Genomic DNA, 57,399 nt, shown 5'->3' on the forward strand with positions numbered 1-57,399 from the left:
ACGACGTTGAGCCGTATGCCCCTCGGAAAATTGCCGCCCGCGACGGCAGTTCAGCATCCATAGGGCTGAGCAATTACCTTCGCGCGTGTACACCACCGGCGTCAACCAAAACCAGATCTGCAGTACCACAGTGGTAACCTGCCCGATGTCGCGAGAAAACACGTTGAACATGCCGAGCATAATCCCGAGACCGAACGCAAACATTGCGATCAGCACCGTTCCGATCGGGAGCAGGAACCAGGCTAGCCCAGGTAGCTGGCCGAAAAATAAGAAAACCACCGCGATCGCGGCGAGCAGGAGGACGTGATTGACGAGTGCGCTTCCCAGGATAATAACGGGCAGGCACAATCGTGGGAACGCGATTTTCTTGAGCGGCGCCGAATATTCAATAAAGACCGTTAGGCAACGGTTCACGATCTCGCTGAATAAGCCCCAGGCCGACATGCCGGCCATCAGGTAGATAGGATAAGCCGCCTTGTTGTCCGTCCCTGGGATGCGTGCGCCGAGAATTTCGGCCAGCACGACGGCGAAGATTGTTGCCTGAGCAAGCGGATGGAGAACCGACCACAGGAGACCCAGACGGGACCGGGCATAGCGCGCCATGAACTCGCCCCGGATCGAACTTAGGATGAAGTAGCGATACCGCCACAGAGCAACAAAAATCTCGCGCATTGATCAATACGTATGCTCACGCCTAAGCGCATTTTGCTTTCTTCGTCTTTGGCACAAGAGTGTGAATCCCCGATGATCCTCCATTGTCTCCCTCGTTCGTCCCCTGCACGGATCACCAACATGCAGTGCTGCTGTTGGCGTGTTCAAGTTGGCTGGACTAAATCGGCCTGTGTTCAGGAAGCAGAATAGAAACTGACTGTACATACCATTGGCGCGTATCGCGCAACAGAGATTGTTACGGAATAGGATCCAAGCCGCGCCAGAGTGTATTATTCGACTTTTTAGCACCCCGTGATCGGCGATTCAAGAGCGCTTCGCAATGAGGTCTGTGCAGCGCAAATTGCTGACGCCGAAGACGTTCGCAATACAGTCGAAGCAGCGAGCCAGTCAGTGATTTTACGCTTGTAATCTTGTGCTCTGGTGAAATCCGTCGATCCTCAATCGTAGACTGACTCATCTTTGATGGGGACGACCCGAGAGCTACGGTCGGAATCGGAAAACGATCGCCTTTGTGGCCGGGTTCACCGAAAACGAAAAGATTGCTCTGTCTGTCCAGGACGGGCCATCGACCCCGAGGCCTCTGAGAGCTATTTCCTGTGCATTCTCGTTCCCGCGCTCAGGCCCGGCGACGTCGTCATCATAGACAATCTCTCGAGCCACAAGGGCCCGCCGTCCGCGCGATGATGGAGGCGGCGGGCGCCAGCCTTCTCTAACTGCCGCCCTACAGCCCCGACGTCAATCCGATCGAAAACGCCTTCTCCAAAGCTGAAGGTCCCATCTCCGCAAGGCCGCCGAGCGAACCGACGGCCTCTGGGCCGCGAGCGGCCGCCTCGTCCGCACCTTCACCCCGGCGGAGTGTGCCAACTACTTCGCCAGCGCGGGCTACGATGCAGCATGATCGGATTCCGCTCCAGCCCGTCCGGCACGGCAGGTTGTGCAACGAGTCGTTCAGCGCACGAGAGACGGACGCCTTTTATACCGCGCCGCCTGCGGCGATGGCGTCGGCAAAGAGCCTAATTCTGGGCAAACCTGCGGTTTTTCCAGACTTGTGCCCCGTCCTGGAACAAAGAAATTGCGCGGCCGGAAAGCTGTTGAAATCTGCAAGCCTTTTCCAGTTCCAACTCCCATCCCCGACTATCGAGGAACTCGAACAGTGTCTGCTCGATGTCGCGACCATGTGTTCCGATGACCATCCGTCGGACGAGCCGATCAACATCGTTCGCAGCGTGTTCGATGACCGCAGCCTCGGCACCCTGAATGTCGATGTGGACAATGTCCACTGTCCTGTCGACTTCGCGCAGCAAGCTCGTCAGCGAGATGCATCGCACCTCTTCGGTCGGCTGGGCCCGGTTAGAGTTTCTAGTTTTGCTGTAGCTGCCGAACCCGGCTTCTGCGTCCCACTCCGAGCTTGGATCGGAGATCTTGCTGAATTCTGCCGTGCCGTCATAGGGACCGACCGCTGCGTGGATAATCCGATGGTATTTAGGGTCGAAGCTGTTGTCCTCGAAATGCTGATAGGCGAAGTCGACATGACTTCGAGCGGCTTCGACCGCGACGAGCAGAATGTCCCGCACACCACGGCGACGCGCGGCAACTGCACTTCCGATCGCAAAGGGCGCCCAACCAGCGCCGAGTTCAATGCAGGTGAACGAGGTCTGCACCTCCGCGACCGACCGAAGCACGCCAACCCACTCAACGGGGTCGTTTATGCCGGCGCGGTCAAGCCCGGGCCGTCCCTCGACGGTACCTTTGAACGCCAGATAGGGTTGCGGCAGGTAATCCATCCGAGTTTTCACGCCGAGGAAGTCGATGAAGAAATCCGGGTCGGGATCACACTGGACCGGCGGAAATTCCTTCAGCGTGTCCGACCACATTTCAGCAAGGCTGCGCATGGGTTGTGCCCGTAAGAGTTTGCTGTGCCGCAAACAGCATCTTGAAAACAGCAAGTCAAGCATCCCCGCACGTAGTAATGCCGAGAGGGAGCCCGCGGAGCACTCGTACTCGCTAGGTGTTGGATCCCGGGATCAGGTGGCGCGAACCAATTTTGAACCGGGTTGAGTCTTTCGTCCAGGCCTTGCAGATTGTGTCGAAGGGCGTCCTCCACCGGATCGCCTTCAGGTACTTGGCGACGTGTAGGCCGTGACGAAGCGCGTCGAAGCCCTTCCGCATGTCGGTGTGGCCGGTCGCCAGCCACACCCGCGTGCCGGTCGGAACCGGGATCATCGGCGCGACCGCCGCGGCCCCGCACCAGCGCCGTGATCAAGGCCGAGGCCATCGCCGGATAGACCGCGCGGCTGATCCGCATTCGCGCCCCGCCCGCCAACTCGATCTCCACCACGCCGTCCGAAGCGGGTGGTGGGAGCGCGGGCATTTGGGCCGTCGCGGTCGGATCGGTCGCGACCGTCACCGCGGCAAACGCCGGGGCGCTCTCTGCCGCGCTCCGATCAGGTCCAGACTCGCAAAGCTGCTGTCGCCACCGGAACAGCTGGCTCGCATGGATCCCGGCCGCCTGCGCCACATCGGACGCCGCCGTGCCACGCTCCAGCGCCGCCGCGACGATCCGTCCTTCTCCGTCCGTGACCACCGGCGACGCCGCTGTACCGACGTGATCACCTCAACCTGCGTCTTCGTCATAGAACTACTCCTTGTGATAGTCCTATGACTTCCGCCCCCGATTATCCGGTCAAGGCGGCCTCAACCGGACCGGTACGACCTATGTCGCGACCGTCTCGATCCACTCGACTCAAATCAAGGCCACTGCTCGGCGGCGGCTGAAAAAGGGGGCCTCAGGGTGGGCGATCGGCCGCTTGAGCAGCGGGCCGACGACGAATTCATGCCCAGACCAATCACTGCGGTTGGCCGCCCCCCTCTGTTGTTCTCGCGGGGCAACATCGACGAGATCGCGTTCGCGCCGGACGCTGATCGTCAAGGTCGGCCGATCACCGCCTCATCGCAGGCAAGGCCTACGATGCCAACAGCCTGCGCTGCTGCTGGCTGAGCGCGGCGCTACGGCGGCGATCCCGTCGATCACTAGCCGCAAGCAGCCGATCCTCCGACGAATGCTCTAACGTAAAGCTCGCATCGGCTGGACCGACTTCTTGAGGCACAGATGCAGCGCGCTGCGCGGCACTGACTGAATGTCATAGCTCAGGAACGCGAGAAGGAACTGCGTACCCAGGATGACCGGCAATGCCGAGTCATCACCGTGCCCGCCGTAGCAGGCTCATCCACTCCCCAGTTAGCCACACCGTAACTAACGCCGAACAGAAACAGGATGATCCCTAAAAAAAGCTGCACTGACGCTATGCTGAAATTACGAATGAAATAGTTATAAAGAATGCGCTTCCCAAAGTTGCGTAGATGCGCCAAGGCGAACCGGAAAATTTCACGATGCGGCTTAAGATGACTTTTCTCGTCGGCATAATACGAGTACATAGGAACGTCAACCACACGTGCGCTGATGATGTTAAGTCGGAATAAGAGGTCTGACTCGAAAAAATAGCGCTTTGATATCTTCTCAATCGGGAGGAGGTCAATCAGGCTGGCATGGATTGCGATGAAGCCGTTGGCAGGGTCGAATAGGTTCCAATAACCAGTTGAGAACTTTGCTAAGAACGAAAGGCCTGCATTGCCGACCAGCCGGACAAGCGGCATGCTCGATAGCCCTTCCAGCTCGAAAAAACGGTTCCCCTTGGTATAATCCGCCTCCCCCGACAGAATGACGCCGGTGAATGCCGGAATAAACGATGGGTCCATTTGCCCGTCGCCGTCGATCTTCACTATGACGTCGGCGCCATCAACTGTAGCCTGCTTCATGCCGACCAAAGTCGCACCTCCGACGCCGAGATTTACCTGGTTGTAGATAATCTTCAGGCGGGGATCTTGAATTTGGTTCTGGACGAACCGGCCGCTGCCGTCGGGACACGCATCGTCGATGATGTAGATCGCCGTTACCTCCGGACCGATACGGTCCAGCACCGAGAGAATATGCGCGCATACCCGATAACACGGGATGACGACAGCAATCGTGGCGTTTCTATACGGAGATTGTGGATTGTTCATGATGCGCCGCTGCCTGATGCGCTCGAACGGCTATGTGTATGGAGCTGCATCTTCATGAACAGCATTCCTCAAGTCTTCTGAGGTGAATGTCGAACTCCATTTGGCATTTCCAGGTGGGTGAATCTGCAGCCTAGTGTGCGGCGTTATGCCGATGCGGGGCTCCACTGGGTCCCGTCCGCGGCATAGGTGCTGGAGAGAAGTTGAGTGCCGTTCATCAGGTTCTGAATTATTGCTCCGGAGGAGACATAACGCCACATGATGTCACATTTGCTGTCCCCGTTATAATCGCCGGTTCCGACGACCGACCAAGCGTTGCCGTCCGCCGCATAGGTGCTGGAAAGGATTTTCGCGCCGCTCATTAGGTTCTCTATTACAGCGCCGGTCGGCGCATAGCGCCATAAGATATCACAGCTTCCGTCTCCATTGAAGTCGCCCGTCCCTGCAACCGACCAAACGTTGCCATCAGCTGCGTAGGCACTAGAGATAAGCTGCGAGCCGTTCATTAAGTTTTCGACAACAGCACCCGTCTGCCGGTGACGCCACAAAATGTCGGAATTGCCGTCCCCGTTGAAATCACCCGTGCCGACAACCGCCCAGGTATCGCCATCCGCGGCGTAGGTGCTGGATAGCAGCTGCGAGCCGTTCATTAAGTTCTCGACAATAGCGCCGGTCGGAGAGTAACGCCACAAGACATCGTAATTTCCGTCACCGTTGAAGTCGCCCGTGCCGACGACAAGCCATACGTTGCCATCGGCGGCATAAGTGCTGGATAAAATTTGAGAGCCGTTCATTAGATTCTCGATAACGGCACCGGTTGGTGCGTGTTGCCACAGGATATCGCAGCTGCCGTCACCGTTGAAATCACCCGTGCCAACCACCGACCATAAATCCCCATCGGCGGCGTAGGCGCTAGAGAGAAGTTGCGAGCCGCTCATTAGGTTTTGAATCACGTGCCCGCTGCTGGTATTGCGCCAAAGAATGTCCGAGCAGTTGTTGCCGTCGAAATCGTTCTTCGGCCGCTCGCGCAACGCCATCGTCTTGTCGGTGAACTGCACCACCTCGACATTGGTCAGCGTCTCGGTCTGGCCCGAGGCCGCGATGGTCCAGCTTCCGTTGGCGTTGTGGGTCAGGCTCGCCGAGCCGGACGCGACGTTGAAGATCGTCTTGTCCCAGCCTGCTCCGCCATTGATGGTATCGGTGCCGCCGCCGCCCCGAAAGACGTTGTTGTAGCTGCTGCCCGTGATCGTGTCGTTGCCGGACCCGCCGATCGCCGTCTCGATCACGGTGTCGGTGGCGATGCAGATGTTGTCCACCATGCCGTTGCAGCTGGTGAACGTGCCGGGGGTCAGGTTGATCGTCGACGCCGAGGTGTAGCCCGACAGGTCGAGGGTGTTGCCGGTGCCGCCGTCCCAGAGGGTGATGACGGGGTGCGCATTGGTGGTGAAGTCAAAATACGGCTTGATCGATCCGGTGATGTTGCAGTTGAAGCCGAACACTTGGCCGCCGCTCACCAGCGGGCCGGAGGTGGGGCGGCCATAGAGGCGCTGGGCCGCGATGATGTCGAGCGCCATCGGGGTCGTCGGCTCGTAGTAGTAGCCGGACGAGTTCCAGCCCCAGTTCGCCCCGCTGACCGGGTAGGAGTTGTAGTACTTCGCGGAGGTGTCGGTCGGGTCGATATAGGACATGATCGACCAGAGCCGGGTGTCGTAGGCGCTGTACTGCTGGGTCGACGAGGTCACGTTGCCGTTGTAGGCGCCGCCATGGCCGAGCCCGATCAGATGGCCGATCTCATGGACAAGGGTCTGGTAGGTGTACCCACCGTAGGTGTCGAACGACGATCCGATCGGGCCGAAGCCTGCGACGCTGGTGTCGATCGAGATGTAGACGCCCGAGCCCGGGCTGCCGGCCGTGCCAGAGCCGACCGTGGTCGACGTCAGGCTGGGATTCGTCTCGTAGGCACTGCCGTCGCTGCCCCGCTTGAACGTGAAACTCGCGGCGCCGGCGCTTGCCGCCTGAGCGAACGTGATGTTGCATTCGGCCGACCAAAGGTCGAGGCCGGACACGAGCGCTGCTTTCTCGGTGGTCGTCCAGTTCGACGTGGCGTCGAACCAGTAGTAGACGGTACCGCCCGACGTGCCCGAGGTGCTCAGCGTCGTGCTGCCCCACTTGTTGGCATCCGAGGTCGAGCTGTAGGTGGCAGGCTTGTTGCCGTTCCAGGTCCAGAAGCTGGTCGCGGCGATCTTGGCGCCCGAGGTCACGCCCGAGATGAAGGCGATCTCGGCTTCCGCGCCGCTCGGGATGGGAGCCACCGACGCGCCGCCGACCGCGGCGAACGAGGTGCTCGCGGCGGAGCCGACGGGCGCCGAAGGATCGACGGGCGACCGCATGGGAATCATGCCGTGCGACGCCGCGTCCTCTTGCTGCCCGAGGAGGGCGGCCGGCGGCCGGGACTGGGTGCGCCAGGGGATGGGCGACGGTTCGCTGGGATCAAAGGAGTCTGAAAACGGTCGGGCCTGCATGACGTCCTCCGAATCTCCGGCGGCGGCTGCGCCCAGATCGGCTCGAATCATCTCGAAATCGCGCGCGTACGGCGAACCGGCTCGCTCTTGCGAGGCTGCTCGCGACTCGCGCAGACATTCAAAGCAACAATCATTTACAATTTCTACCCGCGAACGACCCGCGCGAATACGCATTGCGCCTCATCGGGGCGTTTCACCGCTTATCTGACTTGTATGACGCGGGATGGAGGAGCGGCCCCAAGGGCCACCGTCACGGCTCCCGCAATCCCTCGTCTAGGCCCTTCATGATGGGCCATAGTACGTAAGAGATAACCCGCCTCGTCCCCACCTTGATCTCGGCCGAGACGGTCATGCCGGGAAGCAGGCGGAAATGGGTCGGGACGTTGCGCAGGGTCGTGTCCGTCAGGGTGACGCGGGCCTTGTGGAACTGGGCGGCCTCGGTGCGCTGCGGGTCCTGGCCCTCGCTGCGGCCGGGCCGGAAGGCGTCGGCGCTGATGGTGGCGACGCGGCCGCGGGCGGTGCCGTGCTGCTGGAACGGGAAGGCGTCGAGCTTGACCCGCACCTCGTCGCCGACCTTGACGACGCCGATGTCGCGCGGGGCGATCCGCACCTCGGCCTCGAGCGGCGCATCGAGCGGCACCAGCGTGAAGAGAATCTCCGCCTCGCGCAGCACCGAGCCGATCGAGCGTTGGCCGATCTCCTGGACGACGCCGTCCTCGGGCGCGGCCAGCGTGACCATGTCGCGGCGACGCAGCGCCTTGTTGAGCTCCTCGACCGCCGCCTCGCGGTCGCGCCGCACCGAGACCAGCTCGTCGGCCACCTTCTCGCGCCACTCCTGCACATAGGCGTCGCGCTGGGCGTTGATGCTGCTCGCCTGGTGCTGCAGCTCGGCGATCTTGCCCTCGCCCTGGATTTTCTCGCGCTCGGTGGCGATGAGCTGGGCCTTGGCTTCCACCAGCCGGAGCTGGGTCTCGTATTCGCGCACCACCATGGCCTGGCGCATGTCGACGATCTGCTGCAGCAGGGCGAGGCGCGCCGTCGCCTTCTCGATGTCGGCCCGGGTGGCGGCGAGCGAGGCGCCGATCCGCGACAGCTCCTCGTGGAAGGTACGCAGCCGCGCCGCATAGGTCTGCTGGCGCTCGTTGAACAGCGACTGCTCGAGCCGCTCGGCTCGATCGGGCTCGCCCTGCGGCCGGTAGTCGGCGTTGCGGATTTCCGCCTCCAGGCGGGCCTGGCGGGCCTTGTGGGTCGCCACCTTGGTCTGCAGCTGCTCGAGGTCGGCCTGGGCGAAGGTCGAATCGAGCGTCGCCAGCACCTGGCCCTTGCGGACGATGTCGCCCGGCTTGACGTGGACGGCCCGAATGCCGACCCGCTCCATGGGCTGGATGACCAGCGCCGGCTCCACCGTCACCAGCTCGCCCCGGGTGATCACGATGCGGTCGATGTCGGCGAGCGACGCCCACACCAGGGCCGTCAGCAGGAAGGCCGTGATGGCGTAGAGGATCCACCAGTGCGCCCGGGCCGGCTCCTCCTCCTCCAGCGCGATGGCGGCCGGCTGGAACTCGCGCGCCACGGCGGGCTTCACCGCCGGCTTGTCGGTCCCGCGGGGGCCCGGCGGCGCGGAGTCCCGGTTCGTGGGCGAGCGCGGTGCGTGCATCTCAGCGCAGGAAGCTGGTTTGGCGGGCCCACAGCTGCTGGTAGGGAGCGCAGTCCTTCAACAGCTCGGGGTGCGACCCTAGGCCGGCGACGCCGCCCTTGTCGAGGACCACGATCTTGTCGGCCTCGACCAGCGATGCCAGCCGGTGCGAGATCATGATCAGGGTGCGGCCGCGCGCCATCCCACGTAGATTCCCGTAGACGATCGCCTCGCTTTCCGGATCGAGCGCACTGGTCGCCTCGTCGAACAGTAGGATGCGCGGCTGGCGCAAGAGCGCCCGGGCGATCGACAGGCGCTGCCGCTGCCCGCCCGAGAGATTGGAGGCGTTCTCCTCCAGCATCGTGTCGAAGCCCTTGGGCAGCCGCTCGACGAACTCCAGCGCGCCGCCCAGCCGGGCCGCCTCGACGATCTGCTCGATGCTGGCGTCCGGTCGGCCCATGCCGATGTTCTCCCGGATGGTGCCGCGGAACATGAAGCTGTCCTGCAGCACCACGCCCATGTGCTGGCGCAGATGGACGAGGTCGATCTCTCGGATGTCGGTGCCGTCGACCCGGATGACGCCGCCCTGGGGCACGTAGAGCCCCTGGATCAGCCGGGTCAGCGTCGTCTTGCCGGCCCCCGAGGTGCCGACCAGCCCGTAGAAGCCGCCCGCCGGGATCTTGAACGAAACGTCGCGCAGGACGCTGGGCAGGCCCGGGCCGTAATTGAAGCCCACGTCGGCGAGCTCGATCTCGCCCCGGATGGCCGGGCGGTAGCCGCGCTGGCCGTCGCGGCGCTCCGGCGCCTGGTTCATCACGCCGGCCAGCATCCGGATGGCCAGCGCCGTCTCCTGATACTCGTTGACCAGGCCGATGAGCTGGACGAGCGGGTTGCTCACCCGGTTGGCCAGCATCTGGAAGGCGACCAGGGCCCCGATCGTGATCTCGCCGGCGAAGACCAGATGGGCGCCCACCATGATCACGGCGACCATCAGGAATTTTTCCAGGAAGCCGGTGACGGCCTGGGCCGTGATCGAGATGCGCCCCACCTCGAACTGGGTCCGCACCGTGTCGGCGGTGCGCTCGTCCCAGTCGCTGCGCTGGCGCGGCTCCAGGGCCAGCGCCTTGATGGTGGCGATGCCGTGGATGCTCTCGGTCAAAAAGGCCTGGCGCTGGGATTCCGCCTCGTAGAGCTTGAGGAGACGACGCCGCAGGGCGGGCAGCATCACGGCGATGCTGCCGCCGATCAGCACCGAGAACAGCAGCACGAGCAGCGTCAGCGTTCCGCTGTAGAGCAGCAGGACCGGGAGAAACACGAACAGCGCGATGGCGTCGAGAAGCGTCAGGAACAGCCGGCCGGAGAGGAACTCACGGATCCGCTGCACCTGCTGCATGTGGCGAACCAAGACGCCGGCCGGGATGCGGTCGAAGAAGGCGACCGGCAGCATCATCAGGCGCCCGAATGTGCGCCGGGCCGTGCGCACGTCGATGCGGTTGCTGGCATAGAGCAGCAGGAAGCGGCGCAGGAACCCGAACGTCGCCTCGAAGCCGAGCCCCAGCGTCACCGCGATGCCGAGCACCCACAGCGTCGACGTCCCCTCGTGCGGCAGCACCTTGTCGATGACGAGCTGGAAGAAGATCGGGACGACCAGCCCGAGCAGATGAAGCATCACGGCGGCGAGGCCGACGCCGATGAAGAAGCGGCGCTGGCGCACCAGCTCCGGCACGAACCAGGTGAGCCCGAAGGGCTGGTCCGGATCGGTGATCCGGCGCACCGGCTGGACGAAGATCAATTCGCCGGTCCAGTTCGGGCCGAACTGCTGCGGCGTCAGCGTGATGATGCCCTGGGCCTTGGCCAACGGATCGAGGATGCCGATCTGGTCGCCCTCCGGCCCGCGCCGGACGCCGAGGACGATCAGGGTCGAGCCGTCCTTGATGCGGGCCAGCACCGGGAAGGCGGGCCCGAGCGCCACGAGCTGGTCGATGGTCAGCTCCGCCGACTTGCCCCGCATCCCGCTCGCCCGCACGAGCCGGACCAGCTCCCGGGCCGAGGGCTCGTGGTTCCCCAGCGAATGGTCGTGGATCAGCCGCTCGACCGACAGGTCGACGCCCGCCTGTCGTGCGATCCACACGAAGCAGTGCAGGGCGGTCTGGGGACGTGGTGTGGGCTGCTCGAGCATGTCGCGCGAATCGGTGAGGCTTCGCCAGTCATACTCGACCCACAGTGCCTCCGCTAACCAGGAGTGAGAGTGTGATTTATCTCAGATCTTTGCCGGTCCGGCTCTCGAAGGACTCTGCAGTCTAACGCCTGCGCCTCCGCCATTCTCGTCGATGAATTCCACACCTGCATCTTCGAGGGCTCTGCGGATCGCTAAGCTGTTCGCCTGAGTTAGCGTCATTTCATTATCAGCGATTTCCGCCCGGCGAATGGTCCGAAGGCTGACGGAAGAGGTCCGAGATAGATCTTCAGCGGTCCACTTGATCAGGGCTCGTGCGGCTCGGATCTGAGCGCTCGTTAAAACAGTCCGGGGAACATTTTCGTGTTGACCCAATTAGTGACATATGGCACTTTAAGTGCCATCTCCCCTTCTGAGAACGATAGAGCAATTTATGATGACACCAACACTCTGCTGCTCAACAGAAACGCGCCGCTCCTTCCTTGGCGGCTCGGACGCCCGGACCGTCATGGGACGGGACGATCGGGCGCTGCTGCGCCTGTGGCGAGAGAAGCGGGGCGACGTCGCGCCGCGTGATCTCTCGAACGAGCTCATTGTCCAGCTCGGACACGCGACCGAGCCGCTCAATCGGCGCTGGTACGAGAAGAAGTCCGGGTACCGGGTCGGCCACGTCCAGGAGCGCATGGTCCATGTCGCGCTGCCCTGGATGGCCGCGACCCTCGACGGGATCGTCGAGGAGACCGGCGCGGTGTTCGAAGCGAAGTTCATGCTGCCCTGGTCGTTCTCGGAATCGGTTGCGGTCAGGAAGCACATGGCCCAGCTCCAGCACAATATGCTTGTGGCCCGGGCCCGCTCGGCGGTGCTGTCGATCATCACCGGGGGCGGCAAGTGGGTGCTCCTCGAGGTTCAGGCCGATCCACTCTACCAGACGATCCTGCGGGCCGTGGAGAAGGCGTTCTGGCGGTGCGTTCAGACCGGAGAGCCGCCGCGCGTGTGGGACGACGAGCTGCCGGAGCCTCGGATTGGGGCAATGCGGGTGGTCGACATGGCGGCCTCCAACACCTGGGCGGAGTATGCGGCCCTGTTCCGGAGCACCCGGCCGGCGTCGCTCGACCACCAGCGGGCGCAGGCCGAGCTGCGGGCGCTCGTGCCATGGAACGCATGTGAGGCGTCCGGCCACGGGGTCCGAGCCATCCGCACCGAGGCCGGCGTGGTGACGGTCGGGCTGTCGGTGCGTGGAGCGGGAGAGCCCTCGGGCCCTGTCGGTGGTGAGCCCCCAACGCTCGTCGTTGGTCTGCCCTCGGGTCTGGTCGGTCTCGATGGGGCGTCTCCGGTCAGTTCGGTAGGCGAACCCCTCCTGCGGCCCGGCGCGTCTCAGGAGGGAGCGAGCCCGGCGTCCGAGGCTGTTCCGGCTCGTCGGGGTGATGATCGCGACGGCTGGGTGGACTTCCCTCCCGCCGAGGACTCTACCGGCTCCGGCTCCGGCTCCGGCTCCGGCTCCGGTCTCGGCGCCGGCCCCGGCGTGCGGGCTCCCGGGCGAGAGGGCGCGGCAGAGATCAGGGAGGGCGACACGACCGTCCCGACCGGTCGCATCGACAAGAGCCTTCTCTCGATCGCCACGCCCAAGCGCTACCGCGACAAGGCCCATCTCGGCTTCGTCGCGCGGCGACGCTGCCTCGTCTGTGGGCGCAAGCCCTGTGACCCGCACCATCTGCGCTTCGCCCAGCCGCGGGCGCTCGGGCGCAAGGTCTCGGACGAGTACACGGTTCCGCTCTGCCGCACCCACCACCGGGCGCTCCATCGCTCCGGCGACGAAAGGACCTGGTGGGCGGCCGTTGCGATCGAGCCCATCGCGATCGCCCAGTCTCTGTGGTCGTCGTCACGCCGCGCCCGGCATGCTCGCCACCAGGCCGGAGTGTCGACCGCTCCCGAGGCGACCGACGGGGGCCGTCACGTCCCGGAGGCGCTGCGCTCCGGCCGGGCATCGCACCTTGGTGGCGATCGCTCCGGCCCAGACCGCACTGGCTCCGATCGCTCCGGCCCGGACCGCTCGGGCCCGGACTCCGCCTCGGCGGCGTGACGCCCGGCGCAGGTCTCTCGCCCGACGCCCTGCGGATTCTCCTCTCCACCACCCCCCAAGACCCACCCAAAACCGGACCACCGGAGGCTTTGCCATGCGCGCCGACAAGAACGAGTCGATTCTCGGCTACAGGATGCCGCTCATCCGCGATCTGCTGCGCCGGATCTCCGGCCATGTCTGGACCGACGAACGGATCGCCCGGCATTTCCACACCACGCTTCACAAGGCGTCGCGCTTCGCCGATGCGCTCGTCGAACGCGGCTTCATTGAAGAGGCGCGGGATGTTCCGCGCGCGACGCGCGGGTTCGTGCTCACCGACCTTGGGCACCGGTTCTGCGCCGCGACCTTCCTGAAGCCCATCACCAGGACCCAAGCCGACGCTCTCCTGGCCGATCTCCTGGTGCGGATCGAGGCGATCAATGCGCGCGACGAGCTCGTCTTCCGGATTGCCGAGGTCCATGTGTTCGGCAGCTACTTTCGGGGAGCCCCGGAGGTCGGCGACGTCGATCTCGCGGCCCGCCTCACGCCCCGCCGGCCGGGCCTGAGCTGGCGCCAGGAGTCGCTCGATCGCGCCCGCGACAGCGGTCATGTCAGCCTGACCTACAAGCGCATGCTGACCTTCGGCGCGAACGAGATCTTCAAGCTGATGCGGGGACGGACGCGCTACCTCCACGTCACGCTCTGGGAGGCGTTCCAAGTGCTCGACCAGCCGAGCCGGCGCATCTATCCGCCCATGCGGGACGGCGAAGCCGAGAGCGGCACCATGAGCGGGCAGGGCGGCGGACCTGCTTCGACCGATCCGTTGGCCGGCGCCGGCGTGTCGCCACGGGACGGCCATCCTGCTCCGAAGCCGGTGGTTCCGTTCGATCCCGTTCCGCTCAGGCCCGCCGCGTGATCGCGCCGACCCGCAGGGCGACGTCGCTCGCGGGTCCTCCACCCCAATCGCAATGATCAGACGAGGTGCGCGCATGAGCGATCCCCCGAAAGCGAAGCCCGTTTGCGGCTACACGAGCCATGAAATCCGCGACATCCTGTGTCGGATCGGCGATGAGATCTGGCCCCCGCGTGACTTCGCCTCGCGGCTGATGCTTCCGCCTCGCGAAGGCGCTGAGCTCGCCCAGGCTCTTCTCGCGCAGGGTTACGTCGAACCGACGAAGGGGTGGCGCGCCGACATCGGACGTCCGTCCGGCCTCGAGTTGACGCCCCTCGGCCGCCGGCTGACCCGCCAGAGCAGGCTTCGGCCGATCTCACGTGAATGCGCCGCCGCCATCATCGGCGAGATTCCGGCCCGCATCGACGACGCCAACAGCCGGTCGGCGTTCATGCACCGGATCGTCGACGCCCATGTGGTCGGAAGCTGGTGCCGCGGCGACGACGAGGTCAGCGTCGTCGACGTTGCGGTCCGTCTCGTGCTGAAGGGCGATCTCGCCCAGCGAACCAAGGGCATCACGGATCCGGACGACACCGCGGCCCAACTGTTGGTTCGGTGGCTGCTCGCCAGCGTCTCCGACGTTCTGTCGCTTGTGAAGCGTCGGACGCCCCACCTGCGAGTCTATGACTACCGGCGATCGTCGTCTCTCGGCTCCTGGACCGAGCGGATCTATCCTCCAACTGAGGGTTGAGCTCTGTGGTTCTTCGCGCGCGAGGATCTCGCATCTGGTCGCGTCGGGGAGGGACGGGCACGATTGTTATCGCCAAGAGCCGGCGATGGTCTGCGCCCACTCGGCTGACATCTGACACGGCGATCAGGCTCCATTCCTCCTCCGTGCGGACCCTCGACGGGGCGCCCTGGCTCGTGGCGGCCGACGTGTGCCGGGTGGTGGGCATCGTTCACGCCTAGAAGGCGGTCGCCACGCTGCCCGTGCAGGTCGGGGACCGAGTGCTCGATCGACGACACCCGTTTGATGAATCCGCGGAAGGACGGTCGAATGTCGATCCGCGGAGCGTCGAGCAAGGGCCGTCCAGCATCGCAGCCATTCACTCGGCCGTGATGCGCGCCTCGCGCACCACGCGCTCCCACTTGCGCGTCTCCTCGGCCATGTAGGCCGCCATCTCCTCCGGAGTCGAGCTCACCGCCTCGAGCCCCGTGTTGGAGATGCGGGTCTTCACCTCGGGCTTGCCGAGCGCTGCGATGGTCGCGACGCTGAGCGCCTTGACGATCTCCGGCGACGTGCCGGCCGGTGCGAGCAGGCCTCCCCACGCCATCGCCTCTGCCCCGTGGAAGCCGGCTTCCGCCATGGTGGGCACGTCGGGAATGGCCGGATTTCGCTTGTTGCCGGTGACCACGAGCGCCCGCAGGTCGCCGTTCTGCACCGAGGCCGCGACCGTCGGCACCTGCACCATGATCACCTGGAGATGACCGCCGAGCAGATCCGAGAACGCCGCGGCGCTGCCCCGGTAGGGCACGTGCTGGAGGTCGATGCCGGCGATGAGCTTGAACAGCTCCATCGCCGTGTGGGTCGAGGCACCGTTGCCGCTCGAGCCGAAGTTCATTTTGCCCGGCTGAGACTTCGCCAGCGCCACGAACTCCTGGATGGTCTTCGCCGGGATCGACGGGCGCACCACCAGCACGAGGTCCGAGGTGTAGACCATCGACACGGGCGTCAGATCCTTCACCGGATCGAAGCCCATGTTCTTGTAGAGGAACGGATTGGTCGTCAGAAGTCCGGCCGCGCCGAGCAGCAGAGTCAGCCCGTTCGGCTCGGAGTGCGCCACGAAGGCACCGCCGATGTTGCCGGCAGCGCCGCCGCGGTTCTCGATCACGACCGTTTGCTTGAGCGGCTCGGCCATCGCCTCGCCGCAGATCCGCGCCGCGATGTCGGTCGCCCCTCCGGCCACATAGGGGACGATCATCTTCACGGGCCGGGGCGGCAACCAGTCGGCCCGGGCGAAGCGATCGCCCAGGAGCACGGCGGGCGCGGCGCAGCTCGCGACGTTCAGGAAGCGGCGGCGGGTCAGCATCTAACTCTCCCTCGTGTCTGTTCTTGTGTCGCAGGCTTCTCGGTGACGGCCGGCTCAGGATGGCGCGCGATCCCGCCGGCCCGCGAGGTCGCGCGACACGGCGGGCAGCACGCCGCCGCCCGCGAGGTCCGCCGCCTCCTCGTCGGTGTCGATCCGGCAAAGAACCGGCACCTCGACGACGCTCCCGTCCGCACGACGAAAGCGCGCCGTCGCTGTGGCGCCCGGGCGCAGCATCGCGAGGCCGAGGATGTCGACGGTCTCGAATCCGTGGAGCCCGAGCGCGGCGAGGCCCTGCCCATCTGCGAACTGCAGCGGCAGCACGCCGAGCGCGACCAGGTTGGCGCGATGGATGCGCTCGAAGCTCTCGGCCAGCACGGCCGAGACACCGAGAATCCGGGTGCCCTTGGCGGCCCAGTCGCGGGCCGAGCCGGCCCCGTAGTTGCGCCCCGCGACCACGACCATGGGCGTGCCGGCGTCGCGATACTGCTGCGCGGCCGCGTGGATGGTCGTGATCTCGCCACCGGCCGTCAGACGGGTGAATCCCCCTTCCCGCTCGGGCACCAGCCGGTTGCGCAGGCGCAGATTGGCGAAGGCGCCGCGCGCCATGACCTCGTGATTGACGCGCCGGGCGCTGTAGGACTGCAGCCCGGATGCCGTCTCGCCATGGGCGATCAGCCAGGCGGCCGCCTCGGACTCTGGCGGGATGCGCGACACCGGCGAGATGTGGTCGGTCGTCACGTCGTCGCCGAGCAGCGCCAGCATCCGGGCGCCGCGAATGTCGCCCGTGAGAGCAGGCACGGCCAGACGGCCGGCCGCGAAGGGCGGTGGCCGCATGAACTGGCTACCCGGCTCCCAGGCGAAGCGCTCGCCTTCCGGTGCCGCGATCGCGGTCCAGGCCGGCGGGCCGTCGAAGGCGGTCGCGGCCCGCGCCGCATAGCCCTGCGGCGTCACCACGGCGGCCGCGGCGGCGACCGTCGCGTCGTCGGGCCACAGATCCGCCAGCATCACGGGCCGCCCGTCGCTTCCGACACCGACGGGATCGCGTGAAAAGTCGCGGCGCATGTCGCCGGCCAGCGCGTAGGCGACGACGAGCGGCGGCGAGGCCAGATAGGCGGCGCGGATCAGCGGATGGATGCGGCCTTCGAAGTTGCGGTTGCCCGACAGCACCGCGGCGACGTCGAGCTTGTCGGTGCGGATCGCCGTCTCGATCTCGGGCGCGAGCGGGCCGGAATTGCCCATGCAGGTCATGCAGCCGTGGCCGACCAGCGCGAAGCCGAGCGCCGCCAGGTCGTCGAGCAGCCCGGCCTCGGCCAGATAGTCGGTGACGACGCGCGATCCGGGCGACAGCGATGCCTTCACCCACGGCTTGGCGGTCAGGCCGCGCGCCCGTGCGGCGCGCGCCAGCAGGCCGGCCCGCAGCATGGCGTCGGTATTGGCCGTGTTGGTGCAGCTCGTGATCGCGGCGATGGCGACGTCGCCGTCGCGGATCGGACCGGTGACGGGCCGGAATCGGTCGGTGACCGGCAGCGACGCGGGCACGGCGGCGAGGCCGAGCCGCTGGGCCGGCCGCGACGGCCCGGCGACGCTCGGCTCGACACTCGCGAGGTCGAACTCCAGCGTCTCGTCGAAGCGGCGGCCCTCCGCCGCGTGCCACAGGCCCTGCGCCCGCGCATAGGATTCGACAAGCCCTACATGTGCTGCGTCGCGGCCGGTGAGGCGGAGATAGGCGAGCGTCTCGTCGTCGACCGGGAAGAACCCCATGGTAGCGCCGTACTCGGGCGCCATGTTGGCGACGGTCGCGCGGTCGGGCAGGCGCAGCGCGGCGAGGCCGGGGCCGAAGAACTCGACCACCTTCTCGACGACACCGTGCCGACGCAGCAGCGCGGTCAGCGCCAGCGCCAGATCCGTGGCGGTCGCGCCCGCCGGCATGCGGTTGAGAAGGCGCACGCCGACCACGGCCGGCACCCGCATCGTGACGGCGCGGCCCAGCATGGCGGACAGCGCCTCGATGCCGCCGACGCCCCAGCCGAGCACGGCGAGCGCGTTGACCATGGTGCTGTGGCTGTCGGTGCCGAGCATCGTGTCGGGCCGGGCGATGCCGTCCCGCACCGTCACGACCTGCGCCAGCACCTCGAGATTCATCTGGTGGCAGATGCCGCGGCCGGGCGGCACCACGCGCAAGGCGGAGAAGGCGCGCTCGGCCCAGCGCAGGAACCGGTAGCGCTCGGCGTTGCGCTCGAACTCGATGGCGAGGTTGACGTCGTTGGCGTCCGGCGACCCGTGGCGATCGACCTCCACCGAGTGATCGACGACGAGATCGACCGGGATCAGCGGCTCGACGACGGCGCCGGCGGGCGCCTCTTCGCGCAGCGCCGCGAGGTCGGCCAGCACCGGGATGCCGGACGAATCCTGCATCAGGATGCGGCCCGGCCGCAGCCGCACCGCGACGTCGCGGCGGCGTGCCGCGATCGCCGCCACCGCCTCGATCTCGCCGTGGCGCAACGCGTCCTCGGTTAGGATCCTCAGGCTCACCGGCAGGTCACCGAGCCTTGCGATCCCGGCCTCTTCCGCCCGCGGCAGGGAGACGAAGGACGGGCCGCCGCCGGGCAGCACGTCCGTGAGATCTGGCGGTGGACCGGCCGGGGATCGAGTCACACCGGGCACCCCTTCGATCTCAGCAGCGCGTTGAACCGCTCGGGATCCGACTTGCCGGCGGCGTTGTCGGCCCGGATCTTGTCCTCGCGCGCGGCATGCGCTTTCGCGCGCGCAAGCAGGGCCTCGGCGTCGGTCGCCGGCACGACGATGACGCCGTCGGCGTCGCACAGCACGAGGTCGCCCGGGTTCACGACCATGCCGGCGCAGGCGATGGGCACGTTGACCTCGCCCGGGCCGTCCTTGCTGGGACCACGATGGGTGTGGCCGCGCGCATAGCAGGCGATGCCACCCTCCGCCCATTCGGCGATGTCGCGCACCGCGCCGTCGAGCACGAAGCCAGCGATGCCGCGCGCGATCGCCGAGGTGCGCATCAGACCGCCGATCAAGGCCTGGCTGACGTCGCCGCCGCCGTCGACAAGAATCACGTCGCCCCGCTGCGCCATCGCGATCGCCACGTGGATCATCAGATTGTCGCCCGGCCGCACCCGCACGGTCAGGGCCGGTCCGGCCACCGTCAGCTTCAGGTCGTCGTGATAGGCGCGCAGCCCGACGGCGCCGATGGCGCGACCGAGATTGTCGCTCGCATGCGCGGTCGGCACGCCTTTGAAGGCTGCGATCAGCGCGGGCGATAGCACCGCGGTGCGCGGAGCCACTTTGTAGCCGGGCGGCCAAGCCTTGGTCTCGGTCACGGGCGGTTGTCCTTTCACGAATTCGGCAGGAGTTCGGGCCGGGTTTTCGACAGCGTTTCGGGATTGACGCAGACGGCCGGATTCACTGGGCGTCCGTGGATCACGGCGAGCGCATGCTGGGCCGCGGTCCGCGCTGTCGCGTCGAGCGCCGCGTCGGTCGAGCCGCCCATATGCGCCGTCATCACGACGTCCGGGCGAGTGCAGAGCGGGTGGGTCGGCGGCAGCGGCTCGGACGCGAAGGTGTCGAGGCCGGCGCCGGAGAGCTGGCCGCTCTCCAGCGCCGCGACCAGGGCCGCTTCGTCGACCAGTCCGCCGCGGGCCGTGTTGATCAGCACGGCGCCACGCGGCAGCGCCGCGAGCTCGGCCGCGCCGATCAGGCCACGAGTCTGAGCCGTGAGCGGCACATGCAGCGACAGCACATGGCTGCGGAGCAGCAGCGCCGCGAGGCTGTCGACTCGCTCGACCGCGAGATCGGGATCGGCTGCGGCGACCGGATCGAAGGCGATCACCCGCATACCGAGCCCGAGCGCAGCGCGCGCCACCGCCTTGCCGATGCCGCCGAAGCCGACCAGCCCCAAGGTTTTGCCGGCCATCTGCAGGCCGTTGCCGCTGCGGTCCCAGGTGCCGGCCCGGATCGCGGCGTCCTGCACCGTGATGCGGCGGGCTGTCGCGAGCATCAGGCCGACGGCGAGCTCGGCCACCGACTGGCCGTTGCCGGCCGGCGCGATCAGCACTGGGATGCCGCGGGCGGTCGCCGCGGCGAGGTCGACATTGTCGAAGCCGACGCCGTGGCGCGACACGACCTTCAGACCGGGCCCGGCGGCCGCGAAGGCCTCGGCGCCGAACGGCAGGGTGCGCGAGATGACTCCGTCGATGCCCTCCTGCGCGAGGTGCTTCAGCATCTCGGGCACGCCGCCGCCCTTGCTGGTGAAGAGGACGCGGCAGCCTTCGGCGCGAAGGACATCGAGCCCGGCCGGAGCGAGGGTCGGAACCGTGACGAGGATGGTGGTGGGCATGCGGGACGCGATCCGATCCGATGAAGCTGACATGGTTTGCCCAAACCCAGTGGCAGGTCTAGTTTCTAATTTTCACCGTTCGTTAGCTTCCAGGAAACGATCGAGGCGGTGCGATGGACATCCGCGACCTGTTCTATTTCGAGACCATCGCGCGGCTCGGCCATCTCGGCCAGGCGGCAGCCGAGCTCGGCCGCACCAAGCCGGCGTTGAGCAAGTGCATCCGCCGACTGGAGGACCAGGTCCGGACGCCGCTGTTCGAGCGCACCGGCCGGCGGCTGCGACTGACCGAGGCGGGGCGCACGCTGCTCGACCACGCCTTGCGCATGCGCGTCTCGATGGCCGACGCGCTCCGTCACGTGTCCGAACAGGCGACCGGCCGCGGCGGTCACGTCCGGCTCGGGCTCGGGACCTCGATCGGCGAGACGCTGTTGCCCCCGATGGCACGCTGGTTCCGCGGCGAGGCGGCCGGGCTGTCGCTCGGGCTGCAGGTCGGGATGAACGACGCGTTGCGGCGCGACCTCGCCGACGACCGGCTCGACGGCATCATCACCACGGCGATGCCGGACGACGACGCTCGCTTCATGCGGGAGGACTGGGCCGAGGACGACGTCGTGGTCGTCGCCCGAGCCGGCCATCCGCTGGATCGCAAGGGCCGCGTCGACATCGGCGCGATGGCGCGCTTCGACTGGGTGCTGACCGGGCGCACCGTCGCAAGCCGGCAATGGCTCGACGGCGCCTTCGTGGCGCAAGGCTACGCGCCGCCGCGGGTGCGAGTCGAGGTCGGGGCGGCGCAGCTGCTGCCGACTTTCCTAACCGAGACCGACATGTTGAGCTTCGCGCCACGCCGCAGCCTGCGGGCCGGGCGCCTGGGAAACGGGTTGGTGGAGCTGCACAATCCGCAAACCACCATGCACCGGACTTTGAGTTTCCTCTATCGCAATGGCGGCTATGTCTCTCCGGCCCTACGGCGGCTGACATCGGTCTTGCGTGCCGCCATCGACGCGGATGCGGTGGGCATGGCACCACCGAGGTCGCGCTCCCGTCCGGCCAGCCCGGACTGACGACCGCGAACAGGCGCTCGTTGCGCAGGTGGCGCCCGTCGTGGAGCACTACAATCTCGGCGGCAAGACCAAGTGGCACGGCGCCGCGCTGCTGCGCTTCTCGGCACGAGTTCGAACCGGATCCCGCCTTCCAGTGCCTCGGCTGGCGCGTTCGGGCTCGCCGAGATCGAGCCCTACTACGACGAGGCGAAGCGCATGCTGCACGTCACCCGGTTCGCCAACGAGCCGGAGCTGCAGTCGGTGATCGACAGGATCGTCAATGACGATCCGGCCTGGCGTCCGGAGCCGCTGCCGCTCGGGCTCAAGCCCGAGATCGTCGACGATCCGCAGGAGGCCAAGCACTTCGACGGCTACGCCTCGGTTGCCGGCTACAAGGGCGGTTCCGAGCAGTGCTTCATTGCGCCGATCGAGACCGCACCGAACTTCCGCCTGATACTCGACAAGGAGGTGACGGGCTTCCTGCACGCGAGTGACCGGCCCGATGTCGTCGAAGGGGTCGTTTGCGACGACGGCAGCTACTTCTTCGGCGACGCCGTCGTTCTCGCTTGCGGTGCGATGTCGTCGCCGCGCCTCCTGCAGGACTATTTCGACGTCACCGGGCTCGAGCGGACGCTGCCCTGTGCCGGAACGATCGGCCGCAACTTCCGCATGCACCTCGACAGCGCGCTCATCGTCTTCTCGCCGTTTCGTGATCACGACGTTCTGCGCAAGACGGCGATCTTCTTCAACGAGAATCACCCGCATTCGACCGTGCAGTGCCTCGGCTGGCTCGACGGCCAGCTGCTCGCGACCCAGCTTCCGGCGGCGACGCCGCCGTTCGGCAGCGACATGATCGGAGCCCGGGCGCTCGGCTTCTTCGTCACCACCGAGGACGGGTCGAGCCGCGACAACCGCGTGGTGTCCAATCGCGGCCACCGTCCGGTCCTCGACTACGAGTTCGACTGCATCGTCCCGTCGCGCGACGAGCACGCGGCCTGCATCCACGATTTCGAGCGCGCGCTGCGGCGCGCCGGCTTCGTCGGCACCAGCCGCTGGACCGAGCTCGCCGGCACCTCGCACGCGGTCGGGACGCTGGTGACCGGCACCGATCCGACGTCGAGCGTGGTCGATCCCGACGGCCGCGTGCACGGCATGACCGTGCTCTATGTCGGCGACGGCAGCATCCTGCCGCGCACCAGCCGGGTCAATCCGTCGCTGACCATCTACGCCTGGAAGCTGCGGCTCGGCCGCCGGCTCGCAGCCGGCTCACTGGCCTGAGGTCGACCGCCGGGCACCCTCCGGGTCGGGAGGATTACGCCCCGAGCCAAATGCGCCTCTGCACGCCCTCCGAAAAAATCCGATCGACGCTCGTGACCGATCGACGCCGAGATCCCGGAGCGTATCGACGACCTCAACGGCCGGTCGACCTTCATGCACCGGATCGTGGAAGCGCATGTGATCGGAAGCTGGTGCCGCGGCGACGACGAGGTCAGCGTCGTCGACATCGCGGCTCGGCTCGCGCTGAAAGGCGATCTCGTCCAAAGAATCAAGGGCATCACGGATCCGGACGACACGGCCGCGCACCTCACGATTCGATGGTTGCTCTTCAGCGTCTCCGACGTTCTGTCCCTGCTGAAGGGCCGGACCGCGCACCTGCGGGTCTATGACTACCGACACCTGTCGTCTCTCGGCTCATTCACGGAGCGGATCTATCCTCCAGCGCAAACCTGAATTCTGTCGGCCCCCGGCTGCCGCCACGAGAAGCTCGGATTCTCCATCGATTTCGTGCTGTCTCAGGCCTTCATCCGCCGCGCACCCGAACTGGAGCGGATAGACCGGCTGATCGCGGCGAAGGAGCGGACGCGGCAGGCCGGGCTCAACGCATTCTATCGGGTGCGGGAGCATTACGAAATCATGAGTCGCCTCGATGAGGAGCGTGGGGTGGCGCCGCTCCAATTGTCCGCGCCCTCGGTGGGCGACGCGGGGGTGGGCGTCGGAGCGGATGCGGCCGCATGACCCATTCGGAGAAGCGAACCGCTGTTCCTCGGGCTCGGCCAAGAGGATGCCATCCCGGACGGCACGACCTCGTAGCTGTTCGCGAGAAGCTCGCGCAGGCCGGGCTAGTGGAGATGCTGTTCGAGCGGTTCGACCGCCATCTGAACGCGAAGGGTACATCGCCCGCAGCAGCCAGATGGTGGATGCCACCATCGTGCCGGTTCCCCGGCAGTGCAACAGTCGAGACGAGAACGTCGCCGTGAAGGGCGGCGAGATGTCGCCGGACCGGGAGGAGAATCCAGCCAAGAACCGGCAGAAGGACAAGGACGCGCGCTGGACCAAGAAGCACGACAAGAGTTTCATCGGCTAAAAGCACCACGTGAACGCGGACGCCGCCCACAAGCTGATCCGGGACTTCGAGGTGACCGACGCGGTTCGCCGCCGATAGGGGCGAAGCGTTCGGCTTGTCCACTCCGCCGTGCCGCCGTCCGGCCGCACCAGTCGCGCCCGCGGAACAGTGATCCCGGCGGTCCCGAACATTCCGGCCAGCTTGCGCCTCCGCGTGCCGTGCACGTGTCCGACAGCTTGGAACGTGTCGACGATCACGAGACGGCCCGACGTTTAATTCAGGCCTGAACGCTTCGGGTTTTCGACGACTGATCGATCCAGCTGCCGGTCGGCCATGTGGGCGGTCGGGACTGCCTGCGAACGAAGCGTTCCGGGTTTCTGGTGAAGGCGTCGTCGAGGGTGCTCTGGCGGGCGTGGATATCGTCGGCTTGACCGGAATCGACTTGGTCCGGCGTCATCAGGCCGATTCCGGCGTGGTGACGGTTCTGGTTGTACCGGTCGAAGACCCTGCGGCAGAACCTCTCGGCTTCCCGGATACGGCCGAACCGGACCGGGCCGTGGCCGATATGGGCTCTTCAGTCGCTCATTTGTCCGTCTGGTCGTTTTTCCGGCCTGATCTCCGACATCGCACCCTAATCCTCCGCACGAGCAGTCGCAGGTGAGCTTCCGAAGAGATCCCGAGGGGATCTCCGGGGCAAGGCGGTCTGCGTCTGCACCATCGCCGGACTCCGTCCGCGGTCGCATCCGACGGACCGCTTCCGGCAGGACAATGAAAAGAAGGGATGAAACCTGATGACGAAAATCAACGAAACTCCGTCTCAGCAACTCGTCGCGGCCGCTCCCAAGTTGGGCAATCCGGCTGCCGTCGGGCTCGCCGCTTTCGGGATGACCACGCTGTTGCTGCAGCTGCATGCCCTGGGACTCGTCGGCATGGGTCCGGTGCTTTGGCTGGGTGTGTTCTACGGCGGTGCCGCCCAGGTCATGGTCGGCCTTCACGAGCACAAGAACGGCAACAACTTCGGCTACACGGTGTTCACCAGCTTCGGCTGCTTCTGGCTGTCCTTCTGCGGCATCGTCGTCGCCGGCAAATACGGCCTGTTTCCCGCCAGCAAGACCGATGTCGGCTGGTTCCTGGTCGGCTGGACGCTGTACAGCGGAATCATGACGATAGCCTCGATGCGCACCAGCAAGGTGCTGTTCGGGGCCTTCGCCACCCTGATGGTCGGGCTGGTGGCGCTGGTCGCCGAGCACTTCGGCGGCGGCGCGGCGATGACAACCCTGTCGGCCGTCTCCCTGCTCGGGACCGTCGCCTGCGTCTGGTACGTGATGGCGCACATCGTCTTCGCCGACATGTTCGGGCGCGACGTGCTGCCCGTGGGCAAACCCCTCGTCTGAGACAGACGCCCCTCGGCCCGGTCTCGTGGCCGCGTTTCGGCGCATCGACGACTTCGTTTCGACAAGGATGACATCTCATGGACAAAGTCAGGCAACTCGACGACATCATCGCCGGCATCAAGGACGGCGCAACCATCATGTTCGGGGGATTTCTGGGCGTCGGCTCCCCCCTCAAATCGATCGAGAAGATCGTCGCCAGCGGGGTGAAGGATCTGACCGTCGTCTCGGTCGTCAATTCCTATCCCGGCGGCGGCTTCGATCTGGCGCCGCTGTTCAAGAACCGGCAAGTCCGCAAGTTCGTCACGGCGCACACCGGCACCTGCCCGGAAGCGGTCGAGGCAATGAAGGCCGGCGACCTCGACGTCGATTTCTTTCCGATGGGAACCTGGATCGAGAAGGTTCGCGCTGCCGGCGCCGGTCTGGGCGGGGTTTTGACGCCCATCGGTCTCGGGACCCTGGTGGAAGACGGCAAGCAGCGGCTCGAGATCGACGGCAAGTCCTATCTGGTGGAGATGCCGCTCCGCGCCGATTACGGCTTCATCGCCGGCTATCGCGCCGACACCATGGGCAACGTCGAATACCGCGGCGTCAGCCTCAACAGCAATCCGGTGATCGCGACTGCCGCGGATTTCACCGTGGCCGAGGTCAACGAGATCGTCGAGGTCGGCGGCATCGACCCGTCGCGGGTCGGCACCCCTTGCCTGTTCGTCGATGCCGTCGTGCAAGGCCATTCGTTCGCCGAGCATCAGGCGGTCTTCGAACGCCTCTGGGTGAGCACCGGGCGCCTCGCGGCGCCGGCGACGGCAGCGTAGCAGAAAGGACTCTCGGTCATGGAAACGAAGGACGCCATTGCTCGACGAGCAGCCCTCGAACTGGCGAACGGCGAGGTCGTCAATCTCGGCTTCGGCATGCCGACCGCTGTCGCCAATCACATTCCCGAAGGCGTGAACGTCATTCTGCAGTCCGAGAACGGCTGCCTGATGTTCGGGCCGACGCCGGCGCTCGGCGAACAGGACGGCGACGTGGCCAATGCCGGCGGGCAGCCGATCACCCTGCTGCCGGGGGCGTCGATCTTCGATCTCGCCACCTCGTTCGGCATCATTCGCGGCGGCCACGTCGACACCACCATTCTCGGCGCTCTGGAAGTGGATCAGGAAGGCTGCATCGCCAACTGGGCCATGCCCGTCGCTCCGGGAAAGTACTCGCCCGGCATGGGCGGAGCCATGGATCTGGTCGGAGGCGCCCGCAAGGTGGTCGCCGTCCTGCAGCACGCCGACAAGAAGGGACGCTCCAAGGTCCTGAAGAAATGCACGCTGCCGATCACCGGCAAAGGGGTGCTGAAGACCATCATCACCGACAAGGCGGTGTTCGAGGTGACGCCGACGGGTCTCGTCCTGAAGGAGATCGCCCCGGAGCTGACGGTGGACGAACTGAAGGCGATCACCGACGCCGACTTCGCCGTGTCGCAGGATCTCTGCGAGTACCGGTTGCACTCCTGAGGCGCGTCCCGCCCGACGACGGCGGCGAGACCGTCCGCACACACACGGAGGAAGCGCCGCGGCGCCTGGCACACGGTGCCCGGTGCTCCTCCGGTCCTGCGCGAACGCCGTTTCGTCGCGTCTCGGTGCCGTGACTTCGAAGGTCGGTTCCGCCCCTCGTCAGCCGGTGCGGAACTGGTCTTTGCCGTATTGCGATCGACTCGAACGAATGCACAATGGCTCGTCGGAATGCGCCAACCTCCCTCTCTTTCCGTCGACGAGGAACAAGGTGCGAGTGACCAGGTGAACTGGCCCGAGGAGGATGGATTCCATGTTTCAAGTGCTGCCGGATCGTCAGACGCGCTTCCATGCGAACGATTTGAACCTCGCCAAGAGCATGGCAGACGCCTCCTATCAGGTCGTCATCAACGCCGCGGACATCACCGGTCACGTCGAGGACATCACAAACCGGATCGTCGAGCAGACCGAGCTGCTCGGAGCAGTGGCCTCGTCGATCGAGGACATGACCGACATCAACACTTGCATCGCCACCTCGGCGCACGAGCTGCTCGTCGAGGCCAACATCGTCACCGACCGCATGAGCGAAGTCCAGGCGGCGGCCACGCGCTCCATCGGCGAAGCGATCGGCCTGATCGACGACACCGCGACGATCGTGAACCGGTTGCCGGCGATCAAGGGCGCCCTGGACGAAATCGCGCGGGCGGTGGACGGCTTCGGCGAGGTCGCCAGACTGCGTGACCGGGTGGTCCGGCGCGTCGCCTCGATCGCGGAATCGACCGCCCGCAACCGCGAGCACTGCGAGGACATCCTCGAGGAAGTCGCCCAGCTGAACGAGGCCGAGCAGGAGACGAAGGAGGATTCGAAGAACGTCTCCAACCAGTGCCTGCAGCTCTCCGATCTCGGATCCGAGCTCTACTACACCATTCTCGCGAGCGGGGTGGAGACCGCCGACACGCCGTTCATCGAGGTGGTCATGGAGACCGCGAAGACGATCACGGCGGCGCTGGAGGCGGCTCTCGACAACGAAGAGATCGACCTCGCGTCCCTGTTCGACGAAAACTACGTGCAAATGCCCGACATCGAACCGCCGAAATACACGACGCGGTGGCTGCCCCTGATCGAGAAGTTGATTCCGCCGATCTGCGAACCCCTCTCGACCATCACTCCGGACGTGGTGCTCTGCACGATCACCGACCGCAACGCCTACATGCCGGTCAACAACCTGAAATTCTCCCATTCGCCGACCAACGACCCGGCGTGGAACGCCACCCATTCGCGCCATCGCATCCGCCACCGCGACCGCATCTCGGCTCGCATCGCCAGGTCGACCAAGCCCTTCCTGGTGACGGTCTTCCGCCGCAGGCTGGGCGACTGCACCCAGATTCTGAAAGACGTCTCTTCACCTATCTTCATCGGAGGACGCCTCTGGGGCAACGTCCGGATGCTGATCCTGATCAAGGTGGAGAACGTCGACTACATCCTGAAGCAGATGGACATTCATCGCGCCGTCGAGAGGATGCGCGGCGACGATGCGGCCGGAACCGGCAAGCGCACGCCCGACCTCGAGACGGAGCGGCCGAAGCCGCATCGCGACTATCCCAAGAAATTCTGCTTCCATCACGCCGGGCGGCTGAAGATCATCGACAACCACGACATTCAGCTCTTCTTCGCCAAGGATCGGCTCGTCTTCATCCAGACCGAGGACGGAAAGCAACATTCCGTCCGCTCGACTCTCAGCGATCTGGAGGAGAAGCTCGACGGCAGCCAGTTCATGAGATGTCATCGGAACTACATCGTCAACATGAACAAGATCGAGTATCTCACGAACTGGTTCAATCGAGGATACCTTCTGACGTTGAAGGGCGAGACGAAAACGGAAATTCCCGTGAGCAGGGTGTTCGTGAAGCATCTGAAGAAATATATAGAGTTCGACTGACGAACGGAGACCGGAATGGAACGTTCACGCACGCCGATCAGATTCGCATCATGACGTGAATCTCGACATCGAATCCGGATTACGCCGATCGGCAAGGCTCGTCGTCGTGAGGCTGGAGCACGGGACCGTTCGGCGTTCGAAGCGCAATTCGTCGGAGACAGTCACATGATCGGCATCGAGAACACGACTTTCGACGAAATGAAAGTCGGACAATCGGCGAGGCTCACGCGAACGCTGACCGTCGAGGACATCTACCTGTTCGGGGTTCTGACCGGTGATGCCAACCCCACCCACTACGACGACCTTGGGAACGAGGCTCGGGGACAACGGGTGCGGGGCCATGCGATGTGGGGCGCCGCGTTGGTGTCGGCCCTTCTCGGCAACGAGCTGCCGGGATCGGGCACCGTCTACAAGAAGCAGACCATCGAATTCGTCGCACCGGTGATGCTGGGCGACACGTTGACCGTCACCATCACGGTCGTCGAGCTCGACGCCGCCGGCGGGACGGTGACCTTCGACTGCAAGGGCATCAACCAGAAGGGCGACGCCGCCTTCACCGGGATCGCCGTCGTCGAAGCGCCGACCGAGAAGCGGCGCGACGAACCCGTGGCCGGCCTCTACGTCCAGTTCTGACTGCATTCATTCGGCGCGCCGACCGCGACGACGGCGCGTGCCGCCCCCCGCTCGATGCCGCGCCGCATGCGGCCCCGCCTTTCCTCGCTCCCTCGCGCGTTCTGCCGAAAGCCGGTTCCGTCGTGGTGGCCGGTGTACGCCGGTCGGTGATATTCGCCGCTTCAGGACCGAATTTGGACCTCCGGTCGTTTTCGTCTCCCTAGTCTCTCGCCGCGGGCCGACAGTCCGCCGTCAGAGAGAACGGGTAACCGCGATTGAAGCCCCCCCATCGACCGTGGTGCCGGAGCTCGTCGAGAACCGCCGGACAGCCGGCGCGGCGACGATCCGATTCATCCCGAACTCTCGTACGGCCCGTTCCACACCGAGTTCAAAGAGAGGAAAAACATGCCAATCAATCGCGTCTTGGTCATCGGCGCCGGCCAGATGGGAAGCGGCATCGCCCAGGTCGTCGCCCAGGCGGGCATCCCGGTCGTTCTGCGCGACGTCGAGGACGGGCTCGTGAAGAAGGGCCTGGCCGGCATCGAAAAGGCTCTCGGCCGCAACGTCGACAAAGGCAAGATGACCGCGGACGAGAAGGCGGCGGTGCTGAGCCGCATCACCGGCGTGGTCGCGCTCGACGCCGAGGTGGCGGCGGTCGATCTTGTGATCGAGGCGGCGAGCGAGAACCCGGCGATCAAGAAGGAAATCTTCACGGCTCTCGACGCGGTCTGTCCCGAGCACACCATCCTGTCCAGCAACACCTCTTCGCTGCCGATCACCGCTCTGGCCGCCTTCACCGGACGGCCCGCGCAGTTCATCGGCATGCATTTCTTCAATCCGGCGCCGGTGATGAAGCTGGTCGAGGTGATCAACGGCCTGGCGACGTCGCCGCAGACCTTCGCGGCGGTGGACGAACTGGTCACCCGCCTCGGCAAGACGACGGTGAAGGTCAGCGACGCATCCGGCTTCTGCGGCAACCGCATCATGATCCCGATGATCAACGAGGCCGTCTACGCCCTGTCGGAAGGCGTGGCGAGCGTCGAGGACATCGACAACGTCGCCAAGCTCGGCTTCAACCACCCGATGGGTCCACTCGCGTTGTCCGACCTGATCGGCAACGACACCGTCCTCGCCATCATGAACACGCTCCACGAGGGCTTCGGCGATCCCAAGTATCGGCCCTGTCCTCTGCTGAAGAAGTACGTCGCCGCCGGGTGGCTCGGCCGCAAGTCCGGCAAGGGCTTTTACGACTACGCCGCCAAGTGATCCCCTCCTGAAGAGCGATCCCATGAACACCTACGAGAATCTCCTGGTAGAGCGCCGGGACGGCGTCGCCATCGTCACGATCGACCGGCCGAAGGCCCTCAATGCGCTGAACGCCGCCACTCTCGCCGAGCTGTCGAAGGCGATCGTCGCCATCGCGGAAGACACGTCGGTTCAGGTGGTGATCTTCACCGGCAGCGGCGAGAAGGCCTTCGTCGCCGGCGCCGACATCACCGAGATGCAATCGATGTCGGCGGCCGAAGCCCGCAACTGGGGAAAGTTCGGCCAGAGGGTCTTCGCCGCCATCGAGGCCTTGCCGCAGCCGGTGATCGCCGCCGTCAACGGCTTCGCTCTCGGCGGCGGTTGCGAGCTGGCGATGGCTTGCGACATCCGCATCGCCGCCGAGAACGCCCGCTTCGGGCAGCCGGAAAGCAGTCTCGGCATCACGCCGGGCTTCGGCGGTTCGCAGAGACTGCCGCGTCTCGTCGGGACGGGACGCGCCAAGGAGCTGCTCTTCACGGCCGATGTGGTCGACGCCGCCGAAGGATTCAGGATCGGCCTCGTCAACAAGGTGGTGCCGGTCGGCCGGGCCCTCGAGGAGGCGCTCGCCATGGCCGAAAAGATCGCCTCGCGCAGCCCGGTCGCCGTCGGCTACTGCAAGGCCGCCGCCAACGAGGGGATGAACGTCGACCTCGGATCCGCCATCGCCTACGAGGCCGAGCTGTTCGGGCTGTGCTTCGCCGCTCCCGACCAGAAGGAGGGCATGAGCGCCTTCGTCGAGAAGCGGAAGCCCGTCTACCGCACCCGCTGACACCGCCCGTCACCGCGCGTTTCCGCGGGGCGCGAGAACGCACGCAGCATCCGGTACCGACGGAAATCCGTGTCCGGGAGCGTCAATCGATCAGGAGTCCTTCAAATGACAGACGACATCGTCATCGTATCGGCCGCGCGCACGCCCATCGGCGCGTTCAACGGCGCCTTCGCCGGCATTCCCGCGCACGAGCTCGGCCGGGTCGCCGTCGAAGCCGCGCTCGAGCGCGGGGGCGTCGCGCCCGACCAGGTGTCCGAAGTGATCTTCGGCCAGGTTCTCACCGCAGGGCAGGGCCAGAATCCGCCGCGTCAGGCCGCCATCGCCGCCGGCATTCCGGTCGAGAGTCCGGCCACGTGCATCAATCAGGTGTGCGGCTCGGGTCTGCGCTCGGTCGTGCTCGGCTATCAGGCCATAGCGGCCGGCGATTCGGACGTCGTGATCGCCGGCGGGCAGGAATCGATGAGCCTCGCGCCGCACTGCGCCCACCTGCGCGCCGGAACGAAGATGGGCGGTCTCGAAATGCTCGACACGATGGTCCGAGACGGGCTGTGGGAGATCTTCAACGGCTATCACATGGGCAACACCGCCGAGAACGTCGCCAAGCAGTGGGACATCTCGCGCCGGATGCAGGACGAGTTCGCCTGCCGGTCGCAGATCAAGGCGGAAGCCGCACAGAAGGCCGGCAAGTTCGAGGACGAGATCGTTCCGGTCACGGTCAGGTCGCGCAAGGGCGACGTCGTCGTCGACACCGACGAGTACCCGAAGCACGGCACGACCCTCGAGACGCTCGCCAAGCTGCGCCCGGCTTTCGACAAGGACGGCACGGTGACGGCCGGCAACGCGTCCGGCATCAACGACGGCGCCGCCGCGCTGCTGCTGATGACGGCGAGCCGGGCGGCGAAGGAAAGCAAGACGCCGCTCGCCCGCATCGCCTCGTGGGGTCATGCCGGCGTCGATCCCAGGATCATGGGCACCGGTCCGATCCCGGCCTCGCGTCTGGCCCTGAAACGCGCCGGCTGGAGCGCGGGCGATCTCGATCTGGTCGAGGCCAACGAGGCGTTCGCGGCTCAGGCCTGCGCGGTCAACCGGGAGCTCGGCTTCGACGTCGACAAGGTGAACGTCAACGGCGGCGCCATCGCTCTCGGTCATCCGATCGGCGCCTCCGGTGCCCGCATCCTCGTCACGCTGCTCCACGAGATGCGCCGGCGCGACGCGAAGAAGGGTCTCGCCACGCTCTGCATCGGCGGCGGCATGGGCATCGCCGTGTGCCTCGAGCGCTGATGCACCGATCCGAGAGACGCGCGGGGCGCCGCGCGTCTCTCGTCCCCCGAGAACGTCGAGGAAAGAAAGAGGAACGAGTCATGACGAGTGCAATGAAGCCGATCGATCCGCTGCCGAAGGTCTGGAACCCCGACCGCCGAATCGGCGAGATGCTGGCCGGCAAGCGCGGATTGGTGGTCGGCGTCGCGAACGAACAGAGCATCGCGTTCGGCTGCGCCGCCAAGCTGCGCGCCTTCGGCGCCGAGCTTGCGCTGACCCATCTCAACGAGAAGGCCGAGAAGTACGTTCGTCCGCTCGCCGAGCAGATTGGTGCGAGCCTGCTGATGCCGCTCGATGTCGAGCGCCCGGGCGAGATGGAGGCGGTCTTCGAGCGCATTCGCGCGGAGTGGGGCCGGCTCGACTTCATCGTCCACTCGATCGCCTACGCGCCGCGCGACGATCTGCACGGCCGGGTGATCGACTGTTCGCTTCCCGGCTTCCAGCAGGCGATGCGGGTGTCGTGCTATTCCTTCATCGAGATGGCGCGCCTCGCCGAACCGCTGATGAGCGACGGCGGCGTCATGGTGACGATGAGCTATTACGGGGCCGACAAGGTCGTCAGCAACTACAACATGATGGGTCCGGTGAAGTCGGCCCTGCAGTCGACCACACGCTATCTCGCGGCCGAGCTGGGCGAGGCCGGCATCCGCGTGTATGCGGTCTCGCCCGGACCGCTGAAGACTCGTGCAGCGAGCGGCATCGCCGCCTTCGACGATCTCGTCGCCGACGCGGTCGCGAGAAGCCCGGCCGGACGCCTCGTCGACATCGCCGAGATCGGGCGCACCGTCGCCTTCCTGGTCGGTGGCGGCGCTTCCGGCATGACCGGCGACACGATCTTCGTCGACGCAGGCCTTCACAACGTCGCCTGATCCGGCCGCTCGCGAGGAGCGCTCCGCCGGTCGGCGATCGGTCGGCATCGACAAGCGCCTCGGGAGTATTGCGGCAAGGCCGACAAGCTCGCGCCGGTGATCATCGGAGACGTGGGCAACCAGAACGCCTCCGATGGTCCCCCCGGGATGATGGCGCCAGCGTTCGCGGACGAGACGCGAATGACGCTCTCGCGCCTGGCTCCGGACCGACAGAACATTCGGAAATGTGCCGTTGCCGTGGGCGGCATCTCGGCGGCATGCGTTGCCGCGTGCCAGTCGAGCCGGAGGCGCAGCTCGCTCTTGCCGCGCCTGATCACCACCTCGAGGTGCCGTACCGGCGCATACACGGCGAGAGTCTGCACCCGACGACCAGACGAAGGCATGGCCGCCTTCATCGACCTCCGTTCCCCGCATTCGGCGGGGTGTATGCCGTCGCCGCGCGACCTTGGAGGCCGTCGAGCGGGCGCACAGGCGATGCCAGGGCGGGCGTGTTCGACGACGCTGGCCCGTGTCGCTTGCGACCGACCGACGGGGGCGCACGAACCCGACCCTGTCCGCCCGGGCGTCGAGCCGGATAACCGCAGGCTATGGCGGTCGTCGCCGATTGTATTTCGTCTCGGGGGTCCCGACCGGCATCATCACGCGACGTGACGCCCCATCGGCCCGCCGTGTCCTCGCGGCGCGTCTGTCCCCATCGAGCAGAGCCATGCCAGACACGACACGATCAGCTTCCGGAAAACGCCCCGTCGTCGTCACCTGCGCCATCACGGGCGGCGGAGACACGGTCGGCAAGCACCCCGCCATCCCGGTGACGCCGGAGCAGATCGCGGTCTCGTCGCTCGAGGCGGCGCGGGCTGGCGCCGCGATCGTCCACATCCATGTCCGTGATCCCGCCACGGGCAAGCCGAGCGCGGAGCTCGCGCACTATGCCGAGGTGGTGGAGCGCATCCGGGCCGAGAACCAGGACGTCGTCATCAACCTGACGACCGGGGCCGGCGCCCGCTTCATCCCGTCCGAGGACGATCCCAAGGTCGGCGGTCCCGGCACAACGCTGGCGAGCCCGGAGGCGCGGGTGCGCCATATCGAGGCGGTGCGCCCGGACATCTGCACCCTCGACATCACGACGATGAACTTCGGCGAGTTCGTCTTCGTCAACACGCCGGCGCATCTGCGCGTTATGGCGAAACGCGTCCGCGCCGCCGGCGCGACGGCCGAGCTCGAATGCTTCGACACCGGCAACATCCGCCTGGCGCTCCGGCTGATCGAGGAGGGCGCGCTCGCCTCCCCCGCCATGGTCCAGATCTGCCTCGGCATTCCGTGGGGCGCACCCGCCACGGTCGAGGCCCTGCTGATGATGCGGGACATGCTGCCGAAGGGCACGTTCTGGACCGGCTTCGCCATCGGGCCGCAGGAGTTCCCGATGGTGGCGCAGGCCGTGCTGCTCGGCGGTCATGTGCGGGTCGGGCTCGAGGACAATCTCTACATCGAGAAGGGCGTGCTCGCTCCGAGCAACGCGGCGCTGGTCGAGAAGGCGGTGCGGATCGTCGAGGCGCTCGACGCGCGTCCGGCGACACCCGACGAAACGCGCGCGCTGCTCGGGATCCCGCGATCCGCGGCGGTCGGCTGAGCCGCCGCCGTCACGCCCGATCGAGCTCCGCCGGGCCGGGCTCCGCCGCATCCAAATCCGGCGGGGCGAAGGAGGTGCGCAGCATGGCGCAGAACGCCTTCACGACCGAGATCGGCGTCTTGGTCCGCCGGTAGGCGATCCCGGCCGAGAACTCCCAGAGCGTGCCGTGGATGGCGAGCCGGCTGAGGCCGAACGCCTCCATGTAGGGCAGCATGACGGTCGGCAAGTTGACGATGTAGTCGCCGGCCTGCAGTAGCGACAGGATGCTGGCAATCGAGCTCGTCTCGACCGCCACGCTCGGTGGCGCGAGTTCGTTGGCGGCGAAGAATGAGTTGACCCGGCTCGATCCCACGTAGTCGTTGGCGAGCGCGATCCAGGGATAGGCCAGGAGATCGGCGGCAGCGATGTCGTCGCGCTGCGACAGCGGATGCCGCTTGCTTGCCGCCAGCATGTGGTGGATCTCGGTCAGGTGCTCCTTCACGATCTCCGGATGGCTCGGATAGTCGAGCGTCGAGCAGATGAGATCGAGCTCTCCACCGAGCAGGGCGGGCACGAGCGTGTCGATCACCCCGGTCCGCATCGTCACCTTCACGTTGGGCTGCTGCTTCTGGAACTTGGCGATCACGGGCGGCAGCAGCCGCAGCATCCACACCGGGCCGGCACCGATCCGGATATGGCCGCCGCTGCCGCCCGTGATCGCCTGAATCTCGCCGATCGCGTGTTGATACTCCAGCGCCATGAGCCGGACGCGGCGCGCCAGGATCTCGCCATAGGGAGTCGGCACCACCCCGTTCGGGCGCCGCTCGAACAGCGGCACGCCGAGGCTCGATTCGAGCTGGTGGATGCTCTTCGTCAGGGCCGGCTGGCTGATGTGCACAGCGTCCGCGGCCGCACTGATTCGGCCGTGATCGAGCACGGCGAGGAAATGGCGAAGCAGACGTGAGTGCATCGAGCGCGATCCTGCCCGCCGGCCGGGCGGGGCATCCCCGTCGTCGGGAGCCGGCGCGGGGGAACACCCCTGTGGACTGGACCGCTTTGGCACGACCGCAGGTCTCCCGCAAGGCCGACACGTTGCAAGGTCCGGGTGCGCCGTCCGGACCGCCGGATGCTCCGCGGCCGGGAAGCCTTCGTCCCGCGTGAGCGATCGGCCGCGACGCCCGCCGGTCAGCCGCGCAGCAGGCCCGGCAGCCAGAGGGCGAGGTTGGGGAACGCCGTCAGCACGCCGAGCACGAGCATGTCGGCGGCGACGAAGGGAAGGATCGTCCGGTACAGCTTGGGCAGCGGAATGTCGGGTCGCATCGCGTTGATGATGAGGATGACCAGCCCGATCGGCGGAATGATGAGGCCCAGCTCGACGATGACGACGTTGATGACACCCCACCAGACCGGGTCGTAGCCGAGATGCAGGATAATCGGCAGCGCGAAGGGCAGCGTGACGATCATGGCCGCGAGCTCGTCGAAGACCGAGCCGAGGACGAGGTAGACGCCCAGCATCAGCACGATGACGCCGACCGGCGGCAGCTCGACCTCGCCGACGAGCTTGATGAGCTGCTCAGGGATCATCGGCAGGCTGATGAAATAGGTGAACACCGACGAGCCGATCAGGATGAAATAGATCATGCCGGCGGTTGCGGCCGTGTCGCGCATGCCGGTGACGAAGTTGTCGAACGTGATGGTGCGGCGCAGCGCCGCGAATGCGAACGACACCACGGCGGCGACCGAGGCGGCTTCGTTGACCGTGAAGATGCCGCTGTAGAGGCCGGTGAAGATGGTTCCGATCAGCAGGACGGCAGGCAGGGCCCGCAGCAGCGCCCCCCGCCGCTCGGCCGCCGGGACCTTGTCCGACACCGGTGCGAGTCCCGGCGACCAGCGGACCAGAAGCGTGATCGCCGCGACGTTCGCCGCGATGGTGATCAGGGCCGGCACCACGGCCGCGATGAACACGTCGAAGATGTAGGCCCGCGCCACCACGCAGTAGATGATCATGCTGAGCGATGGCGGGATCAGCGCCTTCATGGCGCCGCCGGCCGCGATGGTGGCGCCCGAGAAGCTCGAGGAATAGCCGCGCGCCAGCATCTCGGGCAGGGCGACGCGCGTGAAGGTGGCGACCGTCGCGGGCGACGAGCCGCAGATCGCACCGAACGCCGCGCTGCCCCCGATGGTCGCGTAGGCCAGCCCGCCGCGCCGATGGCCCAGCAGCGCCGCTGCGGCGCCGTACAAGTCCTTGGAGAAGCCCGAGACGTTGACGAACGCCCCCATGATGAGGAACAGCGGGACCGCGGTGAGGTCCATGCTGCTCAGCACCTGGGCCGGCTCGGTCGCCAGGAAGGTGAGCGCCGGTCCCCAGCTCGTCTGCAGCGCAAAGGCGACGATGCCGACCGCGATCATGGCGAAGGCGAGCGGGACGTGCACGGCGACGAGGACGAACAGCCCCACCAGGCCGGCAATGCCGATTTGGGTCGGTGTCACGCGGCTGTCTCCGTCTCGACGATCCGGCGCGTGCCGAGCGCCCGCCCGACCAGCACCACCGCCTGGACCACGACACCGATCCACAGGACGCCGTCCACGACGAACCAGAACGGCGCCTTCGGCACCTCGAGCATCCAGGTCACCTCACCGGCCTGCATCGCCTTGGTGCTGTGGAGCCAGAACTGCCAGGCCATGCCTACCATGACGATCTCGACCACCAGGGCCGCGACGGTGTCGACGACGCGGAGCGCCACCGGCGGCAGCGTCCTGCCGAGCGCCCGCAGCACAATGTTGCTCTCGCGAAAGAGGGCGATCGGCAGGCAGGCCGCGCCGGCGATCGCCGCGACCATGTCGCCGAGCTCGCGGACGAAATCCAACGGGGTGTTGGCGAAAGCCCGCAGGATTCCGTCCGCCATCGTGAACGCCGCCAGGATCAGGAGCAGGGTGAGACCGATCACGGCCAGGCCGTTCGCCAGGGCGCTGGCCACCCGTTCGATCCCGGCCATGGTCACTTCGCCCGGATTTGCATGAGCAGCTCTCTGGACTTGGCGAGGACCTTGGCGTTGTTCGGGTCCTTGTCGCTCCATGCGGCCGTGACCTTCTCGTAGGGCGCCTTGACGGCGGCGAGATCCGCTGCCGACGGGGACACGACAGTGCGCTTGGGATCGGCCTTGAAGCCGGCGATGATGCCGGCGTTGTGGGCCAGCAGCGCCTTGACGTAGAGGTCGTTGATCCAGGCGCCCGAATACTTGTCGAGAGCGGCTTTCGCCTCGGCCGGAAGTGCGTCGTACTTGGCGCGGTTCATCACCATGGCGAGCGGCCCACAGCCGAGGTCGAGCAGATAGCTGTGGCTGGTCACGCGGTCGACGCCGAAATCGATCACGGCCGCCGGCACCAGGGTCGCCGCATCCACCGTGCCGCGCCCGATCGCCTCGACGATCTCGTTCGGCGGCATCAGGATCGGCACCATGCCGAGCTCCTTGACGGTCTGGCCGACGATCGGGCCGACGATGCGCACCTTCATGCCCTTGAGATCGGCGTTGGACCGGATCGTCCGGCGCGCGAAGATGTTGTAGTTCGCGTTCATGAACGAGCCGATAACGTGATAGTCGCCGTAGCCGCGTAGGCTGTTCGACGTCACCAGCCCGGCATAGAGCTTGGTGCCCTCGGCCAGATCCTTCAGCAGGCCGGGCAGCTCGAACACCTGGTCGTCCGGGAAGCGGCCCGGCACCAGGCTCGGATTGATGAAGGCGATGTCGGCGACGCCGTCCAGCACGAGCTGGGGCTGCGCCGGCAGGCTCTTGCCGAGCGCCCCGTTCGGATAGGCGTCGATCTTCACGGCGCCGCTCGGGTCGGCGTTGACGGCGTCGACCCACGGCTTGATCACCTTCGCGTAGTTCACCTCGGTGTCGGACGCGAAGAAGGACAGCTTCAGTGTCACGGGATCGGCCACGGCTTGGCCTGTACCCAGCGCCAGAACAGCGCCCAGGATCGCGGCGAAACGTTTCGTCATCTTTCTCTCCCTTTTCACGTCCGGTTCACCCGGCGTTTTTCGTCTCGTCGGGGCCGCTGGTCGCTGCCAGCAGGGCGGCGTCGAGGCGGCTCTCCAACTCGGCCCGCTGCTCCGGCGTCCACGTGCGAAAGCCGCGACCGACCGCGGCCCCGGTCTCGCCGGCCGCGACCTTGTCGACGAGCAGCCGTTGCGGCGCACGGCTGCAGTCGAGATCCGACAGCAGCACGGAATGGATGGCCAGCGTCAAGCCGAGACCGAGCATGTCCGACTGCTCGAGCGGCCCCATCAACCCGAGCCGCGCGCCAAAACTGTTCCTGACGACGAAGTCCACCGTCTCCGCGTCGCACACGCCGTTCTCGACGAGGGCGATTGCTTCTCGCTTGAGGGCGTGCTGCAGGCGGTTGCCGATGAAGCCGGGCACATCCTTGCGGACATGGACCGGCTTCTGTCCCACCTCGGCGAGCAGCGCCATGGCGGGCGCGATCAGCGCCGGATCGGTGCGCTCGGCCTGGACTACCTCGACCAGCCGAACCGCATAGGGCGGGTTCCAGAAATGCATCCCGAGCGCGCGGCCCGGATGGCCGACCTCGGCCGCTACTTGCGACACCGGGATGACCGAGGTGTTGGTGGCGAGGATGACGTCGGGCCCGCAGCAGGCGTCGAGCTCGCGGAAGATGCTCTGCTTGAGCTCGACCTTTTCCGGCGCCGCCTCGATGACCAGCACGCAGCCGGCGATCTCGTCCGGCAGAACCGCATGGAACGCCACGCGATCGGCGATCGATGCCGGCTGGCCGCGGCGCGCCGTGATTCCGGCAAGCCGCTCCGGCGCGGCGGCGAGCGCCGCCTCGATCGGATCGATCAGATGGACCCGAAATCCGCCGGCCGCGAAGATCTGGGCGATGCCGACCCCCATGCGGCCGGCGCCGACCACGCCGACGGCGCGGTCATCCGGCCGTGTAGCCGCCATCGACATACATCACCTGTCCGGTACAGAAGTCGGAGGCCGGCGAGAGAAGATAGAGCGCCATGCCGACCAGATCCTCGGCCTCGCCGAGGCGGCCGAGCGGGATGCGCGACAGCGACCGCTTCTTTGTCGCCTGGCCGAGCTCGTCGTCGCCGAACATCCAGGCGGTCAGCTTGGAGCGGAAGACGGTCGGTGCGATGGCGTTGACCGTGATGCCGTGCTTGGCCCACTCGGTGGCGAGCACGCGGGTGAGCGCGTCGGTCGCCCCCTTGGAGGTGCAGTAGGCTGTGTAGCCCGAGACGTTGCCGTGGCGGCCGCGCACCGAGGACATCAGCAGCACCTTGCCCTTCACCTGCTTCTCGATGAAGTGGGTGCCGACCGCTTTGGCCATGAACCAGGCGCCGCGGACATTGGCATCCATCACCTTCTGCCAATCCTCGTAGGCCATCTCGTGGATGAAGCCGGCCTTGTTGTAGCCGGACGCGATCACCAGCTGGTCGACGCGGCCGAAGGCGGCGAGCGCCGCATCGAGCATCGCTTGCGCGTCCTCCAGCGTGTCGGGCCGGCGCGCCACCGTGATGCAGCGGCCGCCTCCGAGGCTCTCGACCTCGGCCGCGACCTCGGCGAGCTCCTTGGTCGAGCCGCCGGCGAGCGTGAGATCGACACCGAGCGAGGCGAGCATCAGCGCGGTGGCCCGGCCGAACGCGCCGGAGGCGCCGGTCACGATCGCGGATTTTCCCCGCACGTCGAACAGCGACAGCGGATTGCGGAGCGGTTCCGAGATCATCGCTCTCAACCTCTTGTTTTCGACAGGACGACCAGCATGCTGGCTACGGCGTTACTCCGGTTCTCGATGGCGCGCGCCTCGCCCGGAGCGAGATGGCAGGAATCGAGCGGGCCGAGCGTCACGGTGCCGGCCTCGGTGAGCACCGTCACCTCGCCGGAGACCACGATGTAGAGCTTCTCGGCGGCGGAGGCCGACATCTCGGCGCCGCCACCGGGCAGGAAGTGCGACAGCCCGCACGTGAAAGCCTCGGTGGCGCTCTCGGCGCCGCCCTGGAGTTGCAGCCCCACCATGGCGTGATGGCGCCTGGCATCGTAGGGCTTGGCGTCGGCGAAGCGGGTGACGTGCATGTCAGGCTCCGGTCGGGATGCGGAATTTCTGCTCCGGGTCGATCACCGCGACGACGCGCACGACGCAGCCCTCGCCTTCGTGCCAGCGCCACGGGAACGCCATGAGGGTGCAGCGCTGGCCGGTGACGAGATCGACGTCGCCGCCGATGTTCTCGATGCCCGGGATGCCGGCGCCCATCATGATCTTGTGAGCCGGCTCCCAGTACGGGAAGTCCTCCAGCACGTGGCGGCCGGTGAGGGCCTTGTACTCCGCATCGAGATGAGGGTGCGAGGGGCCGAGGCCGTGGTCGCACAGCTTGGTGCCGAGCGGGTGATCGAGCGCCTGAACGTCGATGCCGAGCATCTTGACGCCACGCTCGACGATCCACTCGGCCGCCTCCTTGTAGAGGCCGGGCGAGTAGGCGTAGTAGTCGTCGTTGTCGCCGAGCTTGTGATGCGAGCCGGTGTTGATGATCAGGATGTCGCCGCGCTCGATCGTCGGCGTCGCCTTCTCGAGGTCGTCCGGCGTGATCACGCCCCACTTGCCCTTGGGGATCGACACGACGACGCCGGTGCCGAAGAAGCGCCAGGTGTCGTAGCCGGTCAGCGACTTGCCGTTTTCGGTGACGTGCAGCTGCGCATCCATGTGGGTGCTGCGGTGCATGATCGATTCGATCTGTTGCACGAAGATGCCGTCATTGGCGTGGAACTTGTGGACCCGGACGTTGAGGTTCGCGGCGGATGGCCATTGCGGCACGCCGTGGCCGTAAACGTTGCTGAGGTCGTAGTAGCGCAGGCCGTTCGATCCGATGATCTCGCCCATGATGTGTCTTCCGTGTTCTCGTGTGGGACGACCGTCGCGGGTCATGCGGCGCGGCCGGACTCGATGCGATAGGCGCCGGACGGATCGAGCATCGCCATGAGGCGGATGACGCAGGCATCGCCGGCGCCGAATCGCCACGGATAGGCCTGGATGGTGCAGCGCTTGCCGAGCACCTCGGCGACGTCGCCGCCGACATTCTCGATGGTCGGGATGCCGGCTTTCAGCAGCATGCGGTGCGCCGGGATCCATTCGGGGAAGCCGGCCTTGACGTCGCGGCCGGTCTCGGTCTCGTAGAATTTCGGCAGGCGTTTCATCAGCGGGCCGCCGCGATGCAGGCCGAGCGAGGTGGCGAGCGGGTGGTCGACATAGGCGGTGTCGATGCCGACGAGCTTTACGCCGCGATCGATCAGCCATTGCGCCGCGTCCTTGGAGAGGCCCGGTCCCTGGCCGAAATACTCCTGGCTGTCGGAGTATTTTCTGTGCCAGCCGGTGACCACGAGGACGATGTCACCCGCCTCCACGGTGGGCGTCGCGGCGTCCAGATCGGCGGCCGTCACGTACTCCCAGCGTCCTTTCGGGATGCTCAGCACGACGCCGTTGCCGAAGAACAGGTCGATCGGCAGGCTCGCCAGATCGGCGCCGCCCTGCACCATGTGCAGCGGCGCGTTGAGATGCGTCGAGTTGTGCATGACGGCGGTGATGCGCTGGCTCAGCACGCCGTGCGCGGCGTGATAGACGGCGCGCTCGATGCGGATGTCCGGATCGCCGGGATTGATCGGTGTGCCATGCCCCCAGGGATGGCTGAGTTCGACGAAGACGAGTCCCGTGCCGGGTTCGGTGACGCTCATTCTCTGGCTCCGCTCGGGGCGCGCGGATCACAGTCCGGCGCTCGTTCGCGAGCGACGTTAGGAGCGCCGGGCGAGGGGCGTCCAATAGCGACCTCGGCTCGATGGATATCTGAAAGTTATGGTGCAATGCGGCATGTGGAGCGCCCGGCACCGGGCCTGGGGGCGGTCTGCGCGCGACAGGCCGCGGGTCCCGGCTCATGGGCGAAGGAAAGGTCAGCGGCTTCGACGATCGGGGCGGTGACCGGATCGTCGAAGGGCGATGTCAGGTGGATGCACGCGAGACGAAGTCCGGCGTGATGTCCGCGATCGATCCGGCTCCGGCGAGCTGCATCGTCATGGCGAGCTCGGCGCGGAGCCGCGCATACACGGCTTCGACTCCCTTGGCGCCGCCGAGCGCCAGGCCGTAGAGCACCGGTCGGCCGATCGCGACGACCGAGGCGCCGAGCGCAATGGCGCTGAAGACATCGTGCCCGCGGCGAATTCCACCGTCGATGATGATCGGCACCTTGCCGTCGACCGCGTCAACGATCCGCGGAAGCACCGAGATGCTGCCCGCAAGATGATCGAGCTGGCGGCCGCCATGGTTCGAGACCCAGATGCCGGCACAGCCGTGCCGAACGGCGTCGCGGGCCAGCGCCGGCGTCATCACCCCTTTCAGCACAAGCGGCAGGCCGGTCTCGGCCACGCAGAACGCGACATCGCCCCAGTCGAGCGCCGTCTTGTGCATGTCGGGGGTGCGGCCGGCCAGGGCCGGGGAGATCGGCGTGTTTCCGAACTCCAGCCGGGGCGGAGCGCGCAGGCCCAGCATCGCGGCGCGTTCGCGATTGCCGTAGGTCGTGGCGTCCACCGTGAGAACGATCGCCGTGTAGCCGGCCTGCTTGGCCCGCTGGAGCTGCTCGCGTGCATAGTCGCGATCCTCCGGCACGTAGATCTGGAACCACTTCGGCCCGGCCTCGCAGGCCGACGCGATCTCCTCGAGCGACAGGGTCGAGACCGAGGTCGTGACATACAACCCTCCGGCCGCGATCGTGCCCCTCGCCGAGCCGACCTCCTTGGAGCTGTGGGCCAGCCCCTGCAATCCCATCGGGGCCGTGATGATCGGCGCAGACACGGCCGACCCGAGAATGGTCGTCCGCAAATCCGCCGACGCCACGCCCGGGAGATAGCGCGGCTCGATCGTCAGCCTGTCGAACGCCATCTCGTTCTCGCGAAGCGTCCATTCGTCGCCGCTCCCGCCGGCGATGAAATGAAAACCGAATTCAGGCAGGACCTTTGCAGCCTGCTGCTCGAGCGTCCGCAAGTTCACCACCTTGATCGGTTGCTCGATGCACGGCGCTTCATAGGGGGGCGCCGATGCGTCGGTCTGCAGTGAGGGACGCGCGGTCGGCGATATCGTCACGGACGAGCGATCCGCAGCGGTCGATGAATCAGACCTTGCAGGCACTTCAATGCCGTTCTGCAGAGGGATTCGGTCCTGGACGGTCAACGGAAATCTCCCGGCTCACGGCTCGACAGAGGTCGAGTCCATTCGTGATCATCCGTGGCGATACCTGTGTTCGCAAGCCCTTCCGGCGAGCGTCTCTCTGAGGCGAGCACGGAGGTGGAGTCGCATTACAGCTCGGAGCCGGCGCCGACGTCGGCGGCTGGTCGCGTGGGCGCAGAAGCGGATGCAGGCGACGCTCGAGCACGGATTTCGTTGGCGGAACTCGCGGCGCATCTCGCCGCCAGCGAGCGAACGCTCAACCGGCGCTTTAAGCATGCGGTCGGGGACACGCCTCTGGGATATCTCCAGACCCTGCGTGTCGAAGTCGCCAAAGGTCTGCTCGAGTCCGGGCGCCTTCCGGTCGACGAGGTCAGCCGACGCGTCGGCTGCGGAGACGTCAACACGTTTCGACAGTTGTTCAGGAGCAAGACCGCGCCGTCTGCGCTCGAGTATTAACGTCGATTTGCACGACAGACGTCCGGCACCCTTCGAGAGCGAGGGACCGCGCGGGCCGCGCGAGCCCAGCCGATCAGGCCGGGCCGGACTTTGTGCGATCACTCGCAGTGGGGCCTTCGAGCAGGGGAGAGCCGGAGCGCTCGCGCCGGAACGAAGCCGGTATCCACGGGGCTTCCCGTCGCGAATGTCAGCCGCGAATGTTGTAGCCGCCGTCGATATAGTGCACGCCGCCCGTCACGTTTCCGGCACGGCCGGCCAGGAAGGCCGCGTAGGCGCCGACGTCCTCGATGCTGGCGAGCTCCTGGGTCGGGGCCCGTTCGATGGCGCGCTCCAGAAGCTCGTCGAAGGCCGGAATGCCGGAGGCGGCGCGAGTCCGCAGCGGTCCGGGCGAGAGCGCGTTGACGGAGATCTTCTTGGGGCCGAGCTCGGCCGCCATGTAGCGCGTCACCGATTCGAGCGCCGACTTGACCGGCCCCATGACGTTGTAGTGATCGACCACCTTCTCGGCGCCGTAGAACGACACGGTCATGCAGGCGCTGCCGGGAACGAGCAGCGGCTCCATCGTGTGCACCAGACGCACGAACGAATAGACCGAGATGTCCATCGCGGTGAGGAATCCGTTCCGTGAGCAGTCGACCACGCGGCCGTGCAAGTCGTCGCGCGGGCAGAACGCCACCGAGTGCAGACAGATGTCGAGGCTGCCCCAGGTGCTCCCGATGGTGTCGCGGAGCGAAGCAAACTGCGCGTCGTCGCGGACCTCGAGGGGCAGGAACAGGGAGGCGCCGAGCTCCTCGGCGAGCGGACGCACATAGGGCGCCACCTTCTCGTTGGCGTAGGTGATCGCCAGCTCGGCTCCGAGCTCACGAAACGCCTTGGCGCAGCCATAGGCGATCGATTGATCGTTGGCGATTCCGACCACCAGGGCCTTCTTGCCGGCGAGAGAGATCATCGAAAGAATCCGTATCTGTCTGGAGGAGGCATCAGACCGCGGGCCGGCGACGGACGCCGCCGGGCGCGAGCTGCAGCAGCGCGCATCGCCCCACCCCGGCGGCTCGCCGGGTGCGCCGATGCGACCGGTTCGACGACGCGCATCGGCGCAAGGCCCGATGCGCGTGACGCTGTCGCGGGTCTAGGTCACGTCGCTCATCGACTGCTCCATTGCCGCCTGCGTGTGCGACGGTGACGATTCCCGTGACCGCCCTCGTCGTGTCCGCCCCTCCGTAGCGGCATATGCTGCACTGCGAAAAGTATCTTACGGTTACATCGGCCCGCGAGCCCGGATCCGCGCGCCGCACGGCGTCAGGCAGTGGTTCCCCGCATTGACTTGCCATCGTTTCCGCCCCGCAATCCCGCCGGAAATCTGCGGTGGAGAGCATGGCGCTGCTGGAGACGACGACGACGCGACTGGACTTGGTCGGTTTCGACCCGGAGGAGGTCGGCGGGGTTCTGTCCCGGACGATCGCGAGTCCGGAGTTCGTCGCGTCGCCCCGCATGGCGACGCTGCTCGCGTTTCTGGTCGGCGAGTGGCTCGCCGGTCGTGAGAAGTCGATCAAGGAATACGGAATCGCGCTTTCGGTGTTCGGTAAGGACGCGTCCTTCGATCCGAGCAGCAACGCGGTCGTGCGTGTCGAGGCCGGGCGGCTCCGGCGCCTGCTCGCCGAGTACGCGCGCGGCACCGGCGCCAATCAGCCGGTCGTTCTGCACATTCCCAAGGGATGTTACGTTCCCCGTCTGGTGAGCCCCTCGCACGGCGTCACCACCACATGCGACGCCTCGCCCGCGGGCGCGCCGCCGTGCCGGCATCATGTCACGGTCGTGTCGTGCGGCTTGAGCAGCGAGGACGGCAGCGGCTGGGCGGAGTCAATTCACGAGGCCTTTCCGGTCTTCCGCGAGCACTGCGCGCGGATCACCGAGGCGCTCGGGGGACGACTTGCCGAGGAGGGCGCCGATCGCTTCGTCGCCTGCTTCGGGTGGCCACAGTCGCTCGAGCACGCCGCGCATCGCGGCGTGACGGCCGCGATGGAGATCGTCACGACGCTCGATCAGCATCCGGCGCTGTCGAGGGTGAAGGCTCGGGCCGGCGTCGCGACCGGCTGGGTGGTCAGCGGCTCGATCGGGGGCTCGCCGAACCGCGTGACTCCGGCCTTGCTGGGCGACGTCGTCGGAGTCGCGACGACGATCTTCTCGCACGCGCCACCGGGCAGCGTCCTGGTCTCGGAGGCCACCCGCAAGCTCACGCCGAGGATCTGCCAGACCGAGGCGCCGACCGTGCCGCTCGCTTCCGGTGGTGGGGCATGGCGTGTGACCGCGGTCAGCCCGCTCGGCGACGTTCTTCCTCATCTCGGTGCTTCGCCGTTGATCGGCCGTAAGCACGAGCTCGGTCTGCTGTGCGGGCGCTGGTCGCGCGCCGTCGGCCGCGAGGGCCAGGTCGCCGTGGTCACGGGCGAGCCGGGAATCGGAAAGTCGCGCCTCGTACAGGAGCTGTGGGCGACGATCGAGCCGCAGGCGGCGGAACGCTGGCTTCTGCGCGCCTTGCCGACCGATCGCGGTTGCTCGTTCGCCCCGATCCGCAAGCGGATCGCCGAGGCGGCCAGCATCGGCAAGGACGACGATACGCCGGCCATTCTCGACAAGCTCGCGGACCTGCTCCGGCACGCCGGCGAGACGGACGCCTTGGCCCAGCCGCTGCTCGAATCGCTGTTCGGGCTCCCGGAGGACGGCAGGCTCGCGGATCTGCCGGCGCGGCAGCGCAAGGATTCGACGCTGGCCCTGCTGGTCCGCCTGATGCTGGCCGCGGCGCGGCAGGGCCCGCTGCTCGTCGTCGTCGAGGACGCCCACTGGCTCGATCCTTCGACCCGCGAGTTCGTCTATCTCCTGGCGCGGACTATCGCGGCGGCGCCGGTCTTCCTGGTCGTCACCACTCGGCCGGAGGCCGAGGCCTGCATTCGCCGGCTCCCCCGCGCGACGGTCCTCGAGCTGGCGCCGCTCGGAAACAGCGATGCCGAGCGTCTGATTGACGAGATCGTCGGTCCCGGTGCGATCACGCCGGACTGTCGGGGCTCGATCGTCGAGAAGGCCGAGGGCATCCCGCTGTTCATCGAGGAGCTGGCCCGGACCGTAATCGCGCCGGGGACGCCGCCCGACGGCGTCCCCGGCAGCCTCATCGACCTGTTCATGGCGCGGCTCGATCGTCTGGGCGACAACCGGCTGCTGGCCCAGGTGGCCTCGGTGATCGGTCGCGATTTCCAGGGCGACTTCTTGGCCGCGCTCCTGGACGTGCCGTCGTCGACCTTCGCCACCGCGATTCGCCAGCTGATCGAGGACGAGATCCTCCTGCCCGTCGCGGACGACTGTAACGGCTTCCTGTGCTTCCGTCACATCCTTCTGCGCGACGCGGCCTACGAGTCGATCCTGCCGCAGCAGCGCCGCGCGTTCCACGAGCGCATCGCCCGCGCTCTCTCGACGCGGACGCGTTTCACGGTGGATCGCCGTCCGGAGTTCATCGCATCGCATTTCGACAAGGCGGACCGTCCGCACGAATCGGCGCCGCTGTGGTTCGAGGCCGGCCAGGCCGCCATGCGGGTCTTCGCCAACGAGGAGGCGCAGCACCATCTCGAGGCCGGTCTGAAGGCGCTGGACCGCATTCCGGCGGCCGAACGTCCGAAGCGGCTCGAGGCCGACATCCTCACGGCGCTCGGCGTGGTGATCCGCATCGCCAAGGGCTACGGCGCCTCCGGTCTCTATCCGCTCTACAAGCGGGCCCGGACGCTGTGCCGCGAGTTCGGCACCCGCGAGCAGGAGGCGGCGGCCTTCGCCGGCTGCTGGACCTATCTGGCCGGTCGCGGAAAGTGGGAGGAGGCGACCGATCTGGCCCGCAACTGCGCCAACAACGCGGCGCGGGCCCGCAACGCCAACCTGCTGCTGGAAGCGCGGCGGATGATCGGGACGAGCGCCCTCTATCAGGGCCGGCTCGTCACCGCGCGGGCCTGGCTGGACAAGGTGTTAGTCCGTTACGATATCGGCCGCTACAAGCCGTCCCATGGTTACGACGCCGGTGTCGCGGCGGCCGCCTACAGCGCCTGGGCGCTGTGGCTGCAGGGCGACGAGACGGTGGCGACGGCGAATGCGAGCCTCGCCCTCACCACCGCGGCGGCCCAGAACCATGCGCCCAGCATGGCGATGGCGCTCGGCTGGCACGTGATCCTCGACATTCTGCGCGGCGAGATCGACGCCGCCCTCGATCACGGCGGTCAGCTGCGCAAGCTCAGCGACGAGCACGGCTTCGCCCATTGGCGTCCGCTCGGCGACTTCGGCGCGGCGTGGCACGCACTGCTCCGTCTCGGCGACCGCTCGGCGCTCACGACCATGTCGTCGGCGATCGACGACTTCCGGCGGCTGTGGGGCGGCTTCCTGTCGCCGATCCTGTGGATCACGATGGCGCAGGGCCATCTCGGCGGCGATCACGAGCTCGGGCTGGCGGCGATCGACGCGGCCTGGTCGTTTTCGGCGTCGCAGAGCGAGCATCTGTGGGACGCCGAGATCCTGCGCGTCAGCGGCGAGTTCGCGCTGGCCGAGGCGACCCCCAACTACGACTCGGCCGTCCGCCACTTCCGTCAGGCGATCAGCGTCGCGCGGGCGCAGGATGCCGTCGCGCTGGAGCGACGTGCCGCCGCCCGGCTGGCCGAGGTGGAGGCGTGTCGCGCCACCGAGGCGGCCGCTTTGCTGAAGCGCACGGCCTGACTCGGCGGCGCGTTTCGGCGCTTCGGGTTCGAGAGCGGGCGCGGGGCGGCGACGAGACGCCCGCTCCGCGCCCTTTGTCATGTCCGGGCTCCGGCTGGATGGCCGACCCGGGCGGTCAGCCCGCCTTGCGGCGCGCGACCGGCCACTTGTCGAAGAACGTGTTGAAGACGAGGAACACCATCAGCAGCGCGAACTGCCCCGCCAGCACGCCCATCATCGGGATGCCGAGCCCGAGATCGTTGCCGGCGAACGGCAGCAGCTTGTAGGCATCGAGCCAGACGAAGCCGAAGATGGTGCCCAGCACGAGCCAGATGGCGGCCCGGATGGCGACCCGCAGGCGGATGTTCGGCACCAGGTCGGCGCCCGGGTAGTCGTCGAACAGGTGGTGCCAGCACAGCATCGTCACGATGAGCGACAGCTCCAGCGAGGCGGCGGTCACGTAGGGGTTGACGCCGGGATTCATCTGGAAGCTCCTGGCCAGCCACGCGTAGAACTCCGGCATCACGATGCCGCCGCAGACGAGCGCGACGGCGAGGCCGGAGAGCCCCATCCAGGGCTGCCTGCTGGTGATCGCCTTGTAGGGGTAGCCCTCGCCGCCTTCGGCCGGAATCAGGAACCAGAAGATGAAGCCCTGGCAGAAGGCCAGCACCTGCGGCCACGAGCCGAGCGGCTGCGTCACGATCCGGTGCCCGCCCATGTCGAGATGGAAGAAGCTCGGCACGAACAGCGCCACCCAGACGATCAGCGCCACGACCGTGCTGGTGGCCATCAGGCCGACGCCGTCGAGCGGCGGCGCGACATTGCCGGCCCACGGCTTCTTCTGGAACAGCGACACGAAGGGAATCTGGGCGATGATCACCGGCAGCACGTAGAAGTTCGACGCCTCCCAGCCTTCGAGGGCGATCTTCAGCTCGTCGAGCGTCCGTGGCGCCAGGAGGATTCTCAGGTTGAACGGCGTCCACCACACGCCGAGGAGGCCCACCAGCGCCAGGAAGCCGGCGATTCCGCAGAGGACGCTGACGCCCGTGTACCACACGCCCGCCATCGGTTGCGAGGTGCCGAAGCGATACTTGCCGTAGTTGCCGAAGATGAGCGTCTGCCAGATCCAGGCGCAGATCGCGCACCAGAAGAACGTACCTTCGGCGAACACGCCGATGAACTTCTTGGCGAGTGCGGGGTCGGCGCTCGCCAACCCCTCGGCCGCCGTGAGGCTGATGAACAATTTGGCCAGGGTTCCCCAGAGCGGCCAGTAGATCAGGGCGAACGCGAAACAGAGCAACACGCCGGTCGCTCCGATGGACAGCTTGCCGCTGATCTGAAATCTCTCGGCTCTCGTCGAGATTGCGTCTGTCATGCTCGTCTCCTGCGCGCGAGGCGACGCTCGATCGCCCGCCTCCCAAATCGGTTGTCGGATAGTCGCGCGCGGATGATGGAGAGGCCGCCCGGGCCGCAGAAGTAACTTACGGTTAGGACGATCGTGTCCTGTCAGGAACGGCGTGGGCGTGATCCACACCGAGGCGGCGTGCCGTTCCTCGAACGATCGCGGCGCCGGGTCGCCACGGGGCGGACGCATCGGAACGGGACGAGGAGCAATCTAACCGTAACATACTTTTCGTGGCCCACTCGTCTCACTACCCAAGGACCGGAACCGACGGACCGGACGTTCGCGGTCGACGCCGCCTTCACACACGTTCGCTGGAACGGAGCAGTCGATGAGCAAAGTGATGCAGTTGGACGACGCCATGGGGCGCGTCTCTCGTGGCAGCCGATTGATGATCGGGGAATTCGTCGGTGCGGCCGAGCCGACGAAGTGTATCGAGTGGCTGGTCGAGCACGAGGTCGGCGACCTCACCCTGATCGCCCTCACGCCCGGCATGACGGGCGGCTTCGGCAAGGGCCATCTCTACGCCAAGGGTCTGGTGAAGGAGCTGATCTCGAGTCACGTCGCCACCACGACCGAGTCGTCCGACGCCTATCTGGCGGACAAGCTGCTGGTCCGGCAGTTCTATCCGATGGGCACCGTCGCCGAAAAGGTGCGGGCCGGCGCGATGGGGCTCGGCGGCGTGCTGGTGCCGGTCGGCATCGGCATCCTCGACCAGCCCGGACTATTCCCGGAGCTCGCCGAGCCCAAGCAGAAGATCATGCTGAACGGCAAGGAGTACTTCGTCGAGGAGGCGCTCCGCGCCGACGTCGCCCTGGTGAAGGGCTGGCGCGCCGACGAGCTCGGCAATGTCGAGTTCCGCTACACCAGCGCGCAGAACCAGTGCGACATCGCGATGGCGGCGGACTACGCGATCGTCGAGGTGAACGAGATCGTACCGGTCGGAACCATCCCGCCCGACCGCGTCGGCATTCCCGGGCCGTTCATCGACGCCGTGGTCCAGGGCCAGACGCTGGCCGAGCAGAACGACCACTATCGCAACCACTGGATCAAGCTCGGCCGCCTCGCCCCGGTCGCCCCCTGAGGAGTGCCTGACATGGACGCGAAGGTTTCTGTCCGACCCGCATCGCCCGACCTCGCCCGTCTCAGCCCGCGCGAGATCATCGCCCGCCGCTGCGCCGCCGAGGTGAAGGACGGCGAGGTCGTCAATCTCGGCTTCGGCATCCCGACCCTCACCTCGAACTACCTGCCGAAGGGCATGTCGGTGATCTTCCACGCCGAGAACGGCTGCTTTGGCTTCGGTGCCAAGCCGGCGACTCTCGATGCCGACAGCGACATCACCAATGCCGGCTGCGAGCCGATCACGCTGTTGCCGGGCGCCTGCGTGATGCCGCTCACCACCTCGTTCGGCGCGATGCGCAACGGCTTCATAGACATCACCGTCCTGGGCGCCCTGGAGGTCGACCAGGAGGGCAATCTCGCGAACTGGGCAGCCAAGCGGAACGGCCACTGGTGGCCCGGACCGGGCGGCGCCATGGACCTGTGCTACGGCGTCAAGCGGGTGATCGCAGCGCTCCAGCACATCGACAAGGCCGGCGACAGCAAGGTCAAGCGCCGCTCGACGCTGCCGCTCACCGGCACGCGCTGCATCAAGGTCATCGTCACCGACAAGGCGGTGTTCGACGTGAAGCCGGAAGGCGGCCTGATCCTGCGCGAGGCTTTCCCGGGACTCGGCGTCGAGGACATCCGCGCCATCACGGAGGCCGATTTCGAGGTCGCGCCGGACTTCGGCCCGATGCGGCTGGGTCTCTAGGGCCGGCCGATACAAGATCAGAGGTTTTGCAATGCCTGTCGTCGAGTGGTTCTACGACGTCATCTCGCCGTTCGCCTATATCCAGCAGGAGCAGTTCGATCGTCTGCCCCCGGACGTGGAGGTGGTGCCGAAGCCGATCGTGCTCGGTGCCATCCTGGATCACTGGAAGACGAAGGGGCCGGCGGAGATCCCCACCAAGCGCACTTTCATTTACCGGATCGCCCAGCAGCGGGCGATCGAGCGGAACGTGCCCTACAAGACGCCGCCCGCCCATCCGTTCAATCCGATCCGGGCGCTGCGTCTGGCGGTCGCGGTCGGTGCGACGGTCGACACAACGCGGACCATCATGCGGTTCATCTGGCGCGACGGCGGCGACGTCAACGCGCCGGACGGCTGGGCCGAGCTGTGCTCCCGGCTCGGCGTGTCGCCGACCGACGAGGCGTTCATCGCCACGGAGGCCGTCAAGGGCGGGCTGCGGGCCAACACCGATCGCGCCATCGCGCTCGGCGTGTTCGGGGTTCCCACCTTCCACCTGAACGGCGAGCTGTTCTGGGGCGAGGACGCGACCGGCCTCTTCCTCTCCTATCTGGCGCAGCCCACGTTGTTCGATACGGGTGAATGGGCCCGGATCAGCGACCTGCCGGTCGGGATCCAACGCAAGGCCGCATGAGGGCGTTCGACGAAAGCCCTCATGCGCGGGGCGCCGACGGACCTCGACCGCCGGCGTCGTCTCTATCCCCGCCGTGAAACTCGAAGGATCGTCTGCTTCGTCTCCGCGCCCGCGGGGACGGGCGGGACAAGGAGTCGGAAGATGTCGTCTGTCGTTCGTCGGATCGGAGTCGTCGGTGCCGGCACCATGGGAAACGGGATCGCGCAACTATTCGCGACAGCTGGCCACAGGGTGACGATGTGTGATCTCAAGCCCGAGTTTCTCGACCGGGCGATGGCGACGATCGCGCGCAACCTCGATAGGCAGGTCGCCCGCAAGACGCTCGACGCGACGGATCGCACCGCGGCGGTGGCGCGGATCGTGCCGACCGCCGCGATGGGAGATCTCGCCGATTGTGACGTGGTGGTCGAGGCCGTGCTCGAGGACTTCACCACCAAGGGAGCGGTGATCCGCCAGCTCGACACGATCTGCCGACGGGACGCGATCATCGCCACCAACACCTCGTCGATCTCGGTGACGCAGCTCGCCGCCGTCTCGATCGTGCCGGAGCGGGTGGTCGGCATGCACTTCTTCAACCCGGTGCCGATGATGGAGCTCGTCGAGATCATCCGCGGGCTGCAGACCGCAGATGCCGTCTGCGAGACGGTCATGGAGCTGACCCGGGCTGTGGGGAAGACCCCGAAGCTCGCCCGGGACAGCTTCGGCTTCGTCGTCAACCGCGTGCTGGTGCCGATGATCAACGAGGCGATCAACTGCGTCTACGAGGGGATCGCGCCGGCCGAGGACGTCGACGCGATGATGAAGCTCGGCGCCAATCATCCGATGGGCCCGCTGGCCCTGGCGGACCTCATCGGTCTCGACATCGTGCTCGACATCATGGAGACGCTGAGCCACGGCTTCGAAGATCCGAAGTACCGGCCGAGCCCGCTGCTCAAACAGATGCGCGACGCCGGCTATCTCGGCCGCAAGAGCGGCCGCGGCTTCTTCTCCTACGCGCCCTCCCGGTAGAGACGGAGCGGCCCGCGCAGCGCGCATCGCGTCGTGAGGCGCGCATCGCGGGACCGCGTCACGAGGACAGTCCATGTCGTACAAGACCATCATCGTCGAGAGCGTCGGCAAGGTCGCGGTGATCCGGCTCCACCGGCCGGAGGCGCTCAACGCCATCAACTCCGAGCTGATCGGCGAGCTGAGCGTCGCCCTGCGCAGTTGCGAGGCGGCGCCGTCGATCGGCTGCATCGTCATCACCGGCTCCGAAAAGGCTTTCGCGGCCGGGGCCGACATCCGGGAGATGGCTGACAAGTCGTTCTCCGACGTCCTGCTCGGCGACTTCGCGGCGACGTGGGACTGCATCGCCCATGTGCGCAAGCCGGTGATCGCCGCGGTGGCGGGGTTCGCGCTCGGCGGCGGCTGCGAGCTCGCCATGCACTGCGACATGATCGTCGCGGCCGACAACGCCAGATTCGGCCAGCCGGAGATCAAGCTCGGGATCATCCCGGGGATCGGCGGCACCCAGCGGCTGACCCGGGCGATCGGCAAGGCGAAGGCAATGGATCTGTGCCTGTCCGGCCGGCTCATGGACGCGACCGAAGCGGAGCGATCGGGGCTCGTGGCGCGCGTGGTGCCTCTCGCGGACCTCATGGCCGAGACGATGAGGACGGCGGAGGCCGTCGCGGCGATGCCGCTCGCCGCGCTGCTGCTCGCCAAGGAGGCCGTGAACCGCGCGTTCGAGAGCTCGCTCGCCGAAGGCCTCGCCTTCGAGCGGCGCGCCTTCCATGCCCTGTTCGCGACCGACGACCAGAAGGAGGGCATGGCCGCCTTCATCGACCGCCGTCCGCCTCACTTCAGCCGGATGGAGGTCGCCGCCGCGCGACCCTAGACCTTCTCGGTCGCAGGGATAGGGGCGCCGACCTTGCTCATGCCGAGTGGGAGCCGGTCGCGCCGCTGCAGCCCGCCCGATGCGAGTATCGACGGCTCCTAGGGTCGGGACTCAATTGAGCCACCAAGCGACGGTGGCAGCCAGGATTGCGCCGGCGAGGAAGTTTCTGGCGAGCTTGTCGTAGCGCGTAGCGACGCGGCGGAAGTCCTTGAGGCGCGAGAACATCCGCGCGATGCGATTGTGCCGTCGATAGGCGATGCGGTCGTAAGAGATCGGCTGTTTGCGGCTGGTGGTCGACGCGATCACAGCCTTGGCGCCGCTGTCGGCGAGCAGACGCCGCCGGCTGTTGGCGTCATAGGCCTTGTCGGCGATCAGCCCGGTGATCGGCGCCACTCTGGCGATCAGCGTCGTGGAACTCCTCCGGCGAGTTGCCGATGATCTCAAGGCCCTGATCGCGGAGGACCTGTCTCACTCTCGGAGTCTGCAGCGCAATCGTCAGCTCGGCGTTCAGCTTCTGGATGATCGCCGGAGGTGCCGGCGGGTGCGAAGAAGCGGCCCCAGTGACCGGCAGCGAGGCCCTTACAGCCGAGTTCCGCACGGTCGGAACGTTGGGCATCAGGGGCAATCGCTTCTCGCCCGCGACGGCCAGCACGCGCGCATTGCTGGGCTGCAGGGCCGGAGATCAACCGCGGCTTCGATCGCCTGGACGAGGGCTGGTCCTGCAACAGGTCATCGACTGCGGACGCGTCACGGCGGGAACCTGATCGTCCGACCAAGCCTTTGGGAGAGATGCCATGCCTCGCCGTCATCGCAGACGCCTAGCGGCACGCCAGCCGCGATCTCTGCTCGAGCGTGTCAGTTCTCGCCGCGCAGACCGGTCCGGGCGACGAGGTCGGACCATTTCCGCACCTCCGACTCCACGCGGGCTGCGAGCTTTTCGGGGGAGCCGCCGACTGTGACGACGCCGAGTTCGGCGTAGCGGGCCTTTGCTTCCGGTAGGGCACGGTTGACCGCCAAGTTCAGCGAGGTGACGACCGGCTCCGGCGTACCGGCCGGCGCGTAGACGGCGAACCAGCCGTCGGCCTCGAAGCCCGGGATGGTCTCGGCGATGGTGGGAATGTCGGGCGCGGTCGACAGCCGCTCCAGGCTGGTCAGCGCCAGCGCCCGCAGCTTGCCGGTCTGCACCAGCGGCAGTGACGAGGGCACGCCGTCGAACATGATCGGCACATGCCCGGCGACCACGTCGTTGAGGGCGGGGCCGCTGCCCCGATACGAGACGTGCAGGATGTTGATGCCGGCGGCGACCTTGAACAGCTCGCCCGCCATGTGCGGCGTCGAGCCGTGTCCCGGCGCGGCGGCGTTGTACTTGCCGGGATTGGCCTTGGCGAGCGCGATCAGCTCCGCCAGCGTCCTGGCCGGAAACTCCGGATTGACCACCACGATGTTGGGCGAGGTCGTCGCCCAGGCGACCGGCGCGAAGCTCTTGATCGGATCATAGCCGGGATTCTTGAACAGGGCCGGGTTGGCGCCGTGGGTGCCGCCGGTGCCGAAGAACAGCGTGTAGCCGTCCGGCGTGGCGCGGGCGGCGATCTGGGCCGCGACATTGCCGCTCGCGCCAGCGCGGTTGTCGACGACGACCGGATGGCCGATCACCCCGGACAGCTTGTCGGCGAGCACCCGGGCCGTGACGTCGGTCGGCCCGCCCGCCGGGAACGGGACGATCATGGTGACGGGCCTGGACGGAAAGCTGTCCTGGGCCCGCACCACCGCGGGCGCCAGAACGGACGACCCGGCGAGAATTCTCAACGCGGAACGACGCGAGACGGTCGACATCTGCGGCTTCCTCCCTGGCCTACCGTCGGGAGACGGTCAGGCGTATTGCGGTCAGGCTTCTTGTCGATGGGCTTTGATCGTGTATTTGCCGGTCGCGGTCTCGCGGCCGAGCCGGCCGGCCTGCCGCAGCACCGCCCACGCCTTCACGATGGTGCGCTGATGGGCGGATGCGAAGGTCGCCAGCACCTCGCTGAAGTGCCGCGGCGAGGCCAGGAAGGCGGCGATGTCGTCGGCGA

Annotated in this window: 50 protein-coding genes and 4 pseudogenes (1 of these 54 only partly in view); 26 read left to right on the plus strand and 28 right to left on the minus strand. The window is 66.9% G+C overall.

The features are described 5' to 3' along the window. Positions 1-672, minus strand: a 672-nt coding sequence (locus CH341_RS01080; RefSeq protein ID WP_245430807.1) for an ABC transporter permease, incomplete at its 3' end; no start/stop codon positions are given. Positions 673-1,275: 603 nt separating this feature from the next. Here CH341_RS01080 and CH341_RS35630 point away from each other — a divergent pair. Further along, positions 1,276-1,570, plus strand: a pseudogene (locus CH341_RS35630) (transposase); the annotation flags it as partial. 115 nt (positions 1,571-1,685) lie between these two features. Here CH341_RS35630 and CH341_RS01085 read toward each other — a convergent pair. From CH341_RS01085 to CH341_RS01115, 7 genes and pseudogenes are all read right to left on the minus strand, one after another. Then, a complete protein-coding gene (locus tag CH341_RS01085; protein WP_170149410.1) occupies positions 1,686-2,564 on the minus strand; it encodes an FkbM family methyltransferase in 879 nt (292 codons plus the stop codon). A gap of 112 nt (positions 2,565-2,676) precedes the next feature. Then, positions 2,677-2,819 (minus strand): annotated as a pseudogene (locus tag CH341_RS35635) (IS481 family transposase); the annotation flags it as partial. Positions 2,820-3,112: 293 nt separating this feature from the next. Further along, positions 3,113-3,256: pseudogene (locus CH341_RS36350) on the minus strand (transposase); the annotation flags it as partial. A 563-nt stretch (positions 3,257-3,819) separates the two neighbouring features. Next, positions 3,820-4,734, minus strand: coding sequence for a glycosyltransferase family 2 protein (locus CH341_RS01100; protein ID WP_245430808.1), 915 nt, complete (start codon positions 4,732-4,734; stop codon positions 3,820-3,822). 143 nt (positions 4,735-4,877) lie between these two features. Next, positions 4,878-7,304 (minus strand): M10 family metallopeptidase C-terminal domain-containing protein, encoded by a 2,427-nt coding sequence (locus CH341_RS01105; protein WP_170149411.1) that lies wholly within the window; start codon positions 7,302-7,304, stop codon positions 4,878-4,880. A 199-nt stretch (positions 7,305-7,503) separates the two neighbouring features. After that, on the minus strand, positions 7,504-8,838 hold the full coding sequence (locus tag CH341_RS01110; RefSeq protein WP_170149412.1) for an HlyD family type I secretion periplasmic adaptor subunit: 1,335 nt from the start codon (positions 8,836-8,838) through the stop codon (positions 7,504-7,506). A 73-nt stretch (positions 8,839-8,911) separates the two neighbouring features. Beyond that, positions 8,912-11,068, minus strand: coding sequence for a peptidase domain-containing ABC transporter (locus CH341_RS01115; protein WP_111417193.1), 2,157 nt, complete (start codon positions 11,066-11,068; stop codon positions 8,912-8,914). Positions 11,069-11,501: 433 nt separating this feature from the next. Between CH341_RS01115 and CH341_RS35645 the strand changes: the two genes are divergently transcribed. The 3 genes from CH341_RS35645 to CH341_RS01145 all read left to right on the plus strand — a co-directional run bounded on the left by CH341_RS35645 (position 11,502) and on the right by CH341_RS01145 (position 14,767). Then, entirely contained in the window at positions 11,502-13,145 is a 1,644-nt protein-coding gene (locus CH341_RS35645; RefSeq protein WP_281020956.1) for a YqaJ viral recombinase family protein, read from the plus strand. A 94-nt stretch (positions 13,146-13,239) separates the two neighbouring features. After that, complete coding sequence (locus CH341_RS01140) at positions 13,240-14,040, plus strand: hypothetical protein (RefSeq protein ID WP_111417196.1); 801 nt, start codon at positions 13,240-13,242, stop codon at positions 14,038-14,040. Between the two features lie 73 nt (positions 14,041-14,113). Next, entirely contained in the window at positions 14,114-14,767 is a 654-nt protein-coding gene (locus tag CH341_RS01145; protein WP_111417197.1) for a hypothetical protein, read from the plus strand. A gap of 355 nt (positions 14,768-15,122) precedes the next feature. On the opposite strand, the gene CH341_RS01150 is transcribed toward CH341_RS01145, so the two are convergent. The 4 genes from CH341_RS01150 to CH341_RS01165 are packed head-to-tail and all read right to left on the minus strand — an operon-like array spanning position 15,123 to position 20,466. Further along, positions 15,123-16,106, minus strand: a complete 984-nt coding sequence (locus tag CH341_RS01150; RefSeq protein ID WP_111417198.1) for a Bug family tripartite tricarboxylate transporter substrate binding protein — start codon at positions 16,104-16,106, stop codon at positions 15,123-15,125. 54 nt (positions 16,107-16,160) lie between these two features. Then, positions 16,161-18,770, minus strand: coding sequence for an aconitate hydratase AcnA (acnA, locus tag CH341_RS01155; protein WP_425376136.1), 2,610 nt, complete (start codon positions 18,768-18,770; stop codon positions 16,161-16,163). Further along, on the minus strand, positions 18,758-19,450 hold the full coding sequence (locus tag CH341_RS01160; RefSeq protein WP_111417199.1) for an RraA family protein: 693 nt from the start codon (positions 19,448-19,450) through the stop codon (positions 18,758-18,760). Before CH341_RS01160 ends, acnA begins: the two co-directional genes overlap by 13 nt. Positions 19,451-19,464: 14 nt before the next feature. Continuing rightward, a complete protein-coding gene (locus tag CH341_RS01165) occupies positions 19,465-20,466 on the minus strand; it encodes a hydroxyacid dehydrogenase (protein WP_111417200.1) in 1,002 nt (333 codons plus the stop codon). A 113-nt stretch (positions 20,467-20,579) separates the two neighbouring features. On the opposite strand from CH341_RS01165, the gene CH341_RS01170 reads away from it, so the two are divergent. From CH341_RS01170 to CH341_RS01235, 15 genes and pseudogenes are all read left to right on the plus strand, one after another. Then, positions 20,580-21,527, plus strand: a complete 948-nt coding sequence (locus tag CH341_RS01170; RefSeq protein ID WP_111417201.1) for a LysR family transcriptional regulator — start codon at positions 20,580-20,582, stop codon at positions 21,525-21,527. Between the two features lie 72 nt (positions 21,528-21,599). Further along, positions 21,600-22,784 carry a GMC oxidoreductase gene (locus tag CH341_RS01175; RefSeq protein WP_111417202.1) on the plus strand — a complete coding sequence of 395 codons (1,185 nt, stop codon included), beginning with the start codon at positions 21,600-21,602 and terminating at the stop codon, positions 22,782-22,784. Positions 22,785-22,937: 153 nt separating this feature from the next. Beyond that, a complete protein-coding gene (locus tag CH341_RS01180) occupies positions 22,938-23,237 on the plus strand; it encodes a hypothetical protein (RefSeq protein WP_111417203.1) in 300 nt (99 codons plus the stop codon). A 54-nt stretch (positions 23,238-23,291) separates the two neighbouring features. Continuing rightward, a complete protein-coding gene (locus CH341_RS01185; RefSeq protein ID WP_111417204.1) occupies positions 23,292-23,522 on the plus strand; it encodes a hypothetical protein in 231 nt (76 codons plus the stop codon). A gap of 24 nt (positions 23,523-23,546) precedes the next feature. Next, a pseudogene (locus CH341_RS35650) lies at positions 23,547-23,934 on the plus strand (IS5/IS1182 family transposase); the annotation flags it as partial. A 707-nt stretch (positions 23,935-24,641) separates the two neighbouring features. Continuing rightward, the gene (locus tag CH341_RS01190; protein ID WP_111417205.1) at positions 24,642-25,244 is read left to right on the plus strand and encodes an acetate uptake transporter; all 603 of its coding nucleotides are present in this window, start codon (positions 24,642-24,644) and stop codon (positions 25,242-25,244) included. A gap of 77 nt (positions 25,245-25,321) precedes the next feature. Further along, positions 25,322-26,056, plus strand: coding sequence for a CoA transferase subunit A (locus CH341_RS01195; RefSeq protein WP_111417206.1), 735 nt, complete (start codon positions 25,322-25,324; stop codon positions 26,054-26,056). Positions 26,057-26,074: 18 nt separating this feature from the next. After that, on the plus strand, positions 26,075-26,743 hold the full coding sequence (locus CH341_RS01200) for a 3-oxoacid CoA-transferase subunit B (protein WP_111417207.1): 669 nt from the start codon (positions 26,075-26,077) through the stop codon (positions 26,741-26,743). A 310-nt stretch (positions 26,744-27,053) separates the two neighbouring features. Then, positions 27,054-28,679 carry a LytR/AlgR family response regulator transcription factor gene (locus CH341_RS01205; RefSeq protein ID WP_170149415.1) on the plus strand — a complete coding sequence of 542 codons (1,626 nt, stop codon included), beginning with the start codon at positions 27,054-27,056 and terminating at the stop codon, positions 28,677-28,679. 165 nt (positions 28,680-28,844) lie between these two features. Beyond that, positions 28,845-29,312, plus strand: a complete 468-nt coding sequence (locus CH341_RS01210) for a MaoC/PaaZ C-terminal domain-containing protein (protein WP_111417209.1) — start codon at positions 28,845-28,847, stop codon at positions 29,310-29,312. Between the two features lie 384 nt (positions 29,313-29,696). Further along, positions 29,697-30,557, plus strand: coding sequence for a 3-hydroxybutyryl-CoA dehydrogenase (locus CH341_RS01215; protein WP_111417210.1), 861 nt, complete (start codon positions 29,697-29,699; stop codon positions 30,555-30,557). A 22-nt stretch (positions 30,558-30,579) separates the two neighbouring features. Then, positions 30,580-31,365, plus strand: a complete 786-nt coding sequence (locus CH341_RS01220) for an enoyl-CoA hydratase-related protein (RefSeq protein WP_111417211.1) — start codon at positions 30,580-30,582, stop codon at positions 31,363-31,365. 105 nt (positions 31,366-31,470) lie between these two features. Then, complete coding sequence (locus CH341_RS01225) at positions 31,471-32,646, plus strand: acetyl-CoA C-acetyltransferase (RefSeq protein WP_111417212.1); 1,176 nt, start codon at positions 31,471-31,473, stop codon at positions 32,644-32,646. Between the two features lie 92 nt (positions 32,647-32,738). Then, positions 32,739-33,554 carry an enoyl-ACP reductase FabI gene (gene fabI, locus CH341_RS01230; protein WP_111417213.1) on the plus strand — a complete coding sequence of 272 codons (816 nt, stop codon included), beginning with the start codon at positions 32,739-32,741 and terminating at the stop codon, positions 33,552-33,554. A 706-nt stretch (positions 33,555-34,260) separates the two neighbouring features. Beyond that, positions 34,261-35,181 (plus strand): beta-keto acid cleavage family enzyme, encoded by a 921-nt coding sequence (locus CH341_RS01235; protein WP_111417214.1) that lies wholly within the window; start codon positions 34,261-34,263, stop codon positions 35,179-35,181. 10 nt (positions 35,182-35,191) lie between these two features. Here CH341_RS01235 and CH341_RS01240 read toward each other — a convergent pair whose 3' ends face one another. From CH341_RS01240 to CH341_RS01285, 10 genes are all read right to left on the minus strand, one after another. Then, the gene (locus CH341_RS01240) at positions 35,192-36,130 is read right to left on the minus strand and encodes a LysR family transcriptional regulator (protein WP_111417215.1); all 939 of its coding nucleotides are present in this window, start codon (positions 36,128-36,130) and stop codon (positions 35,192-35,194) included. A 215-nt stretch (positions 36,131-36,345) separates the two neighbouring features. Beyond that, positions 36,346-37,650, minus strand: coding sequence for a TRAP transporter large permease (locus CH341_RS01245; protein ID WP_170149416.1), 1,305 nt, complete (start codon positions 37,648-37,650; stop codon positions 36,346-36,348). Beyond that, positions 37,647-38,156, minus strand: coding sequence for a TRAP transporter small permease (locus tag CH341_RS01250; RefSeq protein ID WP_170149417.1), 510 nt, complete (start codon positions 38,154-38,156; stop codon positions 37,647-37,649). The genes CH341_RS01245 and CH341_RS01250 overlap by 4 nt, the downstream gene beginning before the upstream one ends. 2 nt (positions 38,157-38,158) lie before the next feature. Beyond that, positions 38,159-39,163 (minus strand): TRAP transporter substrate-binding protein DctP, encoded by a 1,005-nt coding sequence (gene dctP / locus CH341_RS01255; RefSeq protein ID WP_111417218.1) that lies wholly within the window; start codon positions 39,161-39,163, stop codon positions 38,159-38,161. Between the two features lie 25 nt (positions 39,164-39,188). Then, complete coding sequence (locus CH341_RS01260) at positions 39,189-40,130, minus strand: 3-hydroxyacyl-CoA dehydrogenase family protein (RefSeq protein ID WP_111417246.1); 942 nt, start codon at positions 40,128-40,130, stop codon at positions 39,189-39,191. Beyond that, positions 40,108-40,914, minus strand: coding sequence for an SDR family NAD(P)-dependent oxidoreductase (locus tag CH341_RS01265; protein ID WP_111417219.1), 807 nt, complete (start codon positions 40,912-40,914; stop codon positions 40,108-40,110). The genes CH341_RS01260 and CH341_RS01265 overlap by 23 nt, the downstream gene beginning before the upstream one ends. Before the next feature lie 5 nt (positions 40,915-40,919). Then, positions 40,920-41,261 (minus strand): cupin domain-containing protein, encoded by a 342-nt coding sequence (locus tag CH341_RS01270; protein ID WP_111417220.1) that lies wholly within the window; start codon positions 41,259-41,261, stop codon positions 40,920-40,922. Position 41,262: 1 nt separating this feature from the next. Continuing rightward, positions 41,263-42,063, minus strand: a complete 801-nt coding sequence (locus tag CH341_RS01275; protein WP_111417221.1) for a cyclase family protein — start codon at positions 42,061-42,063, stop codon at positions 41,263-41,265. Positions 42,064-42,104: 41 nt separating this feature from the next. Next, on the minus strand, positions 42,105-42,911 hold the full coding sequence (locus tag CH341_RS01280; protein ID WP_111417222.1) for a cyclase family protein: 807 nt from the start codon (positions 42,909-42,911) through the stop codon (positions 42,105-42,107). A gap of 262 nt (positions 42,912-43,173) precedes the next feature. Further along, a complete protein-coding gene (locus CH341_RS01285) occupies positions 43,174-44,355 on the minus strand; it encodes an alpha-hydroxy acid oxidase (RefSeq protein ID WP_342634987.1) in 1,182 nt (393 codons plus the stop codon). 156 nt (positions 44,356-44,511) lie between these two features. Here CH341_RS01285 and CH341_RS01290 point away from each other — a divergent pair, with 156 nt between their 5' ends. Next, positions 44,512-44,850 (plus strand): helix-turn-helix domain-containing protein, encoded by a 339-nt coding sequence (locus tag CH341_RS01290; RefSeq protein ID WP_210208144.1) that lies wholly within the window; start codon positions 44,512-44,514, stop codon positions 44,848-44,850. 187 nt (positions 44,851-45,037) lie between these two features. Here CH341_RS01290 and fabI (CH341_RS01295) read toward each other — a convergent pair whose 3' ends face one another. Further along, positions 45,038-45,799 carry an enoyl-ACP reductase FabI gene (gene fabI / locus CH341_RS01295; RefSeq protein WP_111417224.1) on the minus strand — a complete coding sequence of 254 codons (762 nt, stop codon included), beginning with the start codon at positions 45,797-45,799 and terminating at the stop codon, positions 45,038-45,040. Positions 45,800-46,224: 425 nt separating this feature from the next. Here fabI (CH341_RS01295) and CH341_RS01300 point away from each other — a divergent pair, with 425 nt between their 5' ends. Continuing rightward, positions 46,225-49,590 carry an AAA family ATPase gene (locus CH341_RS01300; protein WP_245430814.1) on the plus strand — a complete coding sequence of 1,122 codons (3,366 nt, stop codon included), beginning with the start codon at positions 46,225-46,227 and terminating at the stop codon, positions 49,588-49,590. Positions 49,591-49,705: 115 nt separating this feature from the next. Here CH341_RS01300 and CH341_RS01305 read toward each other — a convergent pair whose 3' ends face one another. Beyond that, complete coding sequence (locus CH341_RS01305) at positions 49,706-50,944, minus strand: hypothetical protein (protein ID WP_111417226.1); 1,239 nt, start codon at positions 50,942-50,944, stop codon at positions 49,706-49,708. Between the two features lie 358 nt (positions 50,945-51,302). Here CH341_RS01305 and CH341_RS01310 point away from each other — a divergent pair, with 358 nt between their 5' ends. The 5 genes from CH341_RS01310 to CH341_RS01330 all read left to right on the plus strand — a co-directional run bounded on the left by CH341_RS01310 (position 51,303) and on the right by CH341_RS01330 (position 55,330). Continuing rightward, the gene (locus CH341_RS01310; protein WP_111417227.1) at positions 51,303-52,055 is read left to right on the plus strand and encodes a CoA transferase subunit A; all 753 of its coding nucleotides are present in this window, start codon (positions 51,303-51,305) and stop codon (positions 52,053-52,055) included. A 12-nt stretch (positions 52,056-52,067) separates the two neighbouring features. Further along, entirely contained in the window at positions 52,068-52,784 is a 717-nt protein-coding gene (locus tag CH341_RS01315) for a CoA-transferase (RefSeq protein WP_111417228.1), read from the plus strand. A gap of 31 nt (positions 52,785-52,815) precedes the next feature. After that, entirely contained in the window at positions 52,816-53,454 is a 639-nt protein-coding gene (locus CH341_RS01320) for a 2-hydroxychromene-2-carboxylate isomerase (protein WP_111417229.1), read from the plus strand. A gap of 141 nt (positions 53,455-53,595) precedes the next feature. Further along, entirely contained in the window at positions 53,596-54,462 is an 867-nt protein-coding gene (locus CH341_RS01325) for a 3-hydroxyacyl-CoA dehydrogenase NAD-binding domain-containing protein (protein ID WP_111417230.1), read from the plus strand. Positions 54,463-54,535: 73 nt separating this feature from the next. Then, positions 54,536-55,330: an enoyl-CoA hydratase gene (locus CH341_RS01330; RefSeq protein WP_111417231.1), complete on the plus strand. Its 795-nt coding sequence runs from the start codon at positions 54,536-54,538 to the stop codon at positions 55,328-55,330. 111 nt (positions 55,331-55,441) lie between these two features. Here CH341_RS01330 and CH341_RS01335 read toward each other — a convergent pair whose 3' ends face one another. The 4 genes from CH341_RS01335 to CH341_RS01350 form a co-directional block, all read right to left on the minus strand. Further along, positions 55,442-55,723, minus strand: a complete 282-nt coding sequence (locus CH341_RS01335) for a transposase (RefSeq protein ID WP_170149419.1) — start codon at positions 55,721-55,723, stop codon at positions 55,442-55,444. Then, positions 55,683-56,003, minus strand: coding sequence for a tripartite tricarboxylate transporter substrate-binding protein (locus CH341_RS36355; RefSeq protein WP_111417233.1), 321 nt, complete (start codon positions 56,001-56,003; stop codon positions 55,683-55,685). Before CH341_RS36355 ends, CH341_RS01335 begins: the two co-directional genes overlap by 41 nt. 182 nt (positions 56,004-56,185) lie before the next feature. Beyond that, positions 56,186-57,163: a Bug family tripartite tricarboxylate transporter substrate binding protein gene (locus CH341_RS01345; RefSeq protein ID WP_111417234.1), complete on the minus strand. Its 978-nt coding sequence runs from the start codon at positions 57,161-57,163 to the stop codon at positions 56,186-56,188. 51 nt (positions 57,164-57,214) lie between these two features. Further along, on the minus strand, positions 57,215-57,399 hold the final stretch of the coding sequence (locus tag CH341_RS01350; protein ID WP_111417235.1) for a UbiD family decarboxylase. 1,372 nt of this gene lie beyond the right edge of the window; only the last 185 of its 1,557 coding nucleotides appear in the window; its start codon lies beyond the right edge, outside the window; its stop codon occupies positions 57,215-57,217.

The sequence above is a fragment of the Rhodoplanes roseus genome (genome assembly GCF_003258865.1).
Taxonomy (GTDB): Bacteria; Pseudomonadota; Alphaproteobacteria; order Rhizobiales; family Xanthobacteraceae; genus Rhodoplanes; species Rhodoplanes roseus.

Excerpts from the sequence above, each read along its gene's own strand:
- CH341_RS01085 (WP_170149410.1), bottom strand. The coding sequence starts at position 2,564 with ATGCGCAGCCTTGCTGAAATGTGGTCGGACACGCTGAAGGAATTTCCG.
- CH341_RS01100 (WP_245430808.1), bottom strand. The coding sequence starts at position 4,734 with ATGAACAATCCACAATCTCCGTATAGAAACGCCACGATTGCTGTCGTC.
- CH341_RS01105 (WP_170149411.1), bottom strand. The coding sequence starts at position 7,304 with ATGATTCGAGCCGATCTGGGCGCAGCCGCCGCCGGAGATTCGGAGGAC.
- CH341_RS01115 (WP_111417193.1), bottom strand. The coding sequence starts at position 11,068 with ATGCTCGAGCAGCCCACACCACGTCCCCAGACCGCCCTGCACTGCTTC.
- CH341_RS35645 (WP_281020956.1), top strand. The coding sequence starts at position 11,502 with ATGACACCAACACTCTGCTGCTCAACAGAAACGCGCCGCTCCTTCCTT.
- CH341_RS01140 (WP_111417196.1), top strand. The coding sequence starts at position 13,240 with ATGCGCGCCGACAAGAACGAGTCGATTCTCGGCTACAGGATGCCGCTC.
- CH341_RS01145 (WP_111417197.1), top strand. The coding sequence starts at position 14,114 with ATGAGCGATCCCCCGAAAGCGAAGCCCGTTTGCGGCTACACGAGCCAT.
- CH341_RS01150 (WP_111417198.1), bottom strand. The coding sequence starts at position 16,106 with ATGCTGACCCGCCGCCGCTTCCTGAACGTCGCGAGCTGCGCCGCGCCC.
- CH341_RS01165 (WP_111417200.1), bottom strand. The coding sequence starts at position 20,466 with ATGCCCACCACCATCCTCGTCACGGTTCCGACCCTCGCTCCGGCCGGG.
- CH341_RS01170 (WP_111417201.1), top strand. The coding sequence starts at position 20,580 with ATGGACATCCGCGACCTGTTCTATTTCGAGACCATCGCGCGGCTCGGC.
- CH341_RS01180 (WP_111417203.1), top strand. The coding sequence starts at position 22,938 with ATGCACCGGATCGTGGAAGCGCATGTGATCGGAAGCTGGTGCCGCGGC.
- CH341_RS01190 (WP_111417205.1), top strand. The coding sequence starts at position 24,642 with ATGACGAAAATCAACGAAACTCCGTCTCAGCAACTCGTCGCGGCCGCT.
- CH341_RS01195 (WP_111417206.1), top strand. The coding sequence starts at position 25,322 with ATGGACAAAGTCAGGCAACTCGACGACATCATCGCCGGCATCAAGGAC.
- CH341_RS01200 (WP_111417207.1), top strand. The coding sequence starts at position 26,075 with ATGGAAACGAAGGACGCCATTGCTCGACGAGCAGCCCTCGAACTGGCG.
- CH341_RS01205 (WP_170149415.1), top strand. The coding sequence starts at position 27,054 with ATGTTTCAAGTGCTGCCGGATCGTCAGACGCGCTTCCATGCGAACGAT.
- CH341_RS01210 (WP_111417209.1), top strand. The coding sequence starts at position 28,845 with ATGATCGGCATCGAGAACACGACTTTCGACGAAATGAAAGTCGGACAA.
- CH341_RS01215 (WP_111417210.1), top strand. The coding sequence starts at position 29,697 with ATGCCAATCAATCGCGTCTTGGTCATCGGCGCCGGCCAGATGGGAAGC.
- CH341_RS01220 (WP_111417211.1), top strand. The coding sequence starts at position 30,580 with ATGAACACCTACGAGAATCTCCTGGTAGAGCGCCGGGACGGCGTCGCC.
- CH341_RS01225 (WP_111417212.1), top strand. The coding sequence starts at position 31,471 with ATGACAGACGACATCGTCATCGTATCGGCCGCGCGCACGCCCATCGGC.
- fabI (WP_111417213.1), top strand. The coding sequence starts at position 32,739 with ATGAAGCCGATCGATCCGCTGCCGAAGGTCTGGAACCCCGACCGCCGA.
- CH341_RS01235 (WP_111417214.1), top strand. The coding sequence starts at position 34,261 with ATGCCAGACACGACACGATCAGCTTCCGGAAAACGCCCCGTCGTCGTC.
- CH341_RS01240 (WP_111417215.1), bottom strand. The coding sequence starts at position 36,130 with ATGCACTCACGTCTGCTTCGCCATTTCCTCGCCGTGCTCGATCACGGC.
- CH341_RS01250 (WP_170149417.1), bottom strand. The coding sequence starts at position 38,156 with ATGGCCGGGATCGAACGGGTGGCCAGCGCCCTGGCGAACGGCCTGGCC.
- dctP (WP_111417218.1), bottom strand. The coding sequence starts at position 39,163 with ATGACGAAACGTTTCGCCGCGATCCTGGGCGCTGTTCTGGCGCTGGGT.
- CH341_RS01260 (WP_111417246.1), bottom strand. The coding sequence starts at position 40,130 with ATGGCGGCTACACGGCCGGATGACCGCGCCGTCGGCGTGGTCGGCGCC.
- CH341_RS01265 (WP_111417219.1), bottom strand. The coding sequence starts at position 40,914 with ATGATCTCGGAACCGCTCCGCAATCCGCTGTCGCTGTTCGACGTGCGG.
- CH341_RS01270 (WP_111417220.1), bottom strand. The coding sequence starts at position 41,261 with ATGCACGTCACCCGCTTCGCCGACGCCAAGCCCTACGATGCCAGGCGC.
- CH341_RS01275 (WP_111417221.1), bottom strand. The coding sequence starts at position 42,063 with ATGGGCGAGATCATCGGATCGAACGGCCTGCGCTACTACGACCTCAGC.
- CH341_RS01280 (WP_111417222.1), bottom strand. The coding sequence starts at position 42,911 with ATGAGCGTCACCGAACCCGGCACGGGACTCGTCTTCGTCGAACTCAGC.
- fabI (WP_111417224.1), bottom strand. The coding sequence starts at position 45,799 with ATGATCTCTCTCGCCGGCAAGAAGGCCCTGGTGGTCGGAATCGCCAAC.
- CH341_RS01300 (WP_245430814.1), top strand. The coding sequence starts at position 46,225 with ATGGCGCTGCTGGAGACGACGACGACGCGACTGGACTTGGTCGGTTTC.
- CH341_RS01305 (WP_111417226.1), bottom strand. The coding sequence starts at position 50,944 with ATGACAGACGCAATCTCGACGAGAGCCGAGAGATTTCAGATCAGCGGC.
- CH341_RS01310 (WP_111417227.1), top strand. The coding sequence starts at position 51,303 with ATGAGCAAAGTGATGCAGTTGGACGACGCCATGGGGCGCGTCTCTCGT.
- CH341_RS01315 (WP_111417228.1), top strand. The coding sequence starts at position 52,068 with ATGGACGCGAAGGTTTCTGTCCGACCCGCATCGCCCGACCTCGCCCGT.
- CH341_RS01320 (WP_111417229.1), top strand. The coding sequence starts at position 52,816 with ATGCCTGTCGTCGAGTGGTTCTACGACGTCATCTCGCCGTTCGCCTAT.
- CH341_RS01325 (WP_111417230.1), top strand. The coding sequence starts at position 53,596 with ATGTCGTCTGTCGTTCGTCGGATCGGAGTCGTCGGTGCCGGCACCATG.
- CH341_RS01330 (WP_111417231.1), top strand. The coding sequence starts at position 54,536 with ATGTCGTACAAGACCATCATCGTCGAGAGCGTCGGCAAGGTCGCGGTG.
- CH341_RS01345 (WP_111417234.1), bottom strand. The coding sequence starts at position 57,163 with ATGTCGACCGTCTCGCGTCGTTCCGCGTTGAGAATTCTCGCCGGGTCG.